This window comes from Streptococcus marmotae (assembly GCF_001623565.1).
In the GTDB taxonomy this organism is placed as follows: Bacteria; Bacillota; Bacilli; order Lactobacillales; family Streptococcaceae; genus Streptococcus; species Streptococcus marmotae.
Genome location: NZ_CP015196.1, coordinates 1,656,543 through 1,714,213 on the forward strand (window position 1 = coordinate 1,656,543; position 57,671 = coordinate 1,714,213).

General features: G+C 40.9%; 45 protein-coding genes (2 of these 45 cut by a window edge). 42 read left to right on the top strand and 3 right to left on the bottom strand.

Annotation, left to right across the window (positions count from 1 at the left end; genetic code table 11):
* The 18 genes from A4H00_RS08290 to A4H00_RS08375 all read left to right on the top strand — a co-directional run.
* Positions 1-225 carry the 3' end of a response regulator transcription factor gene (locus tag A4H00_RS08290; protein ID WP_067089376.1) on the top strand. The gene continues 510 nt to the left of window position 1, outside the view, so 225 of the gene's 735 nt are visible here — the last part of the coding sequence; its start codon lies beyond the left edge, outside the window; it ends in the stop codon at positions 223-225.
* Positions 222-1,916 carry a cache domain-containing sensor histidine kinase gene (locus A4H00_RS08295; RefSeq protein WP_067089381.1) on the top strand — a complete coding sequence of 565 codons (1,695 nt, stop codon included), beginning with the start codon at positions 222-224 and terminating at the stop codon, positions 1,914-1,916. The genes A4H00_RS08290 and A4H00_RS08295 overlap by 4 nt, the downstream gene beginning before the upstream one ends.
* Positions 1,917-1,987: 71 nt before the next feature.
* Positions 1,988-2,209, top strand: coding sequence for a CsbD family protein (locus A4H00_RS08300; RefSeq protein WP_067089386.1), 222 nt, complete (start codon positions 1,988-1,990; stop codon positions 2,207-2,209).
* A 156-nt stretch (positions 2,210-2,365) separates the two neighbouring features.
* A complete protein-coding gene (gene nox, locus A4H00_RS08305; RefSeq protein WP_067089389.1) occupies positions 2,366-3,736 on the top strand; it encodes a H2O-forming NADH oxidase in 1,371 nt (456 codons plus the stop codon).
* A gap of 145 nt (positions 3,737-3,881) precedes the next feature.
* On the top strand, positions 3,882-6,158 hold the full coding sequence (gene pcrA, locus A4H00_RS08310; protein WP_067089394.1) for a DNA helicase PcrA: 2,277 nt from the start codon (positions 3,882-3,884) through the stop codon (positions 6,156-6,158).
* A gap of 371 nt (positions 6,159-6,529) precedes the next feature.
* Positions 6,530-9,775: an ATP-dependent nuclease subunit B gene (gene rexB, locus A4H00_RS08315; protein WP_067089397.1), complete on the top strand. Its 3,246-nt coding sequence runs from the start codon at positions 6,530-6,532 to the stop codon at positions 9,773-9,775.
* Positions 9,765-13,364 (top strand): helicase-exonuclease AddAB subunit AddA, encoded by a 3,600-nt coding sequence (addA, locus tag A4H00_RS08320; RefSeq protein WP_067089401.1) that lies wholly within the window; start codon positions 9,765-9,767, stop codon positions 13,362-13,364. The genes rexB and addA overlap by 11 nt, the downstream gene beginning before the upstream one ends.
* Before the next feature lie 199 nt (positions 13,365-13,563).
* Complete coding sequence (locus A4H00_RS08325) at positions 13,564-14,061, top strand: YkgJ family cysteine cluster protein (protein WP_067089404.1); 498 nt, start codon at positions 13,564-13,566, stop codon at positions 14,059-14,061.
* A 76-nt stretch (positions 14,062-14,137) separates the two neighbouring features.
* Positions 14,138-14,641 carry a ribonuclease HI gene (locus A4H00_RS08330; RefSeq protein ID WP_067089407.1) on the top strand — a complete coding sequence of 168 codons (504 nt, stop codon included), beginning with the start codon at positions 14,138-14,140 and terminating at the stop codon, positions 14,639-14,641.
* A 242-nt stretch (positions 14,642-14,883) separates the two neighbouring features.
* A complete protein-coding gene (locus tag A4H00_RS08335; protein WP_067089411.1) occupies positions 14,884-16,545 on the top strand; it encodes a ribonuclease J in 1,662 nt (553 codons plus the stop codon).
* Positions 16,546-16,723: 178 nt separating this feature from the next.
* On the top strand, positions 16,724-17,509 hold the full coding sequence (locus A4H00_RS08340; protein ID WP_067089414.1) for an alpha/beta hydrolase: 786 nt from the start codon (positions 16,724-16,726) through the stop codon (positions 17,507-17,509).
* An 88-nt stretch (positions 17,510-17,597) separates the two neighbouring features.
* On the top strand, positions 17,598-19,505 hold the full coding sequence (locus A4H00_RS08345) for an ABC-F family ATP-binding cassette domain-containing protein (protein WP_067089419.1): 1,908 nt from the start codon (positions 17,598-17,600) through the stop codon (positions 19,503-19,505).
* A gap of 590 nt (positions 19,506-20,095) precedes the next feature.
* Complete coding sequence (locus tag A4H00_RS08350; protein WP_067089424.1) at positions 20,096-21,166, top strand: galactose ABC transporter substrate-binding protein; 1,071 nt, start codon at positions 20,096-20,098, stop codon at positions 21,164-21,166.
* Positions 21,167-21,289: 123 nt separating this feature from the next.
* Positions 21,290-22,822 carry a sugar ABC transporter ATP-binding protein gene (locus A4H00_RS08355; RefSeq protein WP_067089428.1) on the top strand — a complete coding sequence of 511 codons (1,533 nt, stop codon included), beginning with the start codon at positions 21,290-21,292 and terminating at the stop codon, positions 22,820-22,822.
* On the top strand, positions 22,815-23,825 hold the full coding sequence (locus A4H00_RS08360; protein WP_067089433.1) for an ABC transporter permease subunit: 1,011 nt from the start codon (positions 22,815-22,817) through the stop codon (positions 23,823-23,825). Before A4H00_RS08355 ends, A4H00_RS08360 begins: the two co-directional genes overlap by 8 nt.
* Before the next feature lie 516 nt (positions 23,826-24,341).
* A complete protein-coding gene (gene lepA, locus A4H00_RS08365) occupies positions 24,342-26,165 on the top strand; it encodes a translation elongation factor 4 (RefSeq protein WP_067091574.1) in 1,824 nt (607 codons plus the stop codon).
* Between the two features lie 267 nt (positions 26,166-26,432).
* Positions 26,433-27,029 carry a hypothetical protein gene (locus tag A4H00_RS08370; protein WP_099092166.1) on the top strand — a complete coding sequence of 199 codons (597 nt, stop codon included), beginning with the start codon at positions 26,433-26,435 and terminating at the stop codon, positions 27,027-27,029.
* Between the two features lie 288 nt (positions 27,030-27,317).
* Positions 27,318-29,153 (top strand): heavy metal translocating P-type ATPase, encoded by a 1,836-nt coding sequence (locus A4H00_RS08375; RefSeq protein WP_082815622.1) that lies wholly within the window; start codon positions 27,318-27,320, stop codon positions 29,151-29,153.
* Positions 29,154-29,364: 211 nt separating this feature from the next.
* On the opposite strand, the gene A4H00_RS08380 is transcribed toward A4H00_RS08375, so the two are convergent.
* Positions 29,365-30,105 (bottom strand): amino acid ABC transporter ATP-binding protein, encoded by a 741-nt coding sequence (locus A4H00_RS08380; protein ID WP_067089445.1) that lies wholly within the window; start codon positions 30,103-30,105, stop codon positions 29,365-29,367.
* A complete protein-coding gene (locus A4H00_RS08385; protein ID WP_067089448.1) occupies positions 30,105-32,303 on the bottom strand; it encodes an ABC transporter substrate-binding protein/permease in 2,199 nt (732 codons plus the stop codon). Before A4H00_RS08385 ends, A4H00_RS08380 begins: the two co-directional genes overlap by 1 nt.
* Before the next feature lie 246 nt (positions 32,304-32,549).
* Here A4H00_RS08385 and A4H00_RS08390 point away from each other — a divergent pair, with 246 nt between their 5' ends.
* From A4H00_RS08390 to A4H00_RS08500, 23 genes are all read left to right on the top strand, one after another.
* Positions 32,550-33,473, top strand: a complete 924-nt coding sequence (locus A4H00_RS08390; RefSeq protein ID WP_067089453.1) for a CPBP family intramembrane glutamic endopeptidase — start codon at positions 32,550-32,552, stop codon at positions 33,471-33,473.
* A gap of 128 nt (positions 33,474-33,601) precedes the next feature.
* Positions 33,602-35,590, top strand: a complete 1,989-nt coding sequence (uvrB, locus tag A4H00_RS08395) for an excinuclease ABC subunit UvrB (RefSeq protein ID WP_067089456.1) — start codon at positions 33,602-33,604, stop codon at positions 35,588-35,590.
* 423 nt (positions 35,591-36,013) lie between these two features.
* Positions 36,014-37,471 (top strand): LCP family glycopolymer transferase CpsA, encoded by a 1,458-nt coding sequence (gene cpsA / locus A4H00_RS08400; protein ID WP_067089460.1) that lies wholly within the window; start codon positions 36,014-36,016, stop codon positions 37,469-37,471.
* A gap of 1 nt (position 37,472) precedes the next feature.
* Entirely contained in the window at positions 37,473-38,204 is a 732-nt protein-coding gene (gene cps4B / locus A4H00_RS08405; protein ID WP_067089463.1) for a capsular polysaccharide biosynthesis protein Cps4B, read from the top strand.
* Between the two features lie 8 nt (positions 38,205-38,212).
* The gene (locus tag A4H00_RS08410; protein WP_067089466.1) at positions 38,213-38,911 is read left to right on the top strand and encodes a Wzz/FepE/Etk N-terminal domain-containing protein; all 699 of its coding nucleotides are present in this window, start codon (positions 38,213-38,215) and stop codon (positions 38,909-38,911) included.
* 9 nt (positions 38,912-38,920) lie between these two features.
* Positions 38,921-39,613, top strand: a complete 693-nt coding sequence (locus A4H00_RS08415) for a tyrosine-protein kinase (RefSeq protein WP_067089469.1) — start codon at positions 38,921-38,923, stop codon at positions 39,611-39,613.
* Positions 39,614-39,679: 66 nt separating this feature from the next.
* Positions 39,680-41,455 carry a polysaccharide biosynthesis protein gene (locus A4H00_RS08420; protein ID WP_237334195.1) on the top strand — a complete coding sequence of 592 codons (1,776 nt, stop codon included), beginning with the start codon at positions 39,680-39,682 and terminating at the stop codon, positions 41,453-41,455.
* Between the two features lie 26 nt (positions 41,456-41,481).
* Positions 41,482-42,006, top strand: a complete 525-nt coding sequence (locus A4H00_RS08425) for a glycosyltransferase family 2 protein (protein WP_067089476.1) — start codon at positions 41,482-41,484, stop codon at positions 42,004-42,006.
* Positions 41,943-42,470 (top strand): hypothetical protein, encoded by a 528-nt coding sequence (locus tag A4H00_RS08430; RefSeq protein WP_157770998.1) that lies wholly within the window; start codon positions 41,943-41,945, stop codon positions 42,468-42,470. The genes A4H00_RS08425 and A4H00_RS08430 overlap by 64 nt, the downstream gene beginning before the upstream one ends.
* Before the next feature lie 63 nt (positions 42,471-42,533).
* The gene (locus A4H00_RS08435; RefSeq protein ID WP_067089484.1) at positions 42,534-43,214 is read left to right on the top strand and encodes a sugar transferase; all 681 of its coding nucleotides are present in this window, start codon (positions 42,534-42,536) and stop codon (positions 43,212-43,214) included.
* A gap of 14 nt (positions 43,215-43,228) precedes the next feature.
* Entirely contained in the window at positions 43,229-44,443 is a 1,215-nt protein-coding gene (locus A4H00_RS08440) for a DegT/DnrJ/EryC1/StrS family aminotransferase (RefSeq protein ID WP_067089488.1), read from the top strand.
* A gap of 4 nt (positions 44,444-44,447) precedes the next feature.
* Positions 44,448-45,443 (top strand): glycosyltransferase family 2 protein, encoded by a 996-nt coding sequence (locus A4H00_RS08445; protein WP_082815623.1) that lies wholly within the window; start codon positions 44,448-44,450, stop codon positions 45,441-45,443.
* Between the two features lie 71 nt (positions 45,444-45,514).
* Positions 45,515-46,612 carry a glycosyltransferase gene (locus tag A4H00_RS08450; RefSeq protein WP_067089496.1) on the top strand — a complete coding sequence of 366 codons (1,098 nt, stop codon included), beginning with the start codon at positions 45,515-45,517 and terminating at the stop codon, positions 46,610-46,612.
* A 10-nt stretch (positions 46,613-46,622) separates the two neighbouring features.
* A complete protein-coding gene (locus tag A4H00_RS08455) occupies positions 46,623-47,717 on the top strand; it encodes an EpsG family protein (RefSeq protein WP_067089499.1) in 1,095 nt (364 codons plus the stop codon).
* A 52-nt stretch (positions 47,718-47,769) separates the two neighbouring features.
* Positions 47,770-48,576 (top strand): LicD family protein, encoded by an 807-nt coding sequence (locus A4H00_RS08460; RefSeq protein ID WP_067089502.1) that lies wholly within the window; start codon positions 47,770-47,772, stop codon positions 48,574-48,576.
* A gap of 29 nt (positions 48,577-48,605) precedes the next feature.
* Positions 48,606-49,493, top strand: a complete 888-nt coding sequence (locus A4H00_RS08465) for a LicD family protein (protein ID WP_067089506.1) — start codon at positions 48,606-48,608, stop codon at positions 49,491-49,493.
* Positions 49,494-49,527: 34 nt separating this feature from the next.
* On the top strand, positions 49,528-50,244 hold the full coding sequence (locus A4H00_RS08470; protein ID WP_067089509.1) for an IspD/TarI family cytidylyltransferase: 717 nt from the start codon (positions 49,528-49,530) through the stop codon (positions 50,242-50,244).
* A 12-nt stretch (positions 50,245-50,256) separates the two neighbouring features.
* The gene (locus A4H00_RS08475) at positions 50,257-51,345 is read left to right on the top strand and encodes an NAD-dependent epimerase/dehydratase family protein (protein WP_067089512.1); all 1,089 of its coding nucleotides are present in this window, start codon (positions 50,257-50,259) and stop codon (positions 51,343-51,345) included.
* A 195-nt stretch (positions 51,346-51,540) separates the two neighbouring features.
* The gene (locus A4H00_RS08480) at positions 51,541-52,656 is read left to right on the top strand and encodes a glycosyltransferase (RefSeq protein WP_067089515.1); all 1,116 of its coding nucleotides are present in this window, start codon (positions 51,541-51,543) and stop codon (positions 52,654-52,656) included.
* 84 nt (positions 52,657-52,740) lie between these two features.
* Complete coding sequence (locus A4H00_RS08485; RefSeq protein ID WP_067089522.1) at positions 52,741-52,923, top strand: hypothetical protein; 183 nt, start codon at positions 52,741-52,743, stop codon at positions 52,921-52,923.
* Positions 52,913-54,451 (top strand): lipopolysaccharide biosynthesis protein, encoded by a 1,539-nt coding sequence (locus A4H00_RS08490; protein WP_067089527.1) that lies wholly within the window; start codon positions 52,913-52,915, stop codon positions 54,449-54,451. The genes A4H00_RS08485 and A4H00_RS08490 overlap by 11 nt, the downstream gene beginning before the upstream one ends.
* 552 nt (positions 54,452-55,003) lie before the next feature.
* Positions 55,004-55,489 carry a GNAT family N-acetyltransferase gene (locus tag A4H00_RS08495; RefSeq protein WP_067089530.1) on the top strand — a complete coding sequence of 162 codons (486 nt, stop codon included), beginning with the start codon at positions 55,004-55,006 and terminating at the stop codon, positions 55,487-55,489.
* A 9-nt stretch (positions 55,490-55,498) separates the two neighbouring features.
* Entirely contained in the window at positions 55,499-55,966 is a 468-nt protein-coding gene (locus A4H00_RS08500; protein WP_067089533.1) for an 8-oxo-dGTP diphosphatase, read from the top strand.
* Between the two features lie 78 nt (positions 55,967-56,044).
* Here A4H00_RS08500 and A4H00_RS08505 read toward each other — a convergent pair.
* Positions 56,045-57,294, bottom strand: a protein-coding gene (locus tag A4H00_RS08505) for an ISL3 family transposase (protein WP_099092167.1) whose coding sequence is annotated in 2 segments (ribosomal slippage) — positions 56,045-56,124 and positions 56,124-57,294 — 1,251 coding nt in all. Because the reading frame shifts where the segments join, the coding sequence is not laid out codon by codon here.
* Positions 57,295-57,632: 338 nt separating this feature from the next.
* On the opposite strand from A4H00_RS08505, the gene A4H00_RS08510 reads away from it, so the two are divergent.
* Positions 57,633-57,671: the 5' end (the start) of a transporter substrate-binding domain-containing protein gene (locus tag A4H00_RS08510; RefSeq protein WP_418080445.1), read on the top strand. 777 nt of this gene lie beyond the right edge of the window; 39 of the gene's 816 nt are visible here — the first part of the coding sequence; it begins with the start codon at positions 57,633-57,635; the stop codon falls past the right edge of the window.

Sequence of the window (57,671 nt, forward strand, 5' to 3'; positions counted from 1 at the left end):
TCGCATCTCAGTGTGGTTTTGAAAAAAGAACTGGGTCTGCCCTTTCAGGACTATCTCATTCAGGAGCGGATGAAACGAGCTAAGTTACTGCTATTGACAACAGATTTAAAGATTTATGAAATAGCGGAGCAAGTCGGCTTTGAAGATATGAATTATTTTTCCCAGCGCTTCAAGCAGATTGTGGGTGTGACACCTCGTCAATTTAAAAAAGGAGAGCAGAGATGAAGCGGTTTTCTCTTTTTGTTCAGTTAGTGGTTTATGTGGCTGTTACCATGTTATTGCTGCTTGGTATTGTCGGTGCTGGTTACTACCATAAGAGTGCAGATGTCATTCGAGAAACGACTGAGCAGAGTACACAACATACCATTTCCCAAAGCGGTCAATTTGTCCAGTCTTATTTAGAAAAATTAAAAGAAACGACCAGTAGTTTGGCAAACCATGAACTAGTCAAGACCTACGCAGAAGATGCAACGGTAGAAAATGAGAGAGCGTTAAGAAAGCTATTGGGCACGATTTTATCAACAGATCGTGATTTGGTATCTGCCGTTCTCGTCACTAAATCAGGCCACCTAGTATCCACTGATGAAGCCGTCAGTATGAAAACCTCCATTGACATGATGAAAGAAGCTTGGTACCAAGCCGCTATTCATGAACATGCCATGCCGGTTGTCACTCCTGCACGCCAAAATCTTTCTGAAGCCAATGAGAAATGGGTGGTATCTGTTACCCAAGAAGTGGTGGATAGCAAAGGAGACAATCTAGCGGTTGTCCGTCTTGATATTGCTTATGATACTTTGACGGCTTATCTCGATAGCTTACAGCTCGGAGAAAAGGGCTTTACCTTTATTATCAATAGCAATCATGAATTTGTCTATCATCCAAAGAAGAGCGTCTATTCATCTAGTGAGGAGATGAAAGCCCTAGAACCCTATATCCAAGAAAAGAATGGCTATGTTGACCAGGATAGTTCCTACGTTTATCAGTACCAGATTCCTCAGAGTGATTGGGTCATGATTGGGGTCGCTTCTATGGAAAATCTTCACCAACTGCAAGGTCAAGTGTTGACATCTTTTGTAGGAACGGGGCTGGTTGCCTTGGGAATTTGTCTTTTAGGAATTTGGTTCATTTTACGGCATTGGATTAAACCTTTGCGGGCTTTACAGGAAACGATTTTGGCCATTGGAAATGGAAATGCCAGTTTACGAGCCAATGAGCAAGGGGCACCAGAATTGGTTGACTTGGCTCATCAATTTAACCGCATGCTGGATCAGATTGACAAATTGATGCTGGCCGTCAAAGAAGAAGAGCAAAATGTCCGCAAATACGAGCTACAAGCCCTTTCTAGTCAAATCAATCCTCATTTTCTATACAATACCTTAGACACGATTGTCTGGATGGCGGAGTTTAATAATAGTGAGAAAGTGGTTGAGGTAACCAAATCGCTCGCCAAGTATTTCCGTTTGGCACTAAATCAAGGCAATGAACAGATTGCCTTAAAAGATGAAATTGACCATGTACGCCAGTATCTTTTTATCCAAAAACAGCGTTACGGGGACAAACTGACCTATGAAATCGAAGAAGATACGCGTTTTGATGATTTCCAATTACCCAAGCTGGTCTTGCAACCCTTGGTGGAAAATGCCATTTACCATGGGATTAAAGAAATCAAGGGGCAGGGCTTGGTGCGTGTGTCCGTTGAAGAAAGAGAAGACTTTCTTGTCGTGTCTATCTATGATAATGGTCGTGGCTTTATTGCGCATGATACGACCGAAAATCTTCTTGTAAAACTCGGCGGTGTTGGCTTAAAAAATGTGGACCAACGCTTGCGTCTACAGTTTGGACAAGACTACCACATGGAAATTGATTCGAAACAAGGTAGTCATACGAGGATTTCCCTTTCCTTTCCAATGGCTTAAAAAACAGATAATTTGAGATTTGCAAGTTTTTATGTTATCGTGAGAATAGAATAAAGAAGGAGGACGAAGATATGTCTTTAAATTTAGATGAATTAGCAGGCGGTTTGAAAGAACAAGCTGGAAAACTAGTTGGCGATAAGAAAACAGAAGTTGAAGGCCTTGTAGAAAAGACAGCTGCTCAGGCAAAAGAATTGGCTGATGAAGCAACAGACAAGGCAAAAGAACTTGTCGATGATGCTAAAGGTGCCGTAGAGGGTGCTGTTGAAGGTCTTAAAAACGTTTTTGGCAAATAATCATTTAAAAACATCTCGAAAGGGATGTTTTTTGCATAAAACTTCCCTACCGAAAAAATGTTGTGAAGTTCTGAGCATAAAAATTGTAATCGGTACCAACTGTATAGTATAATGTATTTTGTAAAAAAATATTTTTTAGGAAAGTGAGATTTACTTATGTCTAAAATCGTTGTTGTTGGTGCAAACCACGCTGGTACAGCCTGTATCAAAACTATGTTAACAAACTATGGTGCGGATAACGAGATTGTGGTATTTGACCAAAATTCAAATATTTCTTTCCTTGGTTGTGGAATGGCACTATGGATTGGTGAGCAAATCTCTGGCCCAGAAGGCTTGTTCTACTCTGACAAAGAGCAATTGGAAAGCCTTGGGGCAAAAGTATACATGAACTCACCGGTTGAGTCTGTAGACTATGACAAAAAAGAAGTACATGTTCTTTTAGAAGATGGTAGCAAACATGTTGAAAGCTACGACAAATTGATTTTTGCAACTGGTTCACAACCAATCTTGCCACCAATCAAAGGTGCTGAAATCAAAGAAGGGTCACGTGAATTTGAAGCAACTCTTAAAAATCTTCAATTTGTTAAGTTGTACCAAAACTCAGCAGATGTGATTGAGAAATTGAAAGATGAAGACATCAAACGTGTAGCAGTTGTTGGTGCAGGTTACATCGGTGTTGAGCTTGCAGAAGCCTTTGAACGCAAAGGGAAAGAAGTCATCTTGATTGACGTTGTAGACACTTGCTTGGCAGGTTACTACGACCGTGATTTGACAGACATGATGAGCAAGAACCTTGAAGACCACGGTATCCAATTGGCATTTGGTCAAACAGTAAAAGCCATTGAAGGTAACGGCAAAGTAGAACGTATCGTAACAGATAAAGAAAGCTTTGACGTGGATATGGTCATCTTGGCTGTTGGTTTCCGTCCAAATACTGGTCTTGGCGATGGTAAGATTGAACTCTTCCGCAATGGTGCCTTCCTTGTCAACAAAAAACAAGAAACAAGTATCAAAGATGTTTATGCCATCGGTGACTGTGCAACTGTCTATGACAACTCAATCGGTGATACAAACTACATCGCTCTTGCAACAAACGCTGTTCGATCAGGTATCGTAGCAGCTCACAACGCATGTGGAACTGAGTTGGAGTCAATCGGTGTACAAGGTTCAAATGGTATTTCAATCTATGACCTTAAGATGGTTTCAACTGGTTTGACGCTTGAAAAAGCAAAACGCTTTGGTTACAATGCAGTTGTCACTGAATTTACAGATAATCAAAAACCAGAATTTATCGAACATGATAACTTCCCAGTAACTCTTAAAATCGTTTACGATCAAGATACTCGTGTCGTCCTTGGTGCACAAATGGCTTCGAAAGAAGACATGTCAATGGGTATCCACATGTTCTCATTAGCGATCCAAGAAAAAGTAACAATCGAACGCTTAGCGCTTCTTGATATCTTCTTCTTGCCACACTTCAACAAGCCATACAACTACATCACAATGGCAGCACTAGGTGCAAAATAAGTAAATGTATATGAAAAGACTGGACAAATCGTTCAGTCTTTCTCATTTTCCTGATTTTTGATATAATAAAGAAATTGGAAGTCTTGAAAATCAATGCGACAGTGCTTGCTTGGTTTCTGATGAGGGTAAGAGATAAGGAGAGAAGATGAATCCGTTACTAAATGGAATGAATGATAGACAGTCGGAGGCAGTTCAAACGACAGAAGGGCCTTTGCTGATTATGGCAGGGGCTGGTTCTGGTAAGACACGGGTCTTGACGCACCGGATTGCCTATTTGATTGATGAAAAATTAGTCAACCCTTGGAATATTTTGGCGATTACCTTTACCAATAAGGCAGCTCGGGAGATGAAAGAGCGGGCTTTTGCGCTCAATCCTGCAACGCAAGATTGCTTGATTGCGACCTTCCACTCCATGTGTGTACGGATTTTGCGCCGAGATGCTGATCACATTGGCTACAATCGCAATTTTACCATTGTCGACCCGGGTGAGCAGCGGACCTTGATGAAGCGGATTTTGAAGAATCTCAATTTGGATCCGAAAAAATGGAGTGAACGCTCCATTCTAGGTACAATTTCAAATGCCAAAAATGATTTGATTGACGAAGTAGCCTATGAAAGTCAGGCAGGTGATCTGTATACGCAGATAGTTGCTAAATGTTATACGGCCTATCAGAAAGAATTGCGTATGAGTGAGGCAGTTGATTTTGATGATTTAATCATGCTGACCCTGCGTTTATTTGATCAAAATCCAGATGTACTAACCTATTATCAGCAGAAATTCCAGTATATCCATGTCGATGAGTATCAAGATACCAACCATGCCCAATACCAGTTGGTCAAGCTCCTTGCTTCTCGTTTTAAAAATATCTGTGTTGTAGGAGATGCAGACCAGTCTATCTATGGCTGGCGTGGGGCTAATATGCAAAATATCCTTGATTTTGAGAAGGATTATCCAGAAAGCCGAGTAGTGCTTCTGGAGGAAAACTATCGCTCTACTAAGACAGTTTTGCAAGCGGCTAATGATGTGATCCAAAACAATCGCAACCGTCGTCCGAAAAATCTCTGGACACAAAATGACGAAGGCGAGCAGATTACCTACTACCGAGCACGTGATGAGCAGGATGAGGCGCTTTATGTTGCCACTCAGATAGATGAAGTGGTACGAGCTGGTCGAAAGTATCGGGATGTTGCAGTTTTGTACCGCACCAATGCCCAATCTCGTACCATTGAAGAAGCTCTTTTAAAAGCCACCATTCCCTATACCATGGTCGGTGGAACCAAGTTCTACAGTCGCAAGGAAATTCGTGATGTCATTGCCTATCTGAATGTCATTGCAAATCCTGCGGATAATCTGTCTTTTGAGCGGATTGTCAATGAGCCAAAACGTGGAGTGGGACCTGGTACGGTGGATAAACTTCGTGATTTTGCCCAAATGCAGGAGCTATCGTTACTGGAAGCAAGTCAACAGATTATGCTATCAGGTATTAAAGGTAAGGCTGCGCAAGCTATCTTTGACTTATCCCACTTACTCTATCAGTTGCGAGACCAGTTAGATGAGCTGTCGATTACGGATTTGGTAGAAGCTGTTTTGCAAAAGACGGGCTATATGGAAGCCCTCACTGTGCAAGCAACATTAGAAGCCAATGCTCGAATAGAGAACTTGCAGGAATTTCTTTCTGTGACCAAGCATTTTGATGAGGAAGCTGAGGTGGAAGGTGAGTCAGGTCTGGATACCTTGAGCCGCTTCCTCAATGATTTAGCCCTGATTGCTGATACGGATGATGGAGACCGAGAGAGTTCAGAAGTGACCTTGATGACCCTACATGCGGCAAAGGGCTTGGAATTTCCAGTAGTATTTTTGATTGGAATGGAAGAAAATGTCTTCCCGCTCAGTCGAGCTGCTGAAGATGAGGATGAATTAGAAGAAGAACGCCGTTTGGCCTATGTGGGAATTACGCGGGCAGAAAAGCAGCTTTATTTGACAAATGCAAATTCACGCCTGCTCTTTGGTCGCAGTAGCTACAACCAGCCGAGTCGCTTTATCAGAGAAATCTCGAGTGATTTGTTGAATTACCAAGGCTTAGCAAGACCTGCCAATACTGCTTTTAAGGCCTCCTATGTCAATGGTCAGACGAGCAAATTTGGTCAAGGTATGAGTTTACAACAGGCCATTCAATCGCGCAAGTCTCAGATTCAGCCACGCAGTTTGGGAGATGAGTTGCCGTTTGGAAAATCCAGCTCCTCTACGCAAACAGACTGGGCAGTAGGCGACATTGCCGTTCACCGCAAATGGGGACGAGGAACGGTTCTTGAAGTGACTGGTAGCGGAGCGAGTCAAGAATTGAAAATCAATTTCCCAGACTTGGGGCTGAAAAAAGTCTTAGCCAGTCTCGCACCAATTGAGAAAGAAAATGAAGCATAAAAAAACTGCCTAGAAATCATGTTTTCTAGGCGGTTTTGTCGAGTATTAGCAATTACACCCTAGAAAGAGGAATGATAGGATAATGTAGAACACGCACCCTAGAAGGGCGAGGTAGCCAAGGAGAAAAATTGTTTTGACTGTTTTTGATAAAGGTGAACATAGGCGACAATAATGATCATCAAAAGCAGATGAAAATGAGCGAGATAGACATCGGAGCTCCTTTCTGGTAAGTTGATTTGTCACGTAATCGCCTCCTACCATCAGTTTATCACTTTTTTAGTATGTCAACTAATGAAGTAACAAGGTATCTTTGCTTGACTTTTGGTATAATAGAGAAGAAGACTGATAGAATAGGAGAAATCAGATAGCCTATGAAATTATACTACGCAGATATTCGCTATCCTTTGACCACTTTTTTAGCCAAAACGGCAAGGGATTATACACAGGAAGGCAAGCGTGTTTTTTATATTGCCCCCAATTCGCTATCTTTTGAAAAAGAGAGAGCCGTCCTTGCTAGTTTAGAGGAAAAAGGTTCCTTTGACATGATGGTCACACGCTTTGAGCAGTTGGCACGCTATTTTTCTCTGGAACAGACAGAAGAAAGGCAAGCACTAGATGATACTGGCTTGATTATGCTCTTCTTTCGGATTTTATCGCAAATGGACGAGGCAGATTTCAAGGTCTATGGAAAGGTGAAGCAAGACATTCCCTTTATTCAGCAACTAGTGGACTTGTATAAGGAAATGCAGCGTTCCAATCTGACAATTGGGGACTTGATCAACCTAGATTCTCCAGACAAAGAGGCAGATTTGGTCATGATTTTGACAGCCTTTGAAGAGGTCATGGTACGAGAAGGCTTTCACATTGCGGGTAAGATGGCTTCGTTTCGTCAGGCTGTTGAATCAGGCCAGCTCAATCAGGAATTAGCAGCTGTCGTCCTGATTGTGGACGGTTTTACCCGTTTTTCGGCTGAGGAAGAAGCCTTGATTGCCGCTTTGCACGGTCGGGTAGCAGACATAGTGATTGCTACCTATGCCAGTCAAAAAGCCTATCAATCTCCTTATATTGAGGGAAATGTTTATCAGGCAGGGGTGGAATTTCTCCGTCATCTAGCTCAGACTTTTCAAGCTAAGCCTTGCTATTTAGAAGCTCAAACAGCTGGGGATGTTTTTGCTACTATTTCAAAAGCTATCGAAGGTCATTATGATTTTTCTGGAGGTCAGTTAGAAGGGGGAGTTAGCGACCAATCAGCTATCCAGCTCTGGCATGTCACCAATCAAAAAGAAGAAGTCCGTCAGCTGGCACTTCATATTCGTCAGTTACTCCACCAAGGTGAACGGTATAAGGATATAGTTGTGCTCTTAGGAGATGTGGATAGTTATGGTTTACAGTTAGGAAAAATCTTTGACCAGTACGATATTCCCTATTATCTAGGACGAGCTGAAGAGATGAGCCATCATCCCTTGATTCATTTCATCGAATCTTTGGAGCGTTTAAAGCGTTATCGTTTCCGGACAGAAGATATGCTCAATCTCTTAAAATCAGGTCTCTACCAGCAGTGGTCTCAGGACAAATTAGATCTCTTTGAACAGTATCTTTTATTTGCAGATGTGAAGGGACAGGCTCAATTTGAGCGAGCTTTTACTGCTGCAAATGGCAATTGGTATGACCTAAAGACGCTTAATCAGATCCGTGAGAAAATCATGGAACCCTTAGCCGTCTTTTTCAAGGCTCGTGCTCAATCAGGAAAGAGTCTACTTGCTAAGTTCAGCACCTTTTGTGAGGCAATTGCCTTACCAACCAATATGGAAGCCTTATCAGCACACTTGGGAGAGTCAGAGCAGGAAAAAGATGAGCAAGTTTGGAATCGCTTTAGTCATCTCTTAGAGAATATGCACCAGATTTTTTCAGATGAGCAGCTGACAGTGGCTGATTTTCTAGCGATTTTGCGTGCTGGAATGCTGGCAAGCACCTATCGAACAGTTCCTGCAACTGTCGATGTAGTTCGGGTCAAATCCTATGATTTGATCGAGCCACATACCGCCAAGTATGTTTTTGCTCTAGGGCTTACCCAATCCAACTTTCCAAAGCTCGGCAAGAATACGAGTTTGGTGACAGATGCAGAACGTGTGCGGATTAACGAAGCAGCGGGTCTCTTTGCGCGATTTGATGTGGTCAGTCAGGAGCATACCAAGAAGAATCATTTTGCCATGATTTCTCTGCTCAATGCTGCAAGTAAGCAGTTGGTGTTATCTGCTTCACAAGTAACAAATGAGACTGATGATGATTTATCACCTTACCTGAAACTCCTACAGCAGTTTGGAATCAAAAAAGAAGAAAAAGGAAAAGAAACAGGTTTTCAACGGTCTGACTTGGCTCATTACAAGAGCTTGCTGGCTCGAGTGATTGAGGCCAATCGCCTGCCATTTGAGGTCGAATGGACAAAGACAGAAGAAACCTTCTGGTTGGTAGCGATTCGCTATCTACGTAAGAAATTAGAACAAGAGAGAATTGTCATTCCAGCCATTACAGGTGATGTAGAGTCCAGTCCTTTGGCGACTGAGACACTCGCTGTTCTTTATCCTACAGACCAACCACTTGTCTTATCGGCTTCTAGCTTGACGGATTTTTATCAGAATGAATACCTCTATTTTATCAAGCATGTTTTGCACTTGAGAGAACGTGACAGTATTCATCCAGATGCACGAAGTCATGGGAATTTTCTTCACCGTATTTTTGAAAAAGTAACGGCAAATCAGAGTAATCAGTCCTTTGATGAAAAATTACAAGAGGCCATGGCAGAAACACGTAAAGAGCCAGCTTTTGAAGCACTCTATCAATTTAATACGGAAAGTCGTTTCTCTGAGACGGTTTTGCTTGATATTGCGCGTGCAACCTCTCTTGTTTTACAAGCAGATCCGATTACGCAAGTTGTAGCCAATGAAGCTGTTTTCGGTCGAGAGCAAGAGCCGTTTTTAACCTTGGCAAATGGACGACCGCTGCAAGTTGTGGGGAAAATGGATCGTCTGGATCAATTGACGTCAGATCAGGCCTTTGGGGTAGTAGATTACAAATCAAGTGAAAATCAGTTTAAGATTGACCGTTTTTACAATGGCTTGAGTCCACAGCTGATGACCTACATCGCAGCAGTTCAGCAGCTCCCTGCATTTAGCCAGTCAGAGAAGATTTTTGGGGCCATGTATCTGCATATGCTAGACCCAATTGTGGCCTTGACGGATATGAAATCAGATGACCAAGTGCTTGAAAAAGCCTACAAATCCTTGATTTACAAGGGACTCTTTATCGAAGAAGAAAGCAATCGTCTCAATCAATTCTATGCAAAATCCAAGTCCTCGCTCTTCACACAAGAAGAGTTAGGAACTATGCTGAGCCATAATCAGGTCTTATATAGAGGAGCAGCAGAGCGGATTTTAGCAGGACGGTTTGCAGTGAACCCCTATACTGAAGATGGACGCTCTATCGCAGGCAACCAATTAAATGCCATTACTGGTTTTGAAGCAGATCGCCATTTCCCATTAGCTCGCAAATTGATAAGGGGTAGCAAGAAAGAAGAATGGTTGGAGAGAATGAAGAAAGGAGTAGCAGATGAGCTTTGAACGATTTTTAAGCCCCTTAGAGATTGAGGAAGTCCAACGAGCAGAATGGCAATCGGATAAGCCACAAAAACGGACACCTGAGCAAATTGAAGCCATTTATACCAACGGTCAAAATGTCTTAGTATCCGCCTCAGCCGGTTCAGGAAAGACCTTCGTCATGGTGGAGCGGATTTTGGATAAGCTGAAGCGGGGAATTCGGATTGACCAACTCTTTATCTCTACCTTTACAGTTAAGGCAGCAGGCGAGTTAAAAGAACGGATTGAACGGAAGCTGACACAGGCTATCCTAGACAGTCAGGATGAGGAACAAAAACGCCACCTGTCTGAGCAGTTAACGAATCTTCCGCATGCTGCGATTGGGACCATGGATGCCTTTACCCAGCAACTGGTGACAACCTATGGCTATCTCTTAGGAATTGCTCCGACGTTTCGTATCTTACAGGATCAAAATGAGCAAGATTTACTCAAACAAGAAGTATTTGCAGACCTGTTTGCAGACTATATGACAGGAAAAGACCAGGCGGTCTTTCAGCAGTTGGTGCGGAATTTTTCAGGTCATCGCAAGGATAGCAAGGCCTTTCGAGATGTAGTTGAGCAGATTCACACCTTTAGTCAGTCAACCAGCAATCCCCATGCTTGGTTGAAGGAAACCTTCTTAAAAGGTCATAGCGAATGGACCAGCCTTGAAAGCATGCCTTTTTCGATTTTCGAGGGCTTGTTAGACAGCATGGAGCGGGTAGCCAATGAGTTACAGGATGTGACGGATTTACCAGATTACAAAAAAGCGACCAAGACAGGAAAACCAACAGCGACTTACAGCAAACATTCCGCCATCATCACGCAACTAAGAGAGTTGGTGGCAGAGCACGATAGCAGTCGGAAAATGGAGCAACTACCAGAGTTAGTTGCGCAATTGGTAGCCATCTTGCCTGCTGGTGACGACGTAACGGTGGCTGGTGAAAAATATCCAGTCTTTAGGGACTTGCAGGAACGCTTGACCAATCTAAAACATGTGAAGACGGTTCTTGACTACCAACCTCAAATACTGCCATTATTGACGCTACTGAGAGAATTTGTCCTTGATTTTTCTGACCAATACCTTCAGCGAAAGGTACAGGAAAATAGCTATGAATTTACGGATATTAGCCATTTTGCCATTCAAATCTTGGCGGATTACCCAGAGATTCGGCAACTCTATCAGTCAAGCTATCACGAGGTTATGGTCGATGAGTATCAGGATAATAACCATATTCAAGAGCGGATGTTGGACTTGCTATCAAATGGTCATAACCGCTTCATGGTGGGCGATATCAAGCAGTCTATCTACCGCTTTCGTCAGGCAGACCCACAAATTTTCCAAACGAAGTTTGAATTGTACCAGACAGATAAAAGAGCTGGCAAATTGATTCTCCTTAAAGAAAATTTCCGTAGTCAGTCTGAGGTGTTAGATGCAACGAATGCGATTTTTACACGCTTAATGGACAAGGAAGTTGGGCAAATTACCTATGCTGAAACCCATACCTTGGTTGCAGGAAGTGACAATCAGAAAATCCCTCATCCAGCAAATCAAATGGCATACCTCATTTACAACACAGATGTCACTGAGGAATTGGAACAAGAGGGTATTAGTGCTGGTGAAGTGGAGCTAGTGGCTAAGGAGATTATTCGCCTGCATAATGAGGAACAGGTCGCTTTTTCTGATATTGCCTTACTAGTGTCTTCTCGGACGCGAAATGATGCTATTTTACGTAGTTTTGAGCAACATGGGATTCCCTTGGTATCTGACGGTGGTGAGGCGCACTATCTCAAATCCTTGGAAGTGATGGTCATGTTGGATACCTTGCGGACAATTAACAATCCCCTCAATGACTATCCCTTACTTGCTCTTTTGAAATCTCCTATGTTTCGCTTAACAGAAGACGAGTTGACACGGATTGCAGTACAGGCGGAATCAGCGTATTTCTATCAGAAATTTCAACTAGCCTTGACAGATGGTGGAGCGCATCCTGAGTTGATTTCCCTTCCTTTCAAGCAAAAGTTGGAACACATTCAGACTTATCTGACCGACTGGAGAAGCTATGCAAAAACCCATTCCATTTATGATTTGATTTGGAAGATTTTTAATGAGAAGTTTTACTATGATTATGTCGGTGCCCTGCCAAATGGAGAAAAGCGCCAAGCCAATCTCTATGCTCTTGGATTACGAGCCAATCAATTTGAAAAAACAGGCTTTAAGGGACTGGCTCGTTTTATCACGATGATTGATAAGCTCATTGCTAGCGACTATGACTTGGCAGATGTCGACGTAACCAAGCCCCAAGATGCCGTTCAGTTGATGACCATTCATAAGAGCAAGGGACTAGAATTTCCCTATGTCTTTCTATTGAACATGGATAAGAACTTTAGCCGTCAAGAAAGCAAGAGTCCGATTATTCTGAGCAGAGAAAATGGCATCGGTGCCCAATACCTAGCAGATATGGGAGATAAGTTTGAGACGCCGCTACCTCATGTACGTGTCCGGATCAATACGCTCCCCTATCAATTCAATAAGGAAGAAGCAAAACGCTTGAGCCTGTCTGAACAAATGCGCTTGCTCTATGTGGCAATGACACGGGCTGAGAAGAAACTGTACTTGGTCGGAAAAGGAAGTCGAGAAAAATTGGCGAACAAGTACGATGGAAAATCCCGTTTCGGTGTACTTGCCCAGTCTACGCGGGAGACAATGACCAATTTTCAGGATTGGATTTTAGCTATTGAAGAGGCCTTTAAGGGACAGGATTTGCATTTTACAAAGACCTTTGTTGAAGTAAAAGACCTGACTCCAGAAAAAATCGGTCAATTAAAGGTAACCTCTTCTTTACCAAGGGATACGGTCAGAGATAACCGTCAGTCAGAAGAGATTGTCGCTGCACTAAAACAATTAGAAGCTGTTGAAGAACTCAATCAACGCTATCAAGCTGCGATTGACTTGCCAAGTGTGCGGACGCCGAGCCAGATTAAAAAACTCTACGAGCCAGACTTAGCAGATGATGGACTCGCTATCATGGAAAAATTTGTTCCCAAGCGGACATTTCGCTTACCAGACTTTGGTCGTCAACAGGTAACAGGGGCACAGATTGGCTCTGCTGTCCATGAGCTGATGCAGCGCTTGCCACTGGTCAATCCTATGACAGTTGAACTTGTAGAAGAGACCCTTGCAAAGATTCATGCCACAGAAGCTGTTAAGGCAAGAATTGATGTGGCGAAGATTAGGGCATTCTTTGAGACTCCGCTAGGACAAGAAATAGTGACTCAGAAGGAATTGGTTCGCCGAGAACAGCCATTTGCTGTTTTGCAAACCGATGCGTCTGCCAATGAAGACTATGTGTTACGTGGGATTATAGACGGATTTATCCATTATGGAGATTATATTGTGCTGTTTGACTATAAAACGGACCATTATCAGCAACCTAGTCAGCTGGTAGAGCGGTATCGTAGCCAAATGCAACTCTATGCCGATGCGCTCAAGCAGGCTTACCGAGTAGAGAGGGTTGAGAAATACTTGATTCTACTGGGTGGCGAGCAGATTGAAGTCGTACATTTACCATAAAAAAGAAGAGGAGCAGGACTCAAACGTAATTGCACAGCAATCGATAGTCCTCCCTCTTTTATTGATTACCTTGAGCAGGAATTATTTTACTTCTATGATTGAGGCTGTTTCCATTGTGAATGATGACGGGTTTTGTCTTTCTTTTTTATACCAAAAATTTATGGTATAATAAGGTGAGAATAAGGAAGTACAACGGTATATGAAAGAAAGACAGATTGATATTGAGCATTACAAACAATTAGCCCAGCAAAAGCAGGGTGAGCACCGTAATTTTTTAGCTGGTTTAAAGAAAAAAGCGCCTAAGGATCTAGATAAGATTGTGCAACAGATCCATCAAGAGGTTTTTGAGGAGATTGACTGCACTGCCTGTGCCAACTGCTGCAAGAGTTTGGGGCCGCTCTTTACGGAGGCGGATATTACCCGCATTGCCAAGCATTTTCGGATGAAACTACCTGTCTTTGAAGACCTCTATCTCAAGGTCGATGAGGATGGTGACAAGGTTTTTCAAGCCATGCCTTGTCCGTTTTTAGGAGAGGACAACCTGTGCAGCATTTACGCTATTCGCCCCAAGGCCTGTCGTGAATTTCCCCATACAGACCGCAAAAAAATCTACCAAATCAACCATTTGACCATTAAAAATACCCTTACCTGCCCCGCAGCCTACCTCTTTGTAGAGAAGTTGAGAGAGCGATTGTGAGAGGAAAGGTTCTGTTCTTTAAAGTCAGATGAAACTGTTAATGAATCAAAGCTAGAGAAACTCTAAAGGAGTAGTAGTGACGGCAAGGTATATCTTATATACAGATGGTTCTTTTTACCATAAAAATCATCAAAAAACAGTTTCGGCTTATATTGTATTGGATGAGGATGGAAATCTAGTGTGTAAAGGCAGGAGTTTCGTAGTTCCTCAAAAAAAGGGTATGCAGTCCTCTACGATGGCTGAATTGAGAGCTGTTATTATCGGCCTGAAAGCTATTCGAAAGCTGGATAATGACCACCTTACCTCTGTGAATGTTCTAACAGACTATCAAGGATTGCCAGTGTTTCATAAATACTTGCGTAGATATAAGAAAAACCAGTATGTAAAAGAAGTCGTCAAACAGAGGCTAAAACAAGCGGTGTGGAGCTGGTATTATTCAAATTTGATGCATACGATGAAATGCTATGAGTCTATGCAGAAAGAATTACAGCTGACTGTTTCTTGGGTTAAAGCACATAGTGACAATGCTTGGAATAACGAGGTAGATCAGTTAGCAAAACGGTCGATTGGAAAGGGATAGTCAGCTCTGACACATACCGTAAAAAATTGCTAACGCAACAAAAGGAGGCTGGGACAGGTACTTAGTATTTTATGGTTTCTAGATTACCATACAGTAAGCTAAATATTTGCTATTTCAAGATAAGTCTTTGTCAATTTCTTGAAAAAACGGTATAATAGTATGGATATGCAAGAAATTGCAAGACTGTAATTCGACTTGGAACTCCAAGGACCGTTAGTAAAAAATAAAATGAAGGAGTTATCATGAGTGATATCAAAATTATGGCTTTGGGCGGTGTGAGAGAGAACGGAAAAAACCTCTACATCGCTGAAGTCAATGGCATGATTTTCGTCTTAGATGCGGGATTAAAATATCCAGAAAATGAGCAACTAGGCGTTGATGTGATCGTGCCAAATGTCGAGTATTTGGTAGAAAATAAGGAGCGGGTAGCTGGAATCTTTCTGACCCATGGACATGCGGATGCGATTGGGGCTCTGCCTTATGTATTGGAAAATGTACGTGTACCAGTATTTGGTTCGCATTTGACCATTGAACTAGCGAAATTGGTCGTGAAAAATTATCAGGCAACCAAGAAATTTAAGGATTTTCATGTGATCAATGCAGGGTCTGAAATTGATTTTGGTGCTTCTGTTGTTTCTTTCTTTAAAACAACCCACTCGATTCCAGAGAGTTTAGGAGTGGTTGTCAAGACAGACGAGGGCAATATTGTCTATACGGGTGATTTCAAATTTGACCAAGCAGCCGATCCCTTTTACAAGACTGATTTTGGGCGTTTAGCAGAAATTGGAAATGAAGGAGTTTTGGCCCTCTTATCTGATTCGGCCAATGCAGATAGCAATATTCAAGTAGCGAGCATGCATGAAGAGGCAGAAGAAATTCTCAATACCATTGCGGATTGGGAAGGACGGGTGATTGTTGCAGCGGTTGCAAGCAATATCGTGCGGATCCAGCAAATCTTTGATGCTGCTGAAGCAACTGGTCGCCGTGTTGTATTGACAGGACACGATGTGGAGAATATTGTCCGCACAGCCATTGATTTGAAAAAATTACGGTTGGTCAGCGAGCGTTTGTTGATTAAACCAAAAGAAATGGCAAAATTTGAAGATAATGAGCTGATTATCTTGGAAACAGGTCGTATGGGCGAGCCGTTGAACGGATTGCGTAGGATGTCAATTGGCCGTCACCGTTATGTGGAAATCAAGGACGGCGATTTGGTTTATATTGTGACAACGCCAACTATTTCAAAAGAAGCAGTTGTTGCGCGTGTCGAAAACATGATTTATCAGGCAGGTGGAGTGGTTAAGTCCATTACGAAAAACTTGCGGGTATCTGGACACGGGAATGCGCGTGATTTGCAGTTGATGCTCAACATCTTGCGTCCTAAGTATCTGTTCCCAGTTCAAGGGGAGTATCGTCAGCTAGATGCCCACGCGCGTGTAGCACTTGAAATTGGTCACTATCCAGAAAATATCTTTATCGTCAAACGTGGAGACATCATGAGCTATGAACAAGGCGAATTTGTCCATAATGGCTCTGTGCCAGCAGGGGATGTCATGATTGATGGAAATGCTATTGGAGATGTTGGCAATATCGTGCTTCGTGACCGAAAAATTTTATCAGAAGATGGTATTTTCATCGTAGCCATTACAGTGAATCGTCGTGAGAAACGCATCATTTCAAAAGCCAAAGTCAATACACGTGGATTTGTCTATGTCAAAAAGAGTAGAGATATTTTGCGTGAGGCTTCTGAATTAGTCAATATTACTGTCGAAAATTATTTTACCAAGGATACGTTTGACTGGTCAGAACTGAAATCATCTGTCCGAGATGAACTAGCCAAGTACCTCTTTGACCAAACGAAGCGCCGTCCGGCTATTTTGCCTGTTATTATGGAAGTGAAATAAGAGAGTCGTTTAGGTTTAATTGATTGCGTTTTGTCTAACTTCAGTTATACCTGTGACTCGTTGTCTAGTACCAAAAAAACTGAAAGACGATAGCATAACAGATAAGAATAAGAAGAGAAAGGTGGTAGCTACTTTAACAAGACAAAGTAGCACCTTTTTCTATGATATGGAGAAGAAAATGGCTTTAATGAGTATTACCTATTATTCGCAAGTAATGGATTTGGACTTGTCGGTGCAGGTCTTGTATCCAGACAAGGGACGGGTGGAAAATCCCGATGATACCGATATTCCTGTCCTCTATCTCCTCCATGGAATGGGTGGTAGGGATACGACTTGGCTACGCTTAACCGCTTTGGAGCGCTTGGTGAGAAAAACCAATCTCATCGTTGTCATGCCCGATACCCATAATGGTTGGTATGTCAATACCCAGTATGGCTACCCCTATTTTGACGCCTTAGCTGTAGAATTACCGGCTGTTTTGCAACGCTTTTTCCCAAATATGACTGATAAACGTGCAAAAACCTTTATTGCAGGTCTGTCGATGGGAGGGTATGGTGCCTTGCGTTTAGCCTTAGAAACTAATCGCTTTTCGTATGCGGCCAGCTTATCAGGTGCTTTGAGCTTTAAGGATTTTGACCCACGGACAGAAAGTTTAGGGAATACTGCTTATTGGACAGGAACCTTTGGGGAAATTGCAGACTGGGAAAGCCCAGACAATCCCCATTCCTTGGTGAATCTTGCTAAAACAGCTGACAAAGACACTAAGATGTATATCTGGTGCGGTGAAGAGGATTTTCTTATCGGTGCAAATGATTTTGCAGCGCAATCCTTTAAAGACTTAGGTTATGATGTGGACTATCAAACAGCATCAGGTAAGCATGAATGGTACTATTGGGACAAGCAGCTGGAGGTTATTCTAGCTTGGCTACCGATTGATTTTCAATTGGAAGAACGCTTGAGTTAGGCTGGCGAATTGCTGTGTTTATAGATGCTAAAAAGTAAATCAGGAAGTGAGGAGGACTTGAACCTAGCCTCGTTGGGATAATAGAGACATGATTATTTTACAAGCGAATAAAATTGAGCGCTCCTTTGCAGGGGAGGTGCTCTTTGAAAATATTAACTTGCAGGTGGATGAACGGGATCGGATTGCCCTTGTGGGGAAAAATGGTGCTGGAAAATCGACCTTACTGAAAATTTTAGTTGGCGAAGAAGCACCAACCAGTGGGGACATCAATCGGAAGAAAGATTTGTCCCTGTCCTATTTAGCGCAAAATAGTCGCTTTGAATCAGAAAATACAGTCTATGATGAAATGTTGCAGGTATTTGCTGAACTGCGTCAGACTGAAAAACGCCTAAGAGATATGGAATTGCAGATGGGTGAATTGACAGGACAAGCCCTTGAGCAGTTGATTCAGACCTATGATAGTTTATCCGAAGAATTTCGAGTGGCAGGAGGCTTTACCTACGAGGCAGATATTCGTGCGCTATTAAATGGCTTTAAGTTTGACGAGTCCATGTGGCAGATGAAGATTTCAGCCCTATCAGGTGGACAAAATACCCGCTTGGCCTTGGCGAAGATGCTACTTGAAAAGCCGGAATTGTTAGTCCTTGACGAGCCAACCAACCATTTGGATATTGAAACAATTGCTTGGCTGGAAAACTATCTCGTGCATTACAAGGGGGCGCTACTGATTGTCAGCCATGACCGTTATTTTCTCGATAAGGTTGCTACGATTACGCTCGATTTGACTGCGACATCGCTGGATCGGTATGTGGGGAATTATTCTACTTTTGTGGAGTTAAAAGAGCAAAAATTACTGACAGAATGGCAAAATTATGAAAAGCAGCAAAAAGAAATTGCTAAATTAGAAGATTTTGTTCAAAAGAACATTGTTCGTGCTTCTACGACCAAGCGAGCCCAGGCAAGGCGCAAGCAATTGGAAAAAATGGAGCGCTTGGACAAACCAACCTTGCAGCAAAAATCTGCTCATATGGCCTTTCGTTCAGAAAAGACCTCTGGGAATATTGTCTTAACGGTAGAGCAAGCAGCAGTAGGCTACCAAAATGAGATTTTATCTGAGCCGATTCGTATCGATCAACGCAAGTTAGATGCCATTGCGATTGTCGGTCCAAATGGGATTGGGAAGACAACCCTCTTAAAATCCATTATTGGGCAGATTCCCTTTGTCAAAGGAGAGGCAAAGTTTGGAGCCAATGTAGAAGTAGGCTACTATGATCAAACCCAGTCAGCCTTGACACCTTCCAACTCTGTACTGGAAGAATTATGGTCAGCCTTTCCAACACGCCCTGAGGTGGATATTCGCAATCGACTTGGTGCCTTTCTCTTCTCAGGAGATGATGTGAAAAAGTCCATTTCTATGCTATCAGGCGGTGAAAAGGCGCGTGTTCTCCTTGCAAAATTGTCCATGGAAAACAATAATTTTTTGATTTTGGATGAGCCGACTAACCACTTGGATATTGATAGTAAAGAAGTTTTGGAAGATGCTTTGATTCAGTATGACGGTACTCTTCTTTTTGTCAGCCATGACCGCTACTTTATCAATCGAGTTGCGACAAAGGTATTAGAGCTATCAGAAACCGGAAGTACCCTTTATCTGGGTGATTATGATTATTATTTGGAGAAAAAAGCAGAGCAACTAGCAAATGCGGAACAGGCAGTAGAAGTCGACAGTACAGCTAGTTCGAGCGGAGCAACCGACTACCAAGCTCAGAAAGAAAACCAAAAAGAGCAGCGTAAAATCGCCCGTAGGCTTGAGCAAATCGAAACAGAGATGGAGGAATTGGAAGGGCGATCAACCCAACTCCAAGCTGCCATGTTAGCAACCAATGATGTGGGTGAATTAACAGATCTCCAAAACGAAATCGAAGCCCTAGCCCTTCAGCAGGACCAATTAATGCAGGAATGGGAAGAGTTAGCTGAAAAAATTGAGCAGCTCTGATTGAGGTCACTGAAAAAGTCAAAGTGATCGAAAATGCAACGAATAATCTCAGACAAAAAGTAGAATAAAAAGCTAAAAACCGACTGATTGATACCTCGTCTCTTTTGAGAAAGTACTATCATTCGGTTTTTATCGTATTATTCTTTATCAAAAGTCTTTTTCAGTAGGCTTCGCTCTGATTATCCTAATATTTTTATACTCACTGAAAATAAAAGTTAGCATTTTGCTGCTTTCTTAGATGGTTCAGGCATAGACTATCTATTTTTTATTACTGTCTATTCCATTTACTAAAAAAGCATCCTAATTGACTCACTTAGTTCTATACATTTTATAGCAAAATTATAGATAAACCGCCTATTTTTGAAGTTGAATGAGTAATAAAGGCTATACAGACTATTCTGAAAGAGTATCTTCTATTTTATAGGATATTCTTTTTTACTAAATAAGTGGAATTAATTTTACTAAAAAAGAATTAAAGTTAGTAAAAAGTAGTTGACAAACCAACTGTAAAAATGTATTATTAATATATAAAAAGAAACCGCTTTCAAAGAAAAAGGGTTATCTATACCTATAGAAAGGAAATTTTTAGGATGAAAAAATTTTTGAAATATGTAGCGATTGCCTTTGCGGCAGTGCTATTGGTTGCATGCGGAGCAAAAGGTGGAGGAGAATCCGGTTCCGGAAAAACCTATAATGTCGGAGTTGCCATTTATAAATTTGATGATAACTTTATGACCTTGTATCGTGAGGAATTAGAACGGTATTTTGGGGAATTAAGTAAAAAAACAGGCAATAAATATGTGTTGGATATTCAGGATGGAAAACAAGATCAAGCAACACAAACAGAGCAAATCAATAATTTTATTGCACAAGGAAAAGATGTCATTTTAGCAAACCTAGTAGACCCTACAGCTGCTGGTAGCATTATCAATTCTGCTAAATCAGCGAATATTCCTGTCGTGTTAATTAACCGGGAACCAGAAGTAGATGAGCTAAATATTTGGCCTGGTAAAACTACCTATGTTGGAGCTGATGCCACTCAATCAGGAACTTTCCAAGGAGAAATCATCGCAGCAACAGCTTCTAAAGGGGATTTAAACGGTGATGGTGTCGTTAATTATATTACCCTTTTTGGGGACCCAGCCAACGTTGATGCGCAACAACGGACAGCTTATTCCGTTAAAGCTCTTGATGCTGCAGGAATTAAACGTAAGGCGCTTGCTGAGCCATATCTTGCTAACTGGGATACTGCAAAAGGTCAAGAAGTGACAGCTTCTGCGCTTGAACAATTCGGCGACAAGCTAGAAGTCGTGTTTGCAAATAATGACGGTATGGCAGTAGGAGCTGTAACAGCTATCAAAGCTGCAAAACGGACAGTTGGTAAAGATATTCTTGTTGTTGGGGTCGATGCGATTCCAGATGCGATGGAACTTCTTGCAAAAGGAGAATTGACAGGTACAGTTTTGAATGACCACTTTAATCAGTCTCACACTGCTGCAAATGTTGCCGTTAAATTGATGAATGGTGAAGATGTCGAGTCTTATTACTGGGTTGACTATGTGAAGGTAACCAAGAAAGAAGATTCTCAACTAAAAGAAGCTGAGCCAAAGACTGAGACAACAAAAGAGGCCAAAGAACGTTACGCAAAACGCGACAAATAAGTCAGCAATCATAGATAACCAGTTTGAAAAATGATTTCTTCTGTCCCACGGACTAAGACACCACGGTGAAAGGATTGTGGGGCAGATTTTTAATGCTGAAAAAGAAAGTAGGTCAGACAGAAAATGAGTGAGTATATTTTGGAGATGCAGCATATCACCAAGACATTTCCTGGAGTAAAAGCATTAGATGATGTCACCTTTCGCTTAAGACCTGGTACCGTGCATGCCCTGATGGGAGAAAATGGTGCAGGTAAGTCAACCTTGATGAAATGTCTGTTTGGTATCTACCATCGAGATGGAGGTTCCATTCTCTTTAATGGTAAGGAGGTTGATTTCAAGGATTCAAAAGAGTCGATTGATGCAGGTATTTCCATGATTCATCAAGAATTGCAACCAATTCGAATGATGACGATTGCCGAGAATGTTTTCCTGGGAAATTACCCTCTTGGGAAATTCAATCTAGTGAATCATGCCAAGATGAATGAAGAAACGAGAATCTTATTAGATGAGGTAGGACTTTATCTTAATCCAAATACCTTATTGAATGATTTGACGGTATCGCAAATGCAATCTGTCGAGATTGCAAAGGCCATTTCGCACCATGCCAAGGTTGTGATTATGGATGAGCCGACTTCCTCTTTGACCTCATCGGAAGTAGAGAAGCTCTTTGAAATCATTGAAAAATTAAAATCAAAAAATATCGGAATTATCTATATTTCTCATAAAATGGACGAAATTTTACGGATTTCTGATGATATTACTGTCATGCGGGATGGACAGTATGTAGGAACTTGGCCAGCCAAGGAAATGACAACTGCAAAGATTATTCAAGCCATGGTTGGTCGGGAGTTGACCAGTCTTTTTCCAGAAAAAACCAATCAAATTTCAGAAGAAATCGTTCTTGAATTACAAGATCTCACTTCGCCAAATCCTCTTTCCTTTAAACATGCGAGCTTTACGCTCCGAAAAGGTGAAGTGCTAGGAATTGGTGGCTTGGTTGGCGCACAGCGGACGGAGCTAATGGAAGCTCTCTATGGTATGCGGGTCTTACAGCAAGGAAAAATTCTCATCAAGGGACAAGAGGTCACCATCAAACGTCCTGCTGATGCGATTAAAAATCGCATTGCCCTCGTTACTGAGGATCGAAGATACAATGGTATTTTTGGTGTCTTGTCCATTACAGATAATGCATCTGTTGCAGCCTTGAAAGAGTACATTGGCAGGATGGGTCTATTGGATGAAAAGAAAATGAACCGAGTCGTCGAAGATAATGTTGAGCGCTTGCGTGTGAAAACTCCCAATAATAAGACAAGAATTGAGAGCTTATCGGGAGGAAACCAGCAGAAGGTCATATTAGCAAGATGGCTTGCTAACCATCCAGATATTTTGATTTTAGATGAACCAACGCGTGGGATTGACGTTGGTGCAAAATATGAAATTTATCAGATCATCAATGATTTAGCAGCAGAAGGAAAATCCATTATCATGATTACCTCAGAAATGTCTGAGTTACTAGGTGTCTCAGATCGAATCATGGTCATGTGTGAAGGTCGAGTTGCAGGATTTTTAGATCGGGAAGTAGCAACCCAAGAGTCTGTCATGACCCTTGCTACAAAATTTATGGGAGCTCATGAAGGAGGAAAGGAAAGTGTTTAAAGCAGAGAGTCCAAAAACAGCAAAACCATTTAATCTAGGGGATTTTTTGACAAAAAATTCTATGTATATCGTTGTTGCTGTCATGATTTTATATACAGGATTGACGCAGGATAACTTCTTTACGGTTGGAAATGCAGCCAATATTATGGCTAATACTTCCGTTCGTTTTATTATTGCGCTTGGAGTATCAGGCTGTTTGATTATTAGGGGGACAGACCTATCTGCTGGTCGGATTGTTGGTTTGACCGCCATTATCACAGCTACACTTGTCCAGCGTCCTGATTTTGTGGATAAATTTTTTCCAAATTTACCAGATCTACCCATTATTGTTCCCTTACTAGTGGCTTTGATTGTCGGCGCTACCTTGGGATTGTTAAATGGGGCGATTGTATCCTTTTTAAATGTTCCACCATTTTTGGCGACTTTAGGAACGCAGATTATGATTTACGGCTTTGTTTTGATTTACTCAAAAAGTAAGCCAATTGGAACGTTCAAGGATGAATTTGTTGCCTTTGGTCAAGGAAAGTTATTTGGATTTCTTCCATATATTACCATTGTTGCAGCGATTATCGGCTTAGCCATGTGGGTACTTTACAATAAAACTCGTTATGGGAAGTACATGTATGCTATTGGTGGGAATGAACATGCAGCAGAAGTGTCTGGTGTCAATGTTGGATTTTCTAAAATAAAAATCTTCCTTCTAGCCGGTTTGCTCTATGGTTTGGCAGGTTTCTTACTCTCTGCCAAGACAGGTTCTGCTGGAGCTGGAGCCGGTATGGGATACGAATTAGATGCTATTGCCTCAGCGACCATTGGTGGCGTTTCAACTGCTGGAGGACAAGGTACCGTTCCTGGAATTCTCTTAGGGGTCTTTGTTTTTGAATTATTGAAAGTCTGCCTCACCTATTTGGGAGTGACTCCAGATATGACCAATGTAATCCAAGGTATTGTTATTGTCGTAGCAGTAGCACTTGATATTCGCAAGACTATGGTGAAAAAATAGTAGCTTTAGCGAAGAAACACTGAATAAGGATTGCAGTGTTCACCATTCTTAGGAAGTGTAGGTTCATTCCTTATTATTGAGTAACACTAGAAATAGTCACAGATAAAAACGACTGCCTTATCAAATGATGATAGGGCAGTATCTTATGATGTGTCGCTTGGTCGGTCTTTTTTCGTAAGAACGGAAGACTTCTTGCCCGCTCCCGTTGCCTCTTAAAGTGGCATTTGGTCTGATAAAAAAACTAAAAACCAGTGGAAATCCATGTCAGGGTAAGTTCCACTGGTTTTTATAACTGTTGTCTTCATGTCTCTTTTAGGCGAATTTAGTTAAAAAAATGAGCGCACAAAATCCCTTGGTTTGAAAGCGTTTTAGACTAACCTCCGCTTCGAAAACGAAAGTGGAACTTACTTTGGGAAATTACTCCTCCCGGCTTCTTGTGAAAAGCGGTTCATCTGATATGGTCAAGTGCGCCAAATTTTGGTATAATGAGGAGAATACCCTAAAAGGATGAGACAGATGAACTTAGAAGATTTAAAGAAACGCCAAGAGAAGATTCGAAATTTCTCGATTATTGCCCATATTGACCATGGGAAGTCGACCTTGGCAGATCGGATTTTAGAAAAAACAGAGACCGTTTCCAGCCGTGAAATGCAGGCCCAGTTGCTGGATAGCATGGACTTGGAGCGTGAGCGTGGGATCACCATTAAACTCAATGCTATTGAGCTCAACTATACTGCAAAAGACGGGGAAACCTACATTTTTCACCTGATTGACACCCCGGGACACGTCGATTTTACCTATGAAGTATCTCGCTCCCTAGCTGCCTGTGAAGGTGCGATTTTGGTCGTTGATGCGGCGCAGGGAATTGAAGCACAAACGCTTGCGAATGTCTATCTTGCCCTTGACAATGATTTGGAAATTTTGCCGATTATCAATAAAATTGACTTGCCAGCGGCAGATCCAGAACGGGTTCGTCAAGAAATCGAAGATGTGATTGGGTTAGATGCGAGTGAAGCGGTGCCGACTTCTGCCAAGGCAGGAATTGGAATTGAAGAGATTTTAGAGCAAATTGTAGAGAAAGTTCCTGCTCCGTCAGGAGATGTGACAGCGCCTCTCAAAGCCTTGATTTTTGACTCAGTCTATGATGCCTACCGTGGGGTTATCCTGCAAGTGAGGGTCATGGACGGTGTGGTCAAGCCTGGTGATACTATTCAGATGATGAGCAATGGCAAGACTTTTGATGTGACAGAGGTCGGAATTTTCACTCCAAAAGCCGTTGGCCGTGATTACCTTGCAACAGGAGACGTTGGCTATATCGCAGCCTCAATCAAGACCGTTGCTGACACTCGTGTCGGTGATACCGTGACCCTAGCAACCAATCCAGCGGATGCTCCACTTGAAGGCTATAAGCAGATGAATCCTATGGTCTTTGCAGGGATTTATCCGATTGATTCCAACAAATACAATGACCTGCGTGAGGCGCTTGAGAAATTACAGCTCAACGATGCCAGCTTGCAGTTCGAACCAGAAACTTCTCAGGCACTTGGATTTGGTTTCCGATGCGGATTTTTGGGATTACTCCACATGGATGTCATTCAAGAACGGATTGAGCGAGAATTTAATATTGACTTGATTATGACAGCACCATCCGTAGTGTACCATGTCAATATGACAGACGGTGAGACCATCGAAGTTTCCAATCCATCTGAATTTCCAGATCCAACTAAGATTGATAGTATCGAAGAGCCATATGTCAAGGCTCAAATCATGGTACCGCAGGAATATGTCGGAGCTGTTATGGAATTGGCACAGCGCAAGCGTGGCGATTTTGTGACCATGGATTATATTGATGACAATCGGGTCAATGTCATTTATCAAATTCCGCTTGCTGAAATTGTCTTTGATTTCTTTGACAAGTTGAAATCCTCAACGCGTGGGTATGCAAGTTTTGACTACGAAATTTCAGAATATCGTCCATCGAAATTAGTGAAAATGGATATTCTCCTGAATGGCGACAAGGTCGATGCCCTCAGCTTTATCGTCCATAGAGAATTTGCTTACGAACGTGGAAAATTGATTGTAGACAAACTCAAGAAAATCATTCCGCGTCAGCAATTTGAAGTCCCAATCCAGGCTGCTATCGGTCAAAAAATTGTTGCACGGAGTGACATCAAAGCCCTTCGTAAAAACGTCCTAGCTAAATGTTATGGAGGAGACGTCTCACGAAAACGCAAACTCCTTGAAAAACAAAAAGCCGGGAAAAAACGCATGAAAGCCATCGGAAGCGTCGAAGTCCCACAAGAAGCCTTCTTAAGTGTGTTGAGTATGGATGAGGAATAAAACAGTCCAGTGGACTGTTTTATCCCCAAGCCTAAAAATAAGAAAGCGAAGGGCACCCCAGTGGGGTGGTTTATCTCGAGCTTGGAAATAGGAAAGCGAGGCAAGTCCAGTAGTCTGTTTATCAGAGCTCGAAAATAAGAGAGCAAGACAAGTCTGGTGTGCTATTTTATCCTGCGCCAAGAAACCCGAAAGCGCCGTGAGTCTAGCGAGATGAAAGCAGCGAATGAAACGTATCATTCTGAGAAAAGTTTTTGAAAGGAGAACATGATGAGAAAGAAAATGCTTATCGTAAGTCAGATATTACTGATGTCAATGGTTTTGTCAGCATGTTCAAAGAACGATTCTACTTCCACCAAAGCTAGCCAACCTGTCTCTAGTGTAATGAATACTAGTTCATCCTCAACGGAGCAGACGACTGGTCAGGACTTTCAACGAATTGGCTCTGATGAGTATGGCTACATTGCTATTCCTAAAAATTGGATCCGTTTTACCGATGTAGATGGAAGTGATAGCATTCAGTATACAGATGGTAGTGGGTATAATATCGTAACCCTTAATGGCTATACTCGTGAAAAAGCTAATCTGGATGCAGATGAAGAATTTACTGCTAAAGCGATGGCTGACCGCATTGCTTCTGTCTGGCATGAACACCCTGATGTCGAAGAAATATGGGGAGATATGCGAGAAGTGGCGGGGAACGAAGCATTTCAGGTCACTGTCGTTTTAAAATCAAAACAGCAGATCGTCACCTGGGCCTTTAAGAAAGATGAGAGGGTCTATATGATTGCCTACGAGGGGAGCAAGGAATCATTGGAACAGTTTACCCCTTATATTGAAAAAACATGGCAGGCAAGTAAAGAATAGAATAGAATCTTCAGCTACATCGTAGATGAGAAGGTTCAGAAACTTTACATTTACAGATAAACGGTGAATTTTCGTAAGAATAGATTGACAAGTATCCCCAATAGAGTTACAATATTAGTGTAAAATAAATTGATGAATATGAACAAGCAGTAAAGTTTATTTACGTAGCCGGGTCTATAAGTGTTTAGACAGCAGTGATTGTTTAGTATTATAAAGCTGAGCATATCTGTGAGACAGTACAAACTGTCCACAGGTGTGCTCTTTTTCGTTTTTCAATAAAGGAGGCTCATGATGATATCTATGCTTAGCACAAAGGCAGGGAAGTTATTTACACTAGGCTCTTTTTGCCTAGGATTGGGGTTGGTGATAGAGCAATTTCAATCCTTGCTAGGAACTAGTTTTCTCTGTTTGGCCATCGTCTTTTTAAGTTATACTGTTCTTAAAAATGTCTGGTTTGAACTCATTCATAACCATGATTTACAGGTTGATTTGCTGATGATTTTATCTGCAGCAGGGGCTATTTCGATTGGCTACTTTAGCGAGGCGGCCATTTTACTCTTTATTTTTTCTGGTTCCGAGGTGCTGGAAGATTATGTTTATCGAAAATCTTTAAAGACGATGGAGTCTTTGATGACGCAAATACCGAAGCGTGCCAGTTTAGTCAGAGAAAATGGAGTGACAATTGAGACAGCTATTGAGCAGATAGAGGTGGGAGATCGATTAGTTGTGAAAAAAGGCGAGCAAATTGCCTTAGACGGAGTTGCTCAGCAAAAGATGCTAGTCGACGAAAGTTTATTGACAGGCGAAAGCCGTCCTGTTGCAAAGGAAGTAAACGATGCAGTCTTTGCAGGAACCTTAAATATTGGAGAGACAAGTACTTATCTAGTTCGGAAGAAAAGTAGTGAGTCGGTCTTTTCGCATATCGTGGAACTCGTTGAGCAAGCAAGCAGAAGCCAGAGTCAGCGTGACAAGTTTCTTCATCAGCTACAGAAGACCTATGTGATTGGTGTTTTAGGTGTTGTCGTCCTGTTTATTATTGGCTTGGTTCATTTTCAACAGCTATCTTTTGCGCAAGCCTTTTATCGCGGAATGATTCTGCTAACAGTGGCTAGTCCTTGCGCCTTAATTGCTTCGATTACGCCCGCCATGCTGAGTGCCATGAGTTTCGGTGCTAAAAATGGTATCTTAATAAAAAATGGCGATGCCTTAGAAAAGATGACCCAGCTGTCGATTCTTTTTAGTGATAAGACAGGGACTCTAACTGAGGGCGAGTTTCGGGTGAACGATTATCGCGTGGAAGACAAGAACTTGCTCCCCTATATTATCTATATGGAAAACCAATCGTCTCATCCTCTTGCCCAATCAATCGTCACTCATTTCCAAGAGATTGCCCCGTTAGCTCACTCTCACAGGCTTCCTGTACAGGAAATAGCTGGTTGTGGTATTCAAATGGGAGAGATTGCGATTGGCAATAAACGCTTTGTCGAAGCCTTTTCAGATACGTCGGGGTATTTGAAGAAAGATAGCCAAGGTACCTTGCTGTTCGTCGCTCAAAAAGAGAAAATCGTAGGCTATATTGAATTAGTGGATACGGTCAGAAAAGAAGCAAAGGAAATGATTCAAACCTTGAACCAAGAAGGAGTGGAAGTAGTCATGCTGACAGGAGACCGAACAGCAGCAGCAAATAGAGTCGCTGAAGAACTGAAAATCAAAACCTTCTATGCAGAATGTTTGCCAGAAGATAAGGTCTCTTATATGAAACAATTAAAAACAGAAGACAACATTGTTGGAATGATTGGTGATGGCATCAATGATGCTCCTATTTTAGCTAATGCCGATATTAGCATTGCGATGGGGAGTGGTACGGATATTGCCATGGATGCGAGTGATGTGATTGTAACGCAAAATAACCTCCAAAAAATTAGCCTACTTTTTCAATTGAGCAAGCAATACAGTAAGATTACCCGGTTCAATATTTTCTTTTCAGTTAGTGTCATTCTTCTGTTGATTGCGCTTAATTTGCTAGGTTATTTGGATTTGACACAAGGGGTATTTTTCCATGAAACCTCCACTATTTTAGTAATTTTAAATGGCTTGCGCCTCTTATCCTTTAATACTCTATAAAAATCAAAATCTGATTATTCCACAATTGAGAATTGTGGAAGGCTGAAAATCGAACGAGCTTGGCTCGTCTCCACTGTGCCACTAGTTCTGACTAATGTTAGCTGAGGATTATGACATAATCCTTATTTCCAACCTTCAACAGTCCACCGGACTGTTGAAGCAAGGCAGATAAAAACACCTCTCTGGTAAGCAGTGAGGCGTTTTTGTTAAACTAAACATTCAAGACCTTGTCAAGGAAGTCCTTGAGGCGTGGGTGTTGTGGATTGTCAAAGATTTGTTCTGGTGTGCCGTCTTCGAGGAATTCCCCGCCATCTGTAAAGATAACGCGGTTGGCAACCTTACGGGCAAATCCCATTTCATGGGTGACAATCAGCATGGTCATACCTTGCTCAGCTAAATCTTTCATAACATTCAGTACGTCCCCAACCATTTCAGGGTCAAGGGCCGAAGTCGGTTCATCAAAGAGCATAATATCAGGATTCATCGCAAGGGCACGAGCGATTGCGACACGTTGCTTTTGCCCACCAGACAGGCTATCAGGCATTGCGTCACGCTTGTCAGCAAGACCAACTTTTTCAAGCAATTCCATTCCGACTCTTTCAGCTTCTGTCTTGTCCATCAATTTATGCTGAATCGGTGCAAAGGTGATATTGTCTAAGACGGTCATATGTGGGAAGAGGTTGAAGTGCTGGAAGACCATTCCGACATTTGAGCGGAAGGTGTCCAAATCCGTTTTTGGATCTGTCAAATCAAATCCATCTACCGTTACCTGTCCGCTTGTAATTGTCTCAAGCAGATTCATGGTCCGCAAGAAAGTTGATTTACCAGAACCAGAAGGGCCGATGATACAAACTACATCTCCCTCGTAAAATTTAGCGGTAATACCTTTTAAGACTTCATTTTCGCCATAAGACTTGTGTAAGTCATGGACGTTGATTTTTAATTGAGCCATTAGTTGCCTCCTTTTTCAAGTTTACGTGCAAGACGAGTTAAGAGTGTAATGACAATCAAGTAGATAATGGCAAGGATTGCATACATACGGAAAGATTGATAGTTCCGAGCAATGATGATTTTACCAGCTTGGAACAATTCGACTAAACCAATCGCTGAGATAATCGTTGTATCTTTCAGAGTAATGACAAATTGGTTGATAAAGTTTGGCAACATCAATTTTGCAGCCTGTGGCAAGATAATCTTGCGCATGGTCGTACCATAAGAAATTCCCAAACTGCGTGAGGCTTCCATTTGTCCGACTGGAACAGCTTGAATACCTCCACGAACAATCTCGGCAATGTAAGCACCTGAATTGAGGGAAAGAGCAATCGTACCAGCTACAAAATCGTTAATTGGTGACTGTTGACCTGTCATGGACTCAATCAAGTTTGGAATGCCCCAGAAGATAAAGGCCGCAACAATCATCAAAGGAATCCCACGAACCACATCGACAAAGACAGAAGCAATCACACGAAGAGTCTTAAATGGGCTAACCGCAAACATTCCAAAGATAATTCCGATAACAATAGCAATCGCAAATGAAAGAAGTGCCAATCCAATCGTAATACCAAGGCCTGAGAACAATTGACCGTAGTTGTTTTTCAATAATCCCCAAATGGTTGATTCATCAACCGATGAACTAGTGGCGTCTGTCTTTTCACTAGCATTGAAATACTTATTCATGATTTCATCGTATTTGCCCGATTGAACCAATTCAGCTAGTCCATTGTTGAACATCTGAATCAACTCAGGATTGCTTCCTTTTTTCACGGCAAAACCAAGGTTACCAGTTGCGATTCCTTCGACTGGTGTTTCAAAATCGCGTCCTTGTTGAATCGCATAAAGAAGCACAGCTTCGTCGTCCATTAGGGCATCGATAGAACCAGAATTCAAACTATCGTACATAGTAGAAGCCTCATCAAAGGCTTTGACGGAATAGCCATATTTGCTAGCATTTTCTTCTAAATAAGTATAAGAGGAAGTACCATTTTTAGCTCCGACTGTCTTATCAGCTAAATCTGCATAGCTTGTGATATCACTGCCAATTTTAACTGCCAGGCGAATGCTGGATGTGTAGTAAGCATCTGAGAAATCAAAGATTTTCTTACGGGCATCTGTAATGGTCATTCCTGCAATCACTCCGTCTGCTTGACCAGCTTGAACGGCATTGAGCGCAGCATCGAAACCAGGGTGTTGAATGGTCACCGTGAATCCTTGCTGCTCGGCAATCGCCTTGATTAACTCAATGTCAATTCCAGTGTATTTGCCATCTTTTCCTTGGTATTCAAATGGAGCAAAAGAAGAATCAGATACAATCGTATACGATGCCTTGACAGGAGTAGCGACTGCTCCAATCGTTCCTGTTAGACTGAGAAGTGACCCATAGTCAGAAGGATTGGTAGCTGATGTACTTGTTCCTCCTAACCATTTCTTCATAATGTTATCATAAGTCCCATCTTTTTTCATTGCTGCGAGAGCTTTATTGAAATCATCAATAAGCGATTCGTATTGGCTGCCTTTTTTGACTGAAAATCCAAATGAACCAATTGCTTCACCCTTCATGTTGATTGCCAAGTCTTGCCCTTTTTGAATGGCGTATTGGATGACGGCTTCATCGTCCATCACCGCATCGACTGCACCAGCAGAGAGGCTATTATACATGGTATCGCCTGCATCAAAGGTTTTAATAGTATAGCCATACTCGTTTTTGTGCTCGTCAAGGAAACTTTGGGCAGCCGTACCGTTTTTAACACCGACTGTTTTTCCTTTTAATTGAGCATAGTCAGAAATAGGGGATTTTTTAGCCGTTGCAATGACAATTTTTGTATCAAAGTAAGGATCTGAGAATGTGAACACTTTTTTACGTGCTTCCGTAATCGTTGTTCCTGCCATAAGGGCATCCGCTTGTCCTGATTGAACGGCATTGACAGCTGCATCAAAGCCAGGGAAGCTCTTGTTAACTGTCCAGTTTGAACGCTTAGCTACCTCATCGATAATGTCCACATCAAGTCCCTTGTAGACCTGATCGGAATCCTTAAACTCAAATGGAGCATAGGTCGAATCGAATGCAATATCAATCGCATCGTCTGCCTTTGCTGGTGTGAAGAGAAAGAATAGTGGCAGAAGAGCTGCCAAAGTCAACCATTTTTTCTTCATTTCAATTCTCCTTTTCTAAACAGATAGGATACTTTTTTCTAAAAATGGTGCTAAAAACTATTTTCAGAATTTTTTCCTACTATATTTCCAAAATATACTGGATAGTATATCATAAATTCTTCTATTTGCAAAGACGGCATGTCAGAAGATGTGACATGCCCATGTTTTGTATCTTTTCTATTAAAGTTATTGATTCCGCAAATGAAAAGGGTTATAATGGATGAAAAGAAGAAGACGGTGATAATAATGGAAAAAAATAGAATGTTGCAAGCAGTAGCTGTTCAGCCGAGCAAGGTCTTAAATTGGCTCTATGCGCTCTTTATACCATTTTTTATGCAATTTATCTTATTTGTAGGTTCTTTTGTGGGAGTCATCATTTTAGGAATACTATTTGGAATATCTGAAGCATTATTGCTTGTGAATTCATCTGAGGGTACCTTTGATGTGCTGGATCCCCTCTTTCTACAATTGCTCGTTTTTGCCTTTCCATCTGCGCTGATCATGCTTTGGGTACGGTTTGGAGAAAAACGCCCTATTTCTGGGCTTGGCTTTTATCAGAAGGGAGCGGTGAAGGAACTGGCAAAAGGGCTAGGGGTTGGTATTTTCCTTATCTCAGTAGTCGTCTTTCTACAATATATAACTGGAAGTATTCGCCTTACAAGCATTCAGTTCTCTGTTGCTACCGTTCTGAATTTCCTCTTGATTTTTCCATTTTGGTTTATCCAAAGTGGGACAGAAGAGCTCTCCACTCGTGGTTGGGTCTTTCCAGTTGTGTCAAGAAAGACCAACCTTCCTATCGGACTGGCTACATCTAGTATTTTATTTGCTCTTCTCCATTTGAGAAATCCGTCGGTTAACGGGATTGCTTTGGTCAATATTGCCCTGTTTGGCCTCTTTGCCTGTCTCTATGTCTTAAAAACAGACAATATCTGGGGTGTCTCAGCTATCCATGCTGCTTGGAATTGCTTCCAAGGAACGGTTTACGGCTTACATGTCAGTGGGCTTGAGATTCGCTATTCACTGATGAACTTTGCGCCGACTGTGAAAGCGCCAAGTTATTTATCAGGAGGAGATTTCGGGGCAGAAGGTAGTACCATTGCTTCGATTGTTCTTGCAATCGGCTGTCTCTACCTTGCTTGGGATTTGTATCGCTCAAAAAAAGAAGCATAGCAGCATAAAGGAGTAGACTTCACGTGATGAATACAAGATCACGCTTGGGGCTTACTCCTTTTTAGCTGGCATTTTCAAAAACAGTCAATCTGTACTATTTATGATAAAATAAAAGAAAGAGGTGGAATATGATTGATAGAAGTACCAATAATCAGTTTAAATTAGTATCCAAGTATCAGCCGTCTGGGGATCAGCCGCAAGCGATTGAAGCCTTAGTGGACAATATTGAAGGTGGAGAAAAGGCGCAGATTTTACTAGGGGCAACAGGGACTGGTAAGACCTATACCATGAGCCAAGTTATTGCTCGGGTCAATAAACCAACCCTAGTCATTGCCCATAACAAGACCTTGGCAGGACAGTTGTACGGTGAGTTCAAGGAATTTTTCCCTGAAAATGCAGTGGAATACTTTGTATCCTACTATGATTATTATCAGCCAGAAGCCTATGTCCCTTCAAGCGATACCTACATTGAAAAGGATAGCTCGGTCAACGATGAGATTGATAAACTCCGCCATTCTGCAACCTCTGCCCTCTTAGAGCGCAATGATGTGATTGTGGTTGCTTCCGTATCCTGTATCTATGGTTTGGGATCGCCCAAGGAATACGCAGACAGCGTGGTTAGTTTACGCCCCGGACTTGAAATCTCACGGGATAAATTGCTTAATGACCTAGTGGATATTCAGTTTGAACGCAATGATATTGACTTTCAACGTGGTCGTTTTCGTGTCCGAGGTGATGTCGTTGAAATTTTCCCAGCCAGTCGAGATGAGCATGCTTTTCGAGTGGAATTTTTCGGTGATGAAATCGACCGGATTCGTGAAATCGAAGCTCTGACAGGTCAAGTCTTGGGAGAAGTAGATCATTTAGCCATTTTCCCAGCCACGCACTTTGTGACCAGTGATGATTATATGGAAACAGCCATCGCTAAAATCCAAGCAGAGCTGGCAGAACAACTCCAAGTATTTGAAAAAGAAGGAAAACTCCTTGAAGCGCAACGCCTCAAACAAAGAACAGAGTATGATATTGAAATGCTCCGAGAAATGGGCTACACCAATGGCGTGGAAAACTATTCTCGGCACATGGATGGCCGTAGCGAGGGTGAGCCACCTTATACCCTACTTGATTTCTTCCCAGATGATTTTCTGATTATGATTGATGAGAGCCACATGACTATGGGGCAGATAAAAGGCATGTATAATGGTGACCGTTCTCGTAAGGAAATGCTGGTCAATTATGGTTTTCGCTTACCGAGTGCCCTTGACAATCGTCCGCTTCGCCGTGAGGAATTTGAAAGTCATGTTCATCAGATTGTCTACGTGTCTGCGACACCAGGAGATTACGAAAATGAACAGACAGATACCATTGTCGAGCAAATCATTCGTCCAACAGGGCTTCTTGATCCAGAAGTGGAAGTTCGTCCAACCATGGGACAAATGGATGATTTACTAGAGGAAATTACGATACGGGCCGAAAAAGGGGAACGCACCTTTATCACCACTTTGACCAAGAAAATGGCTGAAGACTTGACCGACTATCTCAAAGAAATGGGGGTCAAGGTCAAGTACATGCACAGTGATATTAAGACCCTTGAACGAACGGAGATTATTCGTGACCTACGTTTGGGAGTTTTTGATGTCCTCATCGGAATTAACTTATTGCGGGAAGGAATTGATGTACCAGAGGTCAGTCTGGTTGCGATTCTGGATGCTGATAAGGAAGGTTTTTTGCGTAATGAGCGTGGGTTGATCCAGACCATTGGACGCGCGGCCCGAAATAGTGAGGGGCATGTCATTATGTATGCGGATAAGATCACAGACTCCATGCAGAGAGCCATGGATGAAACAGCCCGCCGTCGCCAAATTCAAATGGAATACAATGACAAACATGGCATTATTCCACAGACAATCAAGAAGGAAATCCGTGATTTAATCAGCGTAACGAAAAGCGTTCTGCCTGATAAGGAAGAAACCGTCGATATTGAAAGTCTCAACAAGCAAGAACGCCGTGAGATGATAAAGAAACTAGAAGGACAAATGCAAGAAGCAGCAGAATTGCTTGACTTCGAACTTGCCGCCCAAATCCGCGATATGATTTTGGAAATCAAGGCCTTGGATTAGAAGGGGATAAAAAGAACAAAGACAGGGGGCACCCTGTTTTTTTATACAGCAAACAGCATAAGAATGCAGCTTATATAAAAAAGCTTACCCTTTTTTGTGTAAATATTCGTCATTAGCTTTTATTTTGAAATAAAAGGGTAAATAGTTGATTTTTGTCGGGGGGGGGGTGTATAATTAAGTGTGATTTATTTTCCTTGTATTAGATATGAATTTTTATTCACGTTTCAAAAGTAGAAAAGCCTGAGAATGGTAGATTTTTTCAAGGATATATAAGTTTGATGCTATATCGTTGCCTTGTATCACGTTTTGGTCTTTTTTATTCTAGTAGTTAATAAGGCTTTGTTGGAATAGAAATGCAGGCAAGGTTTGCATTTTTTTATGTAAAAAGACCACTTAAATAGGAAGTAGGAATTTTTAAGCAGTATGAATTATAAAGTAGCGGCTTCGTCCAGACGAAAACGAAGAAAACGATTAAAACTTGTCAATGGAGCGATGTGGATTATTGCGGCGCTCCTAGATGCCTTCTTACTGTTTTCCGTGTTTCAATATAAGATTTTAGCTGTATATCATCTGGATGTGGCCCTTGCAATAGTCTCAGCGCTGTTACTGTTAGCACTAGGTGGACTGATTTTGAAAAAGAAAGCTCAGCTGGTGACTCTGTCCATCTTGGGGTTGATGGTCATCGTTGAGGTTGCAGGAGTGTATACCTTAAAAGAAGTGGTCGACCTTACGGAACATATCACTTCAAGTGCCAATTACTCAGAGTATGAGATGAGCGTAGTTACCTTAGCAGATAGCGAATTAACGGATATTCGGGAGGTTAAGTCAGTATCAGCTCCTACAGGGATAGACGGCGAAAATATCACCAAATTGCTCGACAATATTCAGCAAAACAAGCAAGTGGCGCTCGAGGTGAGTCCCTCTTCTTCCTATTTAGCGGCCTATCAAGCCTTGTTAGCAAAAGAAACACAGGCCATTGTCTTACACAGTGCTTTTGAGGACATCATTGGAAATCAGGATCCTGATTATGCGTCTAAAATCAAAAAAATCTATACCTATAAAATCAATAAAAAAATTGAAAAGCCGCAAGCAACGACTCTCGGGGATACAATGAATATCTATGTCAGCGGAATTGATACTTACGGTCCGATTTCGTCGGTCTCTCGTTCGGATGTCAATATCATCATGACAGTAAATCGCACCACTAAAAAAGTATTGCTAACAACGACGCCACGCGACGCTTATGTGCCAATTGCAGACGGTGGAAATAACCAAAACGACAAACTGACCCATGCGGGCATTTACGGTGTCGATGCGTCCATTCATACCTTGGAAAATCTCTATGGCATCCAAATGAATTACTATGTCCGTCTGAACTTTACGTCATTTTTACAGTTGATTGATTTGGTCGGCGGAGTGGATATCATCAATGATCAAGAATTTACAAGTAGTGTTACAGGGGATCGTTTTCCAGCAGGAAATGTCCATCTCGATTCAAAACAGGCACTAGGATTTGTGCGAGAACGCTACTCACTTCAGGGTGGCGACAATGATCGTGGCAAGAATCAAGAAAAGGTCATTGCAGCCGTCATCAAAAAATTAACCTCGACAGATGCCTTGAAAAATTATAAGGAGATTATCGCAGGTCTACAAAATTCTGTCCAAACCAATATGGACTTAGAAACGATGATTAGCTTAGTGAATTCTCAATTAGCTTCTAATCAAGGATACACAGTAACGTCCCAAGCGGTTTCTGGAACAGGTAGGACGGATTTGCCCTCTTATGCGATGCCAGATGCAGCTTTATACATGATGCAGTTGGACACAGCTAGCCTTGATGCTGCCAAAAATGCCATTCAAGCTGTGATGGAAGGGAAATAAGATGATTGATATTCACTCGCACATCGTGTTTGACGTGGATGATGGTCCTCGTAACCTTGAGGAGACAAGGGCGCTTCTTGAAGAAAGCTACCGTCAAGGGGTACACACGATTATCTCAACATCGCATCGTAGAAAGCGCATGTTTGAGACACCAGAAGAAAAAATTGCTGCACACTTCAGAGAAGTCCAGAAACTTGCAAGAGAAGTCGCACCAGACTTAACGATTCTGTATGGAGCGGAAATCTACTATACCAGTGATGTTTTAGACAAACTGGAGAAAAAAATCATTCCAACCCTTGCAGGAACAAGTTATGTCTTAGTGGAGTTTAGCATGGACACTTCATATAAGGAAATACACCTGGCCCTCAATAATCTCTTGCACTTGGGCTTGACCCCTGTACTAGCCCATATCGAACGCTATCACTGTCTTGAAAAGGAAGCAAAAAAAGTACAAGACTTAATTGCCATGGGCTGTTATATGCAAATCAATAGTTCTAGCGTACTCAAGCCCAAATTATTGGGTGACAAGTATAAGTTTATGAAAAAACGAGCACGCTTTTTCCTTGAGCATGGACTGGTACATTTTGTGGCAAGTGATATGCATAGTGTGGAGTATCGGACGACCTATATGGCCGAGGCCTATGAGAGAATTTCGGCAAAATATGGAGCGTCATACGCCAAGAAACTGTTTAAAGAAAATCAACAATTGTTATTAAAAGATCAACTGATATAGGAGAAAAAATGAACCAACAAGCAACTCCAGGGGTAGAAATTGATATTCTAGCCTTGTTCCGAATGATTTGGAAAAGGAAGTTTTTAATCGCTGTCTTTGCGTCACTCGTCGGCGTTCTTGTCTTTGGCTACAATGTATTATTGGCAACTCCACGCTATGATAGCACAACACGAATTTACGTTGTTGGTCGCCAAAATAACGATGTAGCTACCATTACCAATCAAGATTTGCAGGCGGGGTCCTACCTTGTCAAAGACTATAAGGAAATTATCTTATCACAAGATGTACTCCGTAAGTCGATAGAAGAGCTGGGACTAGATCTGACACCAAATGCGTTGGCTGGTAAGATAAACGTTGTTGTGCCAGCAGATACACGGATTATTTCGATTACCGTATCTGACAAGGATCCAGAAGAAGCGGCTCGCATTGTCAATACCTTCCGTCAGAAAGCCTCTGAAAAAATCATTGAGGTGACAAAGGCGGCAGATGTTACAACAGTTGATGAAGGGGTAGCTGCCCTATCTCCCTCTTCGCCAAAGGTGAAGCGCAATACAGCACTTGGATTTTTAGCTGGTGGCTTTTTCATGACGGTTGTAGTCGTTGTGGCTGAGCTCATCGATGATCGGGTGAAAAGACCAGAAGATATTGAAGAGTCGATGGGCATCACGTTGCTTGGAATCGTACCAAACATTGATATGCTGAAGTAAGGGGAAGAAATGCCAGTTTTAGAATTAAATCAGAAGAAATTAGCAGATTTCAAAAAAGCAGAAGAGTATTATAATGCTCTCCGCACGAATATTCAGTTAAGTGGAACGGATATAAAAATTATAGCAATTAGCTCGGTGGAGCCTGGTGAGGGAAAATCAACGACCTCAACCAATCTAGCTCTTTCTTTTGCTCGTGCAGGGTATCGGACCTTGTTATTGGATGCGGACATTCGTAATTCTGTGCTATCCGGTGTTTTCAAGGCGCGTGAGCGGATTACTGGCCTAACAGAATATTTGGCAGGAACAGCAGATTTATCGAATGGACTGTGTGAGACAGGGTTTGATAATCTGTCTGTCATCACAGCAGGGGGGACATCACCCAATCCGACCGCCTTGCTCCAAAGTAAGCAGTTTGGCAAAATGATGATGATTTTGCGTCAACACTATGACTACGTTATCGTTGACACACCTCCGGTCGGCCTTGTTATCGATGCCACGATAATCACCCAAAGCTGCGATGCAAGTATCTTGGTGACAGAGGCAGGAGCCGTTCGTCAAAAAGTCTTAACCAAGGCAAAAGATCAATTAGAGCAGACACGAAAGCCTTTCTTAGGTGTTATCTTAAACAAATACAATGCTAAATTAGATAAATATGGTGCTTACGGCGCGTATGGTTCCTATGGAAATTATGGAAAAAAATAGAATTGTAGGATTAGAGGACAAGGGGAGAGTATGAGAGTAGATCAGTTAAGTAGATCCAGTAAGAGGATGATACTCATTATTATAGATAGTCTCATGCTATTTGTTGGTGCGCAATGTTCCCTTTTCTTTGTGAATCGGTTTGCTGATGTCTCAACTGTTCAGCTAGTCGTTTCCTACTTATTTGTATTGATTGCTTATCTGCTAGTAGCAGCCAAACTACGGATATTTTCTGTTTTAAATCGCTATACAGATTATCGTGTCTTGTTTAGTTTATTGGTTGCGACGTCACTGGCCTATCTTGTACTGTTTGTCGGGTCTCTTGCCCTGTTTCAGTCCTACAGCTACCGGTTTTGGCTATTATCATGGCTATTTTCCTCATTATTACTAATTTCTCCCAGATTGTCTTGGCGTGTGTTAAGCGAATATCAGTCTTCCGCTAAAACAAAGGTGCAAAGAAAAATTCGGACATTAGTTGTGGGAGCAGGAGCGGGAGGCAATCTCTTCACAAATACTGTTTTAAGTGATATAAGTGACATAGAAATTATAGGTATTGTTGATTCTGATAAAAACAAACAGGGAACCTATATTCATGGCATTAAGGTATTGGGAAATAGAAATGACATTCCTCGATTGGTGAAAGAATACGAAGTAGATCAAGTAACCATTGCGATTCCATCGCTTTCTGGAAACGATAGAGAGGAAATCGTTGAAATATGTAATAGCATCGGTGTGAAAGTCAATAACATGCCGAACGTTGAAGATGTTGTTGCAGGGAAAATATCTACTCAGCAGTTAAGAAAAATAGATATTGAAGACCTTCTGGGTCGCGATGAAGTAAAACTAGATCAAAGTCAGCTGCAATACTTTTTCTCTAAAAAAACAGTCTTAGTGACTGGAGCAGGAGGCTCCATTGGCTCTGAAATCTGTCGCCAAATAGCACGATTTTCTCCCGAACGTCTACTATTACTAGGGCACGGGGAAAATTCAATCTATTTAATTCATCAGGAATTAAGCAATGAATATGGCAAACAGTTTGAGATTATCCCAATTATTGCAGATATTCAGGATCGTGACTTGATGTTTGAAATAATGAGCACCTATCAACCTCACTTCGTCTATCATGCTGCAGCTCATAAGCACGTACCACTCATGGAGTACAATCCTCGTGAGGCAGTTAAAAACAATATTTTTGGGACAAAAAATGTTGCAGAAGCAGCTGGTGCAGCAGGCGTTGAGAAATTTGTCATGATTTCAACCGATAAGGCAGTCAATCCACCAAATGTCATGGGAGCTACCAAGCGAATTGCGGAAATGATTGTGACAGGATTAAATGGACAAGGAAAAACACAGTTTGTGGCTGTCCGATTCGGAAATGTCTTAGGAAGTCGCGGGAGTGTTGTTCCAGTCTTTAAAGAGCAGGTTGCAAAAGGTGGCCCGCTAACCGTCACAGACTTTCGCATGACCCGCTATTTTATGACTATTCCAGAAGCCAGTCGTTTGGTTATTCAGGCGGGCTATCAAGCTCGTGGTGGTGAGATTTTTATCTTAGATATGGGCGAACCAGTCAAGATTATTGATTTAGCAAAGAAAATCATTACGCTTAGTGGACATAGAGAAGCTGAGATTAAAATCATCGAGTCAGGTATCCGTCCAGGTGAAAAACTATATGAGGAGTTGTTAACCTCTGACGAACGAGTAAGTGAACAAATTCACGAAAAAATCTTCGTAGGAAGAGTCGTCACCAAACCATGGGAAGAAGTCATGGATTTTATCTTTCATCTTAGTGAAGGTGATACGGAAAGCTTAAGAGAAAAACTTATTGCATTTGCAAGACAAGAGTAGGATAGATAGACCCCTAAGGAGAAAAAATGAAAAATCCATTAGTATCGGTTATCGTTCCAGTTTATAATGTGGAAAGTTATCTAGATTATTGTGTGCAGAGTCTGGTTAATCAGACCTATAAAGAGTTAGAAATTATCTTGGTTGATGATGGTTCAACCGACCAATCAGGGAAGTTGGCGGATGCTTGGGCTAAAAAGGATGAACGCATCATAGTCTACCATAAGGCAAATGGTGGGTTGTCTGACGCTAGAAATTACGGTGTCCAAAAAGCGAGTGCCGACTGGATTCTATTTAGTGATTCGGATGATTATTACGATCTTTTTGCGGTAGAATATTTGGTTGCGATTCAGAAAAAGACACAGAGTGATTTAGTGACGTCTCCGATCAGACGTGTAACGAATCATGAGTCAGGCTCGACCGAATCTTATTCTGAAGAAATGATTCGGGGGGGGGGCAAGTTTGCTCAACAGAAGAAGTATTGGAAAATATGTACTATGGTGATGGAACAGGCGTTCATGCCTGTGGCAAGCTATTTAGAAAATCTGTGTTAATACAGCATCCATATCCTATTGGGAAACTATATGAAGAAACGTTTGCAACTCCCAAACATGTACTTGCTGCAGAAAAGATTGCGATGGTAACGAAAGCTACCTATAACTATTATAGGCGAGCAGGTAGTATCACTACTTCCAGTTTTACTGCTAAACAGTTAGATTTCTTTGAGGCTATTGAGGAGAATGAGCAAAGTGTCATCCCTTTATTCCCAAACCACCCTCAGATTTTAAAGGCTTTGCAGTATAGACAGGCTATTTATGGGATTGCTCTTTTGGACAAAATGTATGAATCTCATGAGTATGAGTTGTATCGTCGCTACAGGAAGGAAATTGGTAAACTGTATCGCACGGTTTTGTTCAACAAAAAAGGAAGTAGAGTGGATAAAATAAGATACCTTCTATTTTTGATTTCTCCTAAGCTATATAATATCGTAAAAAATTGGTACCAAAAAACGAATTAGCCTGAAGTAGGCGCTTCTAAAAGAGAAGAGGAAATAAGATAACTACACAAGACAGGAGTAAGAGTGCTTAATAAAGATTTTTTAGACAGTCCAGTTGTTAGACAGCAAAAAGAAGAATTAGAAAAAAAGAAATTCTCTCTTGTAAGCAAGTTTTTATTTGATAAATTTGTTTCGATCATCCTCTTATGTATCTTATCTCCGGTATTTTTAATTCTAGCTGTGTTCATTAAGCTAGAAGATGGTGGTAGTGTATTTTACCGTCAGGAACGAGTCACAACAAACGGTCGTATTTTTAAGATTTTTAAATTTCGAACCATGATTGAAAATGCAGATAAAAAAGGAAGCTTAGTGACTCTTCAAGAGGACTCAAGGATTACACGAATCGGTAGCTTTATTAGAAACTATCGTTTGGATGAAATTCCGCAACTCATAAATGTCTTGGTTGGGGACATGAGCTTTGTAGGAACTCGGCCAGAAGTTGTTAAATATGTAGAACAGTACACAGAAGAGATGAAGACCACCCTTCTTTTACCAGCTGGTATCACTTCGCTAGCAAGTATTGAATTTAAAGATGAAGATAGATTAATTAAGCAATATATGACAGAAGGAATGGAAATAGACGAAATTTATGTCACAAAAATTTTGCCAAAGAAGATGATTCCGAATATTGCATACATTAATTCATTTAGTATTTTTGAAGATATGAAAATCATGATTCGTACAGTCATTGCTGTATTGAAATGAGGTAGTAATAGTATATGAAAAAGAAAAATATACCTTTTTCTCCTCCTGATATTACAGAGGAAGAAATTGCAGAGGTTGTCGATAGCCTCCGTTCAGGCTGGATTACGACAGGTCCTAAAACGAAACAATTTGAACGAGAATTGTCAGAATACACTGGAACAAATAAGACAGTCTGCTTAAATTCTGCGACGGCAGGTTTGGAACTTGTCTTGCGTATTTTGGGAGTTGGTCCTGGAGACGAGGTTATCGTGCCAGCGATGACCTATACCGCCTCTTGCAGTGTGATTGAACATGTCGGCGCAACTCCTGTCATTGTAGATATTCAAGCTAATCATTTTGAAATGGATTACGAGGCGGTAGAAAAAGCAATTACAAATCGCACAAAGGTCATCATTCCCGTTGAGTTAGCAGGGATTCCATGTGACCATGATCGGATTCTTGAGATTGTAGAAAACTATCGTTCAACCTTTGTGGCCAAAACTCCCCTCCAAGAAGTTTTTGGTCGAATCGTCGTTTTATCAGACAGCGCACATGCTTTTGGAGCAGAATATAAGGGAAGAAAAATCGGAAATGTTGCAGACTTCACAGTCTTTTCCTTCCATGCGGTTAAAAATTTGACGACGGCAGAAGGTGGAGCAGTGACTTGGAAAGCTCATCCAAATGTAGATGATGAAGAACTCTATCGACAATTTCAAATCTTATCCCTTCATGGGCAGACCAAGGATGCCTTGGCGAAGACTAAGTTGGGAGCATGGGAGTATGACATCATTCTTCCAGGTTTTAAGTGTAATATGACAGATATTATGGCTTCAATTGGTTTAGCTCAACTGAGACGGTACCAAGGACTATTGAATCGACGGTCAGAAATTGTGGCAGCTTATAATCAAGCATTTGAAGGAACAAGAATTCATTCCTTGCAGCATATCCACTCAGATTATGTATCTTCTATGCATTTGTATATTACGCATATAGATGGGATTACATTAGAAGAGAGGAATCAAATCATTGAGAAAATGGCAGAAGCTGGCATCGCCTGTAATGTACATTACAAACCATTGCCACTGTTAACGGTTTACGCCAATATGGGATTTAACATCAAAGATTACCCCAACGCCTATCGGTATTTCGAACACACGCTAACCTTACCACTTCATACCCAGCTCAGTAATGAGGATGTGGTTTATATCATTGAAAACTTAAAAGAAATTGTAGCGAGTGTACAAGGATAGGATGATGGAGAAAGCGGTTAAAACAATTTCAATTGGTATTATTGCCTTGAATGAAGAAAATTATTTGCCTACTTTGTTGGAGACTATTTTACAGCAGACCTATAAAAGAAAAGCTGTTGAAGTCATACTTGTTGACAGTCTATCTACAGATAATACCAAGAAGATGATGTCAGAGTTTCAAAAACAGTACGGTGATGAGTTTTTAGATGTAAAAGTTTTTGATAATCCTAATACAATCCAATCTTCAGGCTGGAATGTTGTCCTTAACCATTTTACTTGCGACGCTGTACTTCGCATCGATGCTCATGCAGAATTACCGAAAAATTTTATTGAAGAAAATGTGAATTGTCTTAACACAGGAGAATTTGTTTGTGGTGGTCCGAGGACAAATATTATCGATTCAGATAGTTTATGGAAACAGTCGCTCTTACATGTAGAGCAATCTTTATTTGGGAGTGGCTTTGCATCCTATAGAAGAGAGGATACTCAGAAAAAATATGTGAAATCAGTATTTCATGGCGCTTATAGGCGCGAGGTTATCGAAACAGTCGGTCTATTTAATGAGCAATTAGTGCGGACAGAAGACAATGAGTATCATTATCGTATTCAGCAAGCTGGATATCAGATAAGATATATGAGTTCGATTCAATCTTATTACCAAACGAGAAATTCTCTTTTAAAGATGATTGTTCAGAAATACTTAAATGGATTGTGGATTGGTAAAACAATAAAAATATGTCCGCAGTGTATCTCCTTATTTCATTTAATCCCAATGGTATTTGTGCTGAGTCTGATAGTTGCTTTGCTTCTTGCAGTTTTTCACTTGCCTCAAGTATTGATTCTAATAGCTGGATTATACAGCCTAGTGATGATGACAAGTGCATTCCAAAGTTTTTGGAGAACAAAAAATGGATATGACTTCTTTATTCCAATAGGGTGTCTAGCTATCCATATTGCATATGGTTTTGGCACGATTCTAGGAATTTTTCAAAGGGCATAAGATAAGTGTAGTTAGAAAGAAAGTAGATTCTGTGAGTTAGAATATAGAAACTTAGTGGATAATGAAGAGAAATGAATAAAAAATTAACGATTCTACACATTGCGAGTATTTCGGAGAATCCCTTCAATGGCGTCTGTGTAGTGGTGCCAAGACATATTGAGGAGCAATCGCGGTATGCAGAGGTTGGTTTTGTCAATATCACCAATGAGCGTATCTCAAGCGTGGCCAATCAGCTGCCCTATTCAGCAACGTTTTCGTTGAGAAATTTAACAGCTCCTTTTCGCCAACCAGATCTGGTAATTTTCCACGAAGCGTATCGGGTAGACTATCTAAAAATAGCACGTGAGTTAAGGAAATATCAGATTCCCTACATCATCTTCCCACATGGGGAATTAACAAGAGATGCGCAGAGGAAAAAGTGGCTCAAGAAAAAAGTGGCCAATATTCTGTTGTTCAATTCGTTTATTTCGAAAGCAGCGGCGCTGCACTGTCTCTCTCAGCGTGAGAAAGAGGAAACGGCATTTTCTGTTGCCAATAAGCTGGTCATCAGAAATGGTATGGATATCTCAGCGGTTCAAAAGTCCTATCCTTCGTCTGCAAAAGAAGGCGTGAACATCCTGTATATTGGAAGATTAGATGCCTACCATAAAGGGCTAGATTTATTAGTAGATGCAGTTCGTCTCAAGGCGGATTATTTACGTCAACAAAAAGTTAGTGTGACTATTTTTGGTCCGGATTATGCTGGGCGTGCAGCTCATTTACAGAAATTAATTGCAGCGGCTGGGGTGGAAGATTTGATCATCCAGTCAGATGCTTTAGCAGGGATAGAAAAAGAACAAGCCTTACTTGCCTGCGATTTGTTTATCCAAACGTCTCGATTTGAAGGGATGCCACTTGGTATTCTGGAAGCCTTGAGTTATGGAATTCCTTGCTTAGTGACCGAAGGGACGACCTTAGGTGGACAGATTGAGCAGGCAAATGCTGGCTGGGTAGCCCAAACGAATGCAGAAAGTATTGCAACTGTTTTAGAGCAAGCGATTCAAGAGCAATCCGATTATGCTGAAAAAGGGAGGGCTGCAGTCCAAATGATAAAAGAGCAGTTTTCCTGGGATAACATTGCTCAAGAAACGATAGAGTACTATCAGACAGTGCTCAATAAAACCAAGTGAAAGAGGAAATATGGTTTTTTATTCTTTAATCATGTTACTGATGCTTCCCGTCTCCCTATACAAAGGGCAGCAAGTTCCATCCAAATTGCAGATAGGACTTAAATTATTTTTCTTTTATTGCCTAGCTGTCTTTCGTACCTTAGAGATTGGAAATGATACCCATACCTATTATAACCTGTTTACATTCATTTCTGGTTCGAGTGATTCTAGTATCAGTGCCCTTTCTGGTCGATATGAAATCGGCTACTTGTGGCTCAATCAGACAATTGCTTCCCTGACAAACAATTTTTGGGTCTTCTTAGCCATTGTCACAGCGATTATCTACTACGCCTATTATAAGTTCATTGATCGTTACTCTCTTAATCCAGCCTTCTCAGTCTTTTTATTTTTTATACTTGGATTTTGGGGACAGACTGTCAATATCTTGCGCGTGCAGTTGGCACTAGCCATGACGATTTTTGCTTTTTTGGCCTTTCGTGATAAAAAAATCTGGCAGACAGTGTTTTTTATGATTCTTGCAGTCTCCTTTCAGAGGATAGCAGCGGTCTTTATTCTTAGTTTTTTGGTTCCTCCAAAGATTAACAAGCGTCTTTATTCTTTTATGTTCATCTCGGCTCTAGCGGTTTGGCTCTTTTTACCTCAGATTCTTTCGATTGCGGCTCTTGTTGTCCCTTATTTTCGTACTTATCTAACAAGTAGTCACTATGTTGTAGGGGATGTAAAGTTGGCTGCCATTTTTGGGGCAATAGTTCGGTTTGTTTTCCTTGCTTTTTGTCTATACATCTTTAAGGTACATGAAAAAGAGCTATCTGAGAAAGAACGAACAGCTCTCATCTATCAAATCAATATGATCTTTATTTCTTTTTTGATTACGTTGATTTCCTTGCGCTTTAATCTCTTGGACCGTTGCCAAACCTTTAATTGGCTCTTTATCATTGTCTTAATCCCCAATACTTTGAACAGGATAAAAAACTGGAAAAATAAGGTTCTTTCATTTGTAGCTATTTTAATATTTTGTATAGCCCAATTTTTCGTGTTCAATATTTACCGTCCGAACTGGAATCACACGTATCCATATAAAACGATTTTATTAGAAGGTAGATAGAACTATCATGGGTAAATCGTATATCAACCCGAAGAAGGAGTAAAAAACGTAGATGGCAACTGCTATTTCAAACCAAACAATGAAAGAATTACAGTTAAATATTTTAGAAGATGTAATTCAGTTCTGCGAAGAAAATAAGATTCGGTATTTCTTGAGTGGTGGGTCGATGCTTGGAGCTATTCGGCACGGAGGTTTTATCCCTTGGGATGATGACATTGATCTGTGTATGCCTAGACCAGATTATCTTCGCTTCCTGACGGAATATAGGCATGAGCGCTTTAAGGTATATGCCTGGGAGCTAGACAGCGATTTCCGCTGTACTTATGCAAAAGTAGCGGATTTAAAGACAATCCTCGAAGAAAATGCTGATTTTAACAAAGAGATAGGAATCAATATTGATATTTTTCCAGTGGATGGGCTACCGGAGAAAGCTAAAAATAGAAAATGGTTTGTTTCCTACATGATTTTTCTTAATCGCTTGGCATCTTTTCTTATTTTAAAAGATTTATCTAAGAGAGGATTCTTAAAATCGGCGATTATTGCAGCAGTTCAACAGACTATGAAAATGTTAAAGGTAGAGCGCAAACTGATTGGTCATGTGATTAAAAAGGCTCAAACCTACTCTTTTGCACAGGCTTCGTACGTTGGTGTGGTGGTGTGGGGGTATGGTCTCAAAGAGATTTTTCGTAAAGAAACGATGACAACCTACCTCACAGTTCCTTTTGAACACTATCAGGTAACGATTTTAGAAGAGTATGAAACCTATCTTTCGCAAATCTATGGAGACTACATGACATTACCACCTGAAGAAGAACAAACGGCTACGCATCAATCGCAAGCCAGATGGAAAGAAGAATAGCTAGGATAGCAAAATGGGAAAGGATTCAGATGAAAACCAGTAAAGAATTGTATTCGCAAGCTTTTTCAGAATATCGATTAGGGGAAGAAACCCTCAAAAAACTCCAAGCGGAGTTGCTTTCTGTCTTTTTAGATATTAAAAAAGTCTGTGATGAACACCAGATTTCTTATATGATGGCAGGAGGATCTCTTTTGGGAACAGTTCGCCATCAAGGCTTTATCCCTTGGGATGATGATATGGATCTGATGATGCTAAGAGAAGACTATGAAAAGTTTAGAGACATTTTTTCGCAAGAATTTTCAGAAAAATATCTATTGGCAGAGCCATTCTTCCATGAAAAATATTTTTACAAAATGCCGAAGGTCTATAAAAAAGGGACGACCTATGTTGAAATTGCGAATGCAGGTTTGAAGGCGTTTGACATGATTTTTATAGATATTTTTATCATCGAAAATCTTCCTGAATCTCGCCTGATTAGAAAACTAAAGGGAAGTCTGTACAATCTTGCCTATAAACTGTCTAGTGTGTGCATTGACTATCTCTATCCATCACCGGCTATTGAGAAAGCCGCTGGCCAACATGAAGAAGTGACGAAGTATTATCGACTTAGAAAACGCTTGGGCTGGTTAGCGACTCATTTAGGAGGGATTCATTTTTATCTAAAAATCTGTGATAAGCTAGCACGACAGAAAAAAAACTCTCAAGTATTAGGTCTTCCTTCTGGGATTAGCTTTGAGCGGGAGGTATTTCCAAGAGATATCCTTACACAGACAATAACGGGTTCCTTTTGTGGATACGAGGTGAATATTCCGCAACAATATGATGTCTATTTGTCTAACTTATACGGGAAGAATTACATGATGATACCACCAGAAGAAAAGAGAGAATATCATGTGGCTTACAAAGTGGAATGTTAGCGTGTTCTATCATGATGGAAAGGGATAAAAGAAGATGAATATAGCAGTTATATTTGCAGGTGGTTCTGGAACAAGAATGCATTCAAAAGATAAGCCGAAGCAATTTTTATTGGTTCACGGCAAACCCATTATTGTTCATACGATTGAATTATTTGAAAACCATCCAGAAATTGATGGAATCGTGGTTGTCTGTATTGAAGAATGGATTCCGTATATGGAGGAGATGAAATACCGCTATCGATTGGATAAGATTTCTGGAATCGTTCCTGGTGGAAGAACAGGGCAACTATCGATTTATAATGGTTTGGTTGCGGCTGAGGAAATCTACGGTAAAGAGGGGAATATCGTCCTAATCCATGACGGAGTCCGCCCTCTTATTACCGAACAGACTATCTCAGATAATATTTCTTCTGTTAAGGAATTTGGCACGGCTGTTACCTGTACAACCGCCAAAGAAACTGTTATTTTGATTAATGACGAAAACGAGGTAGACGAGGTTCCAAGCAGGGAACATTCACGCTTTGCCAAAGCTCCTCAAAGTTTTTGGTTAGCAGATATTTTAGCTGCTCATCACAAAGGCTTGCAGGAAGGAAGAGAAGATTTTATAGATTCCTGTACGATGATGAGGCACTATGGACATACCTTGCATGTCGTTATTGGGCCACATGAAAATATAAAAATTACGACACCAGATGATTTTTATACCTTTAGAGCATTGTACGATGCGAGGGAAAATCAGCAACTAGAATAGGGAGAAAACAGATTGGAAGGACACGGAAATCCGATTTTGCAAGAAGATTTGGACATCATAGCAAATGCGGCTATTGCTGTCGAAGAATTCAAAGATAGTACGGTATTAGTAACAGGTGCTACCGGCTTGGTCGGTGTCAATTTGGTTAGAGCACTTGCTTGTATGAATCGTATTCGTCAGCTCAATATGACGATTTACGCTTTAGTACGAAATCGGCAAAAAGCGCAGATGATCTATGGTGAGCTTCTACAACGAACAGATATTCATCTGATTGAGGCAGATCTTATTGCTGATAGTTTTGGGCAAGAGCTTTCTGTAGTACAATTTGATCATATCATCCATGCAGCGAGTGTGACGACTTCAAAAGTGATGATTGAAAAACCGGTTGAAACAATAATGACCTCTTTAGTCGGTACAAAACGCTTGCTAGACTTGGCCCATCAAGTAAATGCGAAAAATTTTGTCTATATTTCTTCTATGGAAGTGTATGGAACCTTTGATGGTGCTGAAACAAGCATGGTGACAGAAGAGCAGATGGGGTATATTGACCCCTTGGAAGTGAGAAGTAATTATTCTCAGAGCAAGCGCATGTGTGAAAATATGTGTATCGCCTATCATTCGCAATACGGCTTAAATGTCAAAATTGCTCGCTTATCTCAAACGTTTGGTGCTGGAATATTGTCAGGAGAAAATAGGGTTTTTGCCCAATTTGCAAATAGCGTACTAAATAAAAAAGATATTGTTTTACATACAAAAGGCCTGTCTGAAGGAAATTATTGTTATCTGAGAGATACGATAGCAGCGATTTTAGTTATCTTAGTAGATGGAAAAGCTGCTCAAGCCTACAATGTATCAAACGAAGAGACGCATACAACCATTTACGATATGGCAAAAATGGTCTGTGAAGAAATCGCCAATCATGAGATACGTGTAGTGTTAGATATTCCGCAGTCCAATATCTTCGGCTATGCTCCTGATACGAAATTGAAATTAAAAACAGACAAGTTGCAAGCATTAGGCTGGGTTCCTAGTGTTGGACTAAAGGAGGCCTATTTACGTATGATAGAAAGTATTAAATGGGAGCAGGAGCAGCAAGTTTGAGGAATTTCTTACGTTTTACAAGCACGTTCATGATTTCATAGAAGACAAGCTATCTGACTCTCTCATTTTTGATTCGATAGTAGTTGTGGGGTGTGTGCCTATTTATCAGAAGGGCATCTGTCTTTTAGGGAGTAGTGACTTGCTTGCCTAAAGAGATTGTTTACTAGCGTTAAGAATGGACATCAGGAGAATTTCGTGAAGAAAGTATTATATTATACATTTGGTTTAAATAGCGGAGGCGTGGAAAATTATTCTATCAATCTATACAAAAATATAGATAGGAATGAGCTAGACGTTGACATTGTGACTTTTTATCAACGAGAAGAGTTTTTTGACAAGGAGTTAGCTGAGGCAGGTGGTAGGAAGCTCCCTTTAGTGCAGCCACAGACTTATCCTAGATGGAAAGAGCGATTTCTTGCTATGAAAAATTTATATGCACTAGCTAAAACCGGTAAGTATGATGTCGCCTATTTTAATCTTGGGTGGCCTGTTTCGATATTAAAGTATCCTCTGATTTGTCGTTTGGCAGGAATGAAAAAGATAATTATCCATTCGCACAATGGAGGCGGACTCAATATTGGCTTGACTCAGAAAATACTGCTTCACTTTGGTAGAAAAGCAGCTCATCTCATTGCTACAGAAAAGTTTGCTTGTTCTGATAAGGCGGCTGAATGGATGTTTGGGACAACCAAAGGAGTTCACGATATTAAGAATGGCATCGAAGTAGAGCGCTTTCGTTACAAGGACTCTGTTCGCAGGAAGATGAGAGAAGAACTATCTATCGCAAAAGATACCCTCGTTTTAGGGGCGATTGCTCGATTTCATAAGCAAAAAAATCATGCATTTATGCTATCCATGTTTGAAAAGTTGCTTCGTATCCGTCCTGATGCTTGCTTGCTTATGGTAGGAGAAGGGACGTTGAGGCAAGAAATGGAAGCCTTGGCTGAGAAATTACAGATTGCTGATAAGGTTCTCTTTTTAGGAGAGCGAAAAGATACGGAGCGGTTATTACAAGCGATGGATGTTTTGGTGATGCCATCACTTCTTGAAGGTCTGCCGATTGTAGGAATTGAAGCACAGACGGCGGGTCTAAACTGCTTGGTAGCAGATACTGTTTCACAAGAGTTAGATATTACCGGGAATGTAACTTTCCTTCCTTTGGAGGAAGAAGCATGGGTAGAAGTATTGGCCAAGCATGAAGACTATGAGCGCCACGATATGAGCCAGAAGATTCGTGATGCAGGCTATGATAGTCGCCATACAGCTGCTCTGGTACAAAAGATTATCAAAAAAGCAGTCGGAGAGGGCTAATTTGCTCCTCTTGTTCTTTCAATCTTGGACATAGGTATGCTGGGGCAAGAGATAGAAGTTAACATAGAAAGAAAAGGAGTTATCATGAAGATGAATATCGCCATGGCGGCGGATGTTTACTACAAAGACCAGTTAGAAGTAGCGATGAAGTCAATTCTGCTCTACAATCGCAATGTCCACTTCTTTTTGTTGAATAAGGATTTTACGGAACGAAAACAATTCCTATCTAGGAATGAGAACGCTGAGGAGAGTTATCATGAAAACTAGGACGCAGCAAGCTTTGCACAATTCATTCTCTACGATTAGTATATTCTTTCTTCGTCTTATCTTTGAATTTATCAATCGGCTCCTCTTTCTTCGTTTTTTAGGAGTGTATTATCTAGGATTAAATGGGATATTTACGAGTATTTTAGGTACGCTTTCCCTAGCAGAGCTAGGCATTGGGACCTCTATTACCTTTGCTTTGTATAAGCCGATTGCTGAGAGTAAAACAAGGAAGATTGTTGCGTATATGCGCTTGTATCGTGCAATTTATCGCGTGATTGCCTTTATTATATTACTATTAGGCTTGGCTGTCTTACCATTTCTTCCGACCATTTTACAAGAAAGTAGCCTCACGACTGAAGTCATTTCCATTTATCTCTTGTTTTTAATGAATTCTGTTATGGGCTATCTCTTATTTTCTTATAAACAAAGTTTACTAGTGGCTTATCGAGAAAACTACGTGATTTCTTGGATGAATTTTGGTATTATCATTGTTTCTAGTCTGATACAGTGGATAGTGTTGTTTACAACACAAAGCTATCTATTGGTGCGTACCTTGATTTTGCTAACCACGCTTGTCTCGAATCTTCTCATTTCTTACTTAGTTGATAAGCGTCATCCTTTGAACGATGAAGAAATTGAGCCATTAACTCCGTCTGAAAAATCTAGCTTAAAGAAAAATGTATTTGGTAATTTAGCTGGGAGTATCGCCGGTGCGGTTGTATTTAGTACAGATAATATCTTAATGTCTACCTTTATTAGTGTAGCTACAGTAGGACTTTATTCTAATTATACAATTATCACGGGTAGTCTGAACTCTTTCTTATCACAATTGATGGGGTCTCAAAGATCGACCGTGGGCAATTTGGTACACACTTCAGATGGTGAAAAAGTTTATCAGATGTTCAAACGCTATAACTTTTTAAATTTTGCGATTGCCTTTTTATTTTCTTTGTCAATTGTTATATTAATTCAACCATTTATAATGCTTTGGCTTGGAAAAGAGTATTTGCTATCTTCTCGGATTGTCGCGTTACTCAGTGTCTACACGTTTGTTCAAATGTATCGCTATGCTGGATTTGTTTTTTATAATGCATATGGACTTTACTGGGAATCACGGCATAAACCAATTGCAGAAGCTGTGTTGAATTTGACACTCTCCTTACTATTTTTAGCTGTTTTTAAATGGGGAATAGAAGGAATATTACTCGGGACCATTTGTTCGACCTTGCTGACCAATACTTGGTTTGAACCGTATATCATTTTTAAGTATGGTCTAAAAAGGCCAATTACAGAATTTGTATGGACGAACGTGAAACAGTGGGGATTATTTTTTGGAGTCTTGGGACTTATTCATTGGCTCAACACGCTGCTCGTCCTTCCATACGGGCTACTGCCTTGGCTGTGCGCAGCTACTTTAACGGTTCTGGCCTTATCTTCTATCATTTTTCTCGTATACAATAAAAATGAAGAATTCAAATGGTGGTGGCAGTTGCTCACTAGTAGATTTGCAAAACTAATTCGTAAATGAGAGGATGTTTGAAACAAAATGAAAAATGGGAACTAGTATCATAAAATACGGTTAATCGTGATATGATTTGATTTCTTGAATTATTGTCTTTAAACATTGACTCAATTCCCAAAAATGCAGCTATTCCGCTCTCAGAAGTTGATGTATTTGAGGTTTAAAAAAATTTCTAGCAAGATAAGTATTATAAATGTTCGTATATCTTATCTTTGTATTAGGATGTTTGTTGCTACCTGATGCTGGTGTTTTCTATCCCAGTGATACTCTGACGTGAAACCTACTTAAACTCATCTAAGTAATTTCTAGAATGATGAAACAGCTTGGGCTCTTGACTATTGCTGGTATGATGAACGCCGTAATTGTTGGTAGCATAGCTTAAGAAAGTGGTCAATTTATTTGTTAAGAGTTGTAGTGAAAGAAGACTTCGTACTAGATGGGTAGATTGAGGCGTTAGTTTGCTAAAGCTAGCTAAACAAGTAAAAGAGCAGAACTTGTGTTTTCCAAATATTTATCGCATAATAGAGTTACTTACGTGTAATCCAAGGAGGAATTGTGATGCTCACTATAACCCCAATGCTAACGGATAAGGAAAAAGAAGATAAGGCCTATGTTCACTGGAAGTCCTGGCAAGAAGCCTATGCGCACTTGTTACCAAATCATTTCTGGAAAGAGTATACCTTGGAGCGCTGTCGCAAATGGGCTTTTGACTATCCCAATGATGTCTTTGTCGCAAAGATGGAGGATAAGGTTGCCGGCTTTGTTTGCTGCGCAGCTTCTCAGCAGGAAGACTTGGAGAATGCGGGAGAGATTTACGCTATTTATATTTTAGCAGAATATTACGGACAGCAAATCGGTTACCGTTTGATGCAGTTTGCCTTGGAACAGCTGAAGGAGTTTCAACAAGTTTCGCTTTGGGTTTTGGACGGCAATGAACGAGCAATTCGCTTCTACGAGCGTGTTGGATTTCGGTTTGATGGAGTCAGTAAGGTGGTCCATTTAGGCAAGGACATGATTGAAAAAAGAATGATTTATACAGTCTAAGGAGGAAGTATGTCGCGGAAGGAACTGGTTACGCTGACCAATATGTGTTTGATTGAAGATAAAAAGGGGCGAGTGGTCGTTCAGCGCAGAGACCCTAAAGTCTATCGCTGGTCAGGGCTTGCATTTCCTGGCGGACACATCGAAGCTGGTGAGAATTTTCACGATTCGGTTGTCCGAGAAGTCTTGGAAGAAACCGGCTTGACGGTTGAAAATCCTCAATTGGTTGGACTAAAGCATTGGCCAGATAAGGATGGTCATCGCTACATCGTTTTTCTCTATAAGGCGAAGCGCTTTTCTGGTCAACTACAATCAAGCGATGAGGGAGAAGTCTTTTGGTTTCCCAAAACCGAATTACCTCAGATGGATCTGGCTTATGATTTACTAGAGGTTTTAAAGGTTATGGATGATCCAAGCCAGTCAGAATTTTTCTATACACAAAAAGATGAAAATGGAGAATGGGATAAGCATTTTCGGTAATCAGTGAGCAAGTCTAGAAGAGATACTGGGCTTGCTTTTATTTTGGGCTCTTTGTCAACTGTAGTGGGTAGATGTCAGCTAACATCTAGAGAGGACCAAGTTGGTCTTCTCTTTTTTGATATTGATGGCAATCAAAATCCGCTTTTTGAAGTTTTCATCTTCCGAAATCCAAAGGCATTACGCTTGATGACTTTGATAAGATTATTGGTAGCTTCCAATTTAGCGTTGGAATAAGGCAATTCCAAGGCGTTTAAAACCTTGTCCTTATCCTTTAGAAACGTCTTAAATACCGTCTGGAAAATAGGGTTAACAGTGGCTATTTCTTGCTCAATTAGGTCAAAGAAATGATCTGAGTTTTTCTCTTGGAAATGGAATAAAAGAAGTTGATAGAGTTCATAATGTTGTCGTAACTCATCTGAGTAGGATAGGAGCTTGTCTAAGATTTCCTTATTGGTCAAATGCATGCGAAAAGTAGGGCGATAAAACCGCTTGTCACTGAGTTTACGGCTATCTTGTTGTACCAGTTTCCAGTAGCGTTTGAGCGTCTTGTATTCATGCGATTTGCGGTCAAAAGCATTCATGATTTGGGTACGGACACGGTTCATAGCACGGCTGAGATGTTGCACAACGTGGAAACGATCAAGCACGATTTTAGCATGAGGAAAAAGTTGTTTGGCTAGTTGATAGTAAGGGCTAAACATGTCCATAGTGATGAATTTAACGCGGTTTCTGACCTGTCTAGGGTATCTCAGAAAGTGATTTCGGATGGTAGCTTGCGTTCTTCCATCAAGGATAGTGATGATGTTATTTGTGTCAAAATCTTGAGCGATAAAGCTCATTTTCCCTTTCTTGAAGGCATACTCATCCCAGGACATGATTTCTGGAAGCTTAGCCCAATCCGTTTCAAACTTAAACTCATTGAGTTTTCGAATAACTGTAGATGTAGAAATGGAGAGTCTGTGTGCGATATGTGTCATTGCTTGCTTTTCGATGAGTAATTGTGCGATTTTCTGGTTGACAGCGACAGATATTTGATGGTTCTTCTTAACAATAGGAGATTCAGCGACCGCCATTTTCCTACATTCCTTGCATTTGAAACGACGCTTTCGAAGGCGGATAAGTAGCGGATAGCCAGCAGTTTCTAAGTAGGGGATTTTAGAGGCTTTTTGGAAGTCGTACTTAGCCATTTGTCCCTTGCAGGAAGGGCATTTAGGGGCTGTGTAATCCAAGTGACCGTGGAGTTCTAAGTGTGTTCCCATGTCGCATTCATTAGTGATATTTTTGTCTTTCATTTTGAGAAAATTTGTGATAAGATTTAGTTGTTCCATATGAGTCTTTCTAAATGATAGTTTTGTCGCTTTTCATTATAGGTCATATGGAACTTTTTTTCCACATTGAAAAAGGTTCCATAATCTCTGCGGCGGGCGTACCCACTACAGATATTATAGAGCCTTTATTTTTAGATTAAGCACAAATTTACATTTTTTAAAAGATATGAATAAAAATACAATTAATGGTTGACAGATGAATAAAAATGCTTTATAATGAGAATATCTTTTGAAAAAAGGAGAAAATGGGATGAAAATGAAAGAAAAAGTCCGATGATATTACAGATTTAGTAATATCGATGATCGTCATAATGTTTGAATAGAAAAGAGGAAGAAAAATGAAATTGAAAAAAATGATGACAGCAGCAGTAGCTCTT

Bases quoted from the DNA above. Each gene is read 5' to 3' on its own strand.
- A4H00_RS08295 (WP_067089381.1), top strand. From the start codon at position 222: ATGAAGCGGTTTTCTCTTTTTGTTCAGTTAGTGGTTTATGTGGCTGTT.
- A4H00_RS08300 (WP_067089386.1), top strand. From the start codon at position 1,988: ATGTCTTTAAATTTAGATGAATTAGCAGGCGGTTTGAAAGAACAAGCT.
- nox (WP_067089389.1), top strand. From the start codon at position 2,366: ATGTCTAAAATCGTTGTTGTTGGTGCAAACCACGCTGGTACAGCCTGT.
- pcrA (WP_067089394.1), top strand. From the start codon at position 3,882: ATGAATCCGTTACTAAATGGAATGAATGATAGACAGTCGGAGGCAGTT.
- rexB (WP_067089397.1), top strand. From the start codon at position 6,530: ATGAAATTATACTACGCAGATATTCGCTATCCTTTGACCACTTTTTTA.
- addA (WP_067089401.1), top strand. From the start codon at position 9,765: ATGAGCTTTGAACGATTTTTAAGCCCCTTAGAGATTGAGGAAGTCCAA.
- A4H00_RS08325 (WP_067089404.1), top strand. From the start codon at position 13,564: ATGAAAGAAAGACAGATTGATATTGAGCATTACAAACAATTAGCCCAG.
- A4H00_RS08335 (WP_067089411.1), top strand. From the start codon at position 14,884: ATGAGTGATATCAAAATTATGGCTTTGGGCGGTGTGAGAGAGAACGGA.
- A4H00_RS08340 (WP_067089414.1), top strand. From the start codon at position 16,724: ATGGCTTTAATGAGTATTACCTATTATTCGCAAGTAATGGATTTGGAC.
- A4H00_RS08345 (WP_067089419.1), top strand. From the start codon at position 17,598: ATGATTATTTTACAAGCGAATAAAATTGAGCGCTCCTTTGCAGGGGAG.
- A4H00_RS08350 (WP_067089424.1), top strand. From the start codon at position 20,096: ATGAAAAAATTTTTGAAATATGTAGCGATTGCCTTTGCGGCAGTGCTA.
- A4H00_RS08355 (WP_067089428.1), top strand. From the start codon at position 21,290: ATGAGTGAGTATATTTTGGAGATGCAGCATATCACCAAGACATTTCCT.
- lepA (WP_067091574.1), top strand. From the start codon at position 24,342: ATGAACTTAGAAGATTTAAAGAAACGCCAAGAGAAGATTCGAAATTTC.
- A4H00_RS08370 (WP_099092166.1), top strand. From the start codon at position 26,433: ATGAGAAAGAAAATGCTTATCGTAAGTCAGATATTACTGATGTCAATG.
- A4H00_RS08375 (WP_082815622.1), top strand. From the start codon at position 27,318: ATGATGATATCTATGCTTAGCACAAAGGCAGGGAAGTTATTTACACTA.
- A4H00_RS08380 (WP_067089445.1), bottom strand. From the start codon at position 30,105: ATGGCTCAATTAAAAATCAACGTCCATGACTTACACAAGTCTTATGGC.
- A4H00_RS08385 (WP_067089448.1), bottom strand. From the start codon at position 32,303: ATGAAGAAAAAATGGTTGACTTTGGCAGCTCTTCTGCCACTATTCTTT.
- A4H00_RS08390 (WP_067089453.1), top strand. From the start codon at position 32,550: ATGGAAAAAAATAGAATGTTGCAAGCAGTAGCTGTTCAGCCGAGCAAG.
- uvrB (WP_067089456.1), top strand. From the start codon at position 33,602: ATGATTGATAGAAGTACCAATAATCAGTTTAAATTAGTATCCAAGTAT.
- cpsA (WP_067089460.1), top strand. From the start codon at position 36,014: ATGAATTATAAAGTAGCGGCTTCGTCCAGACGAAAACGAAGAAAACGA.
- cps4B (WP_067089463.1), top strand. From the start codon at position 37,473: ATGATTGATATTCACTCGCACATCGTGTTTGACGTGGATGATGGTCCT.
- A4H00_RS08410 (WP_067089466.1), top strand. From the start codon at position 38,213: ATGAACCAACAAGCAACTCCAGGGGTAGAAATTGATATTCTAGCCTTG.
- A4H00_RS08415 (WP_067089469.1), top strand. From the start codon at position 38,921: ATGCCAGTTTTAGAATTAAATCAGAAGAAATTAGCAGATTTCAAAAAA.
- A4H00_RS08420 (WP_237334195.1), top strand. From the start codon at position 39,680: ATGATACTCATTATTATAGATAGTCTCATGCTATTTGTTGGTGCGCAA.
- A4H00_RS08425 (WP_067089476.1), top strand. From the start codon at position 41,482: ATGAAAAATCCATTAGTATCGGTTATCGTTCCAGTTTATAATGTGGAA.
- A4H00_RS08430 (WP_157770998.1), top strand. From the start codon at position 41,943: ATGTACTATGGTGATGGAACAGGCGTTCATGCCTGTGGCAAGCTATTT.
- A4H00_RS08440 (WP_067089488.1), top strand. From the start codon at position 43,229: ATGAAAAAGAAAAATATACCTTTTTCTCCTCCTGATATTACAGAGGAA.
- A4H00_RS08445 (WP_082815623.1), top strand. From the start codon at position 44,448: ATGGAGAAAGCGGTTAAAACAATTTCAATTGGTATTATTGCCTTGAAT.
- A4H00_RS08450 (WP_067089496.1), top strand. From the start codon at position 45,515: ATGAATAAAAAATTAACGATTCTACACATTGCGAGTATTTCGGAGAAT.
- A4H00_RS08455 (WP_067089499.1), top strand. From the start codon at position 46,623: ATGGTTTTTTATTCTTTAATCATGTTACTGATGCTTCCCGTCTCCCTA.
- A4H00_RS08460 (WP_067089502.1), top strand. From the start codon at position 47,770: ATGGCAACTGCTATTTCAAACCAAACAATGAAAGAATTACAGTTAAAT.
- A4H00_RS08465 (WP_067089506.1), top strand. From the start codon at position 48,606: ATGAAAACCAGTAAAGAATTGTATTCGCAAGCTTTTTCAGAATATCGA.
- A4H00_RS08470 (WP_067089509.1), top strand. From the start codon at position 49,528: ATGAATATAGCAGTTATATTTGCAGGTGGTTCTGGAACAAGAATGCAT.
- A4H00_RS08485 (WP_067089522.1), top strand. From the start codon at position 52,741: ATGAAGATGAATATCGCCATGGCGGCGGATGTTTACTACAAAGACCAG.
- A4H00_RS08490 (WP_067089527.1), top strand. From the start codon at position 52,913: ATGAAAACTAGGACGCAGCAAGCTTTGCACAATTCATTCTCTACGATT.
- A4H00_RS08495 (WP_067089530.1), top strand. From the start codon at position 55,004: ATGCTCACTATAACCCCAATGCTAACGGATAAGGAAAAAGAAGATAAG.
- A4H00_RS08500 (WP_067089533.1), top strand. From the start codon at position 55,499: ATGTCGCGGAAGGAACTGGTTACGCTGACCAATATGTGTTTGATTGAA.